Below are 57,671 nucleotides of genomic sequence, written 5' to 3' on the forward strand. Positions count from 1 at the left end.
AAGAGCTAACCAACTATTGGTCAGCTCTTTTTTCTGTCATCAAAATCCACCCGCTCCATTGGTGAAATCAGCTATCAGACCTATAATGAATTTAGGTTGTATGGTATAATATCAGTGTTGTATCTTTTAAAAATACAAACAGATCAATCAATCTTTCAGGTCAAAATGACCAACAAACGTTCAACATCGGAAGGAGTTTTCATGAAAGTATTAATTATTGGCGCAACAGGGATGGCGGGTTCCGCAACGGTTAAGGCGGCATTGGCTGCCGGCGATGAAGTCACTGCCAATGGTCGGTCAGCCGAAAAGCTCGCCGATTTAAAAAAGGAGTTTCCAGCCATTAGCACATTGCAAAAGGACGCCTTTGACTTAACAAAAGAAGATCTTGCAGCTTTTGACGTTGTTGTCGATTCTTTCTCGGCTCCAACCAAGGCTTTCTTGCAGATTGATTTGGCTGCCCACCTCGTTCACCTCGTCCGTGAACAAGAAAAGCCACGCCTGGCCTTTATTCTGGGCGCCGCTTCACTTCATACCGGAGATGACCGCCACCTCTTGCTTGACGATTTAAAGAAGATTCCAGGATCAGAGGCATGGGTGAGCGGTCCAGCCAACCAGGTTCTTGAACTCGACTTTTTGAAAAATGTTGAAAATGTTTCTTGGTTTGGTATTTCACCATCCATGGAGTTCATTGCTGGCCCTGCCGATCCAGAGCCATTAATCGGACAAGATGATCTTTTGACCAACAATGAAGGAAAATCAGTCGTGACAAGTGATACACTTGCCAACGTCTTAGTGGCCGAATACCACGAACCAAAGCACCCTAACCAACGCTTTACCGTTGCGAACCACTAATCAATAATTTACTAACAAAAAGGCCCCGAAATTTTAAAATTTCGGGGCCTTTTCAACGTACAAAACATGTTAGTGGCTATCGTATCGATTAAGTTCGATTTCTAGTGAAAAAGCCTAAAAGCTGTTTTTGGCGGTTGGCTTCAGCCTTTGCGATTCGTTGTTCTCGTGTTTCCTGTACTTTTCTCGTTACCGAATCTGTTTCATCTTCTGCTACCTGACTTGATTCAGCTGCTAATTGCTCTTCTTGCAGTATTTCCTCGGCATCTAAAGCATTCTTTTGTTCATGCCTCATCTCATCATGTTCTAACCTTAATCGTTCTTCTGCATCCGTTTCTGACTCCAAAGACTCTTCTTCATCAGCTTGATTTGACCCCAAGGACTCTCCTTCATCCGTTTGATCTGACTCCAAAGACTCCGCTTCATCAGTTTGATCTGACTTCACTGACTCCTTTACATCCTTTGGTTCTGACCCCACAGACTCTTTTGAATCATTTTGTTCTGCTTGCTCAGTTTCACCTTGATCCTCCTGGACCGTTTTTTCCTGAGTCGAATCGATTAATGGCAAACCATCTGGTGACTCTGATGGCTGGTCAACTACCTGGCTTTGATTCACCGAAATTCCTAACTGGGATAATGCAGATTCTTGACTACCTTCTGTCAATGGTGGTAAGTCTCTAGGCACCAAAACCGGGCCTAATGGTGGCAAAGGTTGGTCAGGCGCAACCCCTTGATTGGTACCAGTTGCTAACAGACTCTTTTCAGTAGCGATTCTCTCTTCGTTTTGCTGAATATCCGAATCACTATCTTGCTTTTCGTCAATCAACGAATCACTATTGACCTCACTACTCTGAATTTGACTTTTTTGATTCTGCCCGTCTTTTTTAAGCTGCTTTTCAGCCTCACGCTTTGCTCGAATCCGTTCAAGCTTTTCCTGCCGACTTTCTGGCCATTCAGGATAAGATAATTGTTGCAGCAGTTCTATCCGAGGGCGGATAACCTGAATGGGGCTAGAATTGTCCGCCAAAGAGTAATGAACCAGTAAGCTATCATCGGCACTCATTAATCCCTCAATTTTTTCTGGTAACGAAGACAAAAAAGCAGCTAAATCAGTTGAATAATGGTCGATTCCTGATGGCAAAATAAGCTGGTCGGGATTGGCAACAATTGCCTTCGCCCCCTTCACGGCCTGGCGGTATTGCAATGCCACTATGGAAGAAACCAAACCATAGCCAACAAATTCAACGTCCTTAGCACGGGCTTCTTTTTTGGCTTGGCTGATTACTTTCAAGACTGCTTCATCATAAAAATCTTGGCAATGAAGCAAATCCGTAGCAAGGTATAAGACCGCCTGGGGTGATTTTTTCACTGCTTGAATTGGATAACTTGTTTGGTGAAATTCTGGCTCTGCCAAGATTACTCGAAGGGTTTTACTAGCCAGCTGATTTGGCATAGCCAAATACGCCCCGAGGTATTCGGTTATCTGTTGGTCCTGGTCCATGAGCCAGCCATCAACTTTTTCAGCCATCGTGACCTCATAGAAAGTAAAGTCACCCGTTCCAGCTGACATCAAATCTAACCGATAATGACTATAAACTCTTGGCACCTTTAAATCCAAAGAATTACTGTTTTGATACTGACTGCTAATAATTTGATCTTTTTCATCAAAAAATGTCCAGCTCAAATATGCGTGCATTCGCTTGGAATTTTGGACTCGACGAGTTGTCCGATAAGTACGACCTGGCTTCAATCGGGGTAAATCAGAAACAGACTTATCTCGATAGTAATTCGCTGCATCCGTCCATGAAGCAATAACCTGACCAGAAGGTAAAAAATGATTCGTATAATGAACCTCATTTTCCTTAATGAAGTCAACAATTGCACCCTGTAACTCATGGAGGACTGTCTGTGGTTGCCAATAGATTTGATATTGCATTAACGCCAGCCCTCCTGTTTAATTACTTTGGCCTGTCGGCTAATTTCTTTTTTCAAAAATTCGACCATGGCATCTACCTGGTCCTCGTGATGGCCAGGCATTTGCTGACGATTAACGGTGACATTGTTATGGCGGAAGTAATCCAATAACTTTGGTAATGATTCACCATCATATTCGTCTTGAGTCATCGTAAAGAGTGAAACCTCGCCATTGCGCCAAGTCAATTGATTCAACGAATGCCACAATTTTTGATCTAAACGTTCGGTATCAGATTGATCAAGCCGGCCGGTTAACAAATAGCGAACATCTAAAATCCAATCATGGTTAACGCCACTATGCGCAAAGTCCCCCTGGGCGGTGAAGGTTCCCAAATTGATAATTGGCTTAGCCAATACTAGATGGTCAGCAGCAACCTTACCAGCATAATACATCGCAGCGTAAGAACCCATTGAATATCCGGTTAAAATCAATTCATCGGCCGTTACTCGGGCCGTTTCTTGAGCACTCCTGATTTTTTCCGTGACTAAATCCTCGTATTCTTCATTACCGACCATAAAGGCTCCGCCTTGTGTTCTGGAATCCGTAAAGAGCAAGTATGGGTAGCCTAAATCAGACAAAGGTCCCATCATCTCAAATCCCTCAACATAAAGACGAGTGCCGACAAAGAGAACAACAAGTGGACCCTTTTTAGTACCTGGGTTAAAGTAGGAAAGGACTTCCTGCCCATCCTCGGTCATATCACGCCTTCCACCTGGTAAAAAATACCCTAGCCCGTGGCGAGACCGCCGTTGGTGCACATTATGCAGGTCCAAGGACCCTTTACCCTTCACAAGTACAAGAATTTGATAGTCCTGATACGAGGCCGGCGCCTTAATCGCCGTCAACCGCTGCATTGCAGGCCCTTGAATCATCTGTAATTGCTGTAAATTACCATTGTGATAAAAAACAAAGCACAACGCTAATTCAGCATCCCCAGTTTGTTCATAATCACAGTAAACAAGATTCTCTTGCCCTGGCTGATAGTCACCTGGAAAAGTTTTAAGCGTTCCAATTTGCTGGTAATCATCGCCAAAATCGCCGCTAATTGCGGTCGAAAATCGTCCCGACCGTGTGAGCTGCCAGTGATAATTTTTGACCGGCAAAAATTGCGTTTCAGAGAAACGAGTTGGAAAACCTGCTTGTCCCAAATACAAATCACGAAAAATTCGATTAGCCACCTCTTCTGGCTTTTTTTCATGAAAGTAAAAAGCACCACGATCATCTAAAGCCTGCTTCAACTCCCAATTGAAACCAACGGCATTTCCCAAATAAATAACTCGATAAGCTGGCCACTCCCTGATTTGACGTGCCAAAACGGTCGAATCAATCACGGAATCGGTCAACAAAACATATGTATAAGCTAAAAAACTGGGATCTTGTTGCCGAGCCAACAAGAAAGGCAAGTCCAAGCTAGCAGTATAATGCCAGTCCAAATTTTCGTTTTGAACCTGTTCGGTCCAATCCATTTCTCCAATTTGTAAAATTGACATCTGGGCCATCGCGGTCCTCCTTCAAAAGTTATTCAATACTTAGTTGACCTTCATCGCTTCAACCAAGCTAGTCCCGTTCAACTCAATTACCTTCTGACAGATAACTTTTTTATTTAAAATCAGCGTAACTCAAGCCGCCACTTAGCAGCCAAAGCATCACTAGCATAATCTGATTGAACCTTTATCAAGGAATCCTGAACTTCCTGCCAATTTTGCTGATCAAAGAGCCAATTCAAACTAGTAACAATATCGCTCACACTTTGAATGTGCTTCATCTCTGGTGCCTGGTAAGCCGTTTGGGTTTTAGTCAGAGAAGGCAGGCCGTGCGCCAAAGCTTGCGCCTGAAGTGACAAATCGACCTCATCGGCCAAATCAATAACGACCGATGCGGTTTGCAGATACTCCTGCCGCTTTTTAGGCGCCTGCCAATCAAGTAGAACAAACTGGGCAGGTAAAGTCTCTAATCGTTCGAAAGGCAACGTTTGGCTCTGCGCCAATTGACCTAATTTTTCGGTTAACAATTGCTGAAAGCCAACTTGCCACATGTCATTTTCAACAATAATTACCAAATCTTCATGCTCAATTGCCAAGTCGAAAAGTGTGGTAAAGATATGGTTGGCATAATCAACTGAAAGCGAACCCAAGCGCCAGTAGCAAACAAAGTGCTTCTTCGGTACAGCATTCTTAGTCGCCAAATCAACCGCAAAGGGACCCAGTACAATTGGTTGGTGGGCTAGGTTGAAAGCTGATGAAAGTGGCACTTGCCCCGTTACAGTCTGGAAAGATAAAAGATCATTTGGGCCTAATTCCTGACTAATTTCAGCCCCATAAAAGGGATAGTCCAAGACTAGGACTCGCTTATCTCCTTGAATTTGCTGGGCAATTGCTAGGTTTTTTACCGAAGGTTCTACCAGAAGCGTTTGATCTGAAAGCGATTGAATATGTAAAACCACCAGGTGTTCAATCAGGGCGCCCATCTCAGCAAAAGTTTGCTCAGAACCATCCGGTAACAGCGCCTGAACCTGACCAGTCTGACAGTTTTCAGTTGCAACCACCGCGCCGCTTTGACTAAGATAGTCAATCGTCTTCAATGATTCCTCTTGGTAAGTCAATACTCGCGAAACAAAACCCCGATCATCAATCGTGAGTTGTTGCGCCACTTGACCGTTTTGAAGCAAATCAATTCGATCAATCAAATCTGCTTTGGGATAAGTAAAATAAATTGTCGCATAGTGGGCTAAATCGACCAAGACCACAATTCGATCGTACATACGAACAAATTCAGCATTCTTTGGCCAAGTAAAATCAGTTAAATCAAGTGGCTGACGATCCTTTTGTGTCACTTGTTGCAGCTCGTCATAGGCAGACCAATACTGAATGGCTTCAATCTGAGCCTGACCAAGCCAGGTCCTCAACCGTGGCAAGTAATTGGCAAAAATAACCGTCACCTGGTCTTCGGCACGCAAAAAGAGCTTGGTCAAAGCCAGACTACTATCAACCTCGTTTTTTGAGTTCGAATTTTCTTGCCAGGTTGGCAATAAGGATATGTTCAAGGCTTCTCTCCTTTATCAACCTTAAGCTAACAGTTCAACCTTATCTAAGGGTAGGCCTGCCTTCTTTAGTTTTTCTCGGTCAATTTCTGCCACCAATACACGGCTAACAGCATGATTTTGATTCGTTAGGACCATGACTAAATCAGGCCAGACATTCCCCTGGTCATCCAAAACACCCTCTGGGAGGGCCAAAGTGGTCCCAGTAGGTGCCAAAACCAAACAACGGTCGACTGTACTAATGTGGACATCGCAGCGTCCCTGCTTTTCCATCACATGTTTCAAGTAGTTCTCTGCAGAGTCATAATGACGCTGATTTTTATCGATGACAAAGTTACGCATCCCTTGAAAATAAAAGTCTTGGCACACCATCTGATCAAAGCCAACGTAAAAATCAGATTGGAGCAGTTGACCGTTACTGAAATATTGTTTGGCAAACAAACGACCATTGCGTTGGTAAATATCTTTGCGGTCCACTTGACCGCCTTCATTTTGCCAAGTCACTGCCTGCACGAGGCGGTTGGAATTAGCAAACCAGCGTACGTCAGCCACCAAGTGACCCGCCACGGAAATACTCTTCGTCCAGTCCTTATTGACGACCAATTGACCCTGGTTAGGAACTTTTAAATCATAAAACCAGACTCCCTCACCATCTGCTTGATCGGCCAGATAACTTTGGCTACAAAGATCAAAAACTTGGTGTAACTCCAAGCCAAGATCACGGGCGATTTGAACAGCATCTTCATGAGGGGTTGCTAGCCAAAGTTCATCCAATTCACCAGTTAGCACCTGATTAATTTGCCAAGCAACCGCCTGCTGGTTTCGTTCATCAAAACTATTAATTAATGCAACTTTCATGATAGTTCATCCTCCAGTTGTGCCCATTTTTCAGCAACATTTTCTGTCAAAAATGGCCGGCAAGAAGCGATTGCACCAGCCGAAAGCCGATCATAGTCCTGGAAACAAGACAAAATGGCATCCGCAAGCTGGGCCACATTGTTTTTCCGGTCAGCATCGGTTGTCAAAAAATCAGCCAAATAACCATTTTTCCCAGGATGAATCAATTCCTTGGCGCCAAAGTTATTCGCATAACTAGCGACTGGTAGCCCCTGGCTCAAGGCTTCCAGATAAGTCAAGCCAAATCCTTCCGAGTATGATGCGGAAACAAAAACATCATGACGTTGCAAATCCTTGGTCACATGCTGAGACAAACCAGCTAAGACAACTCGATTGGTCAAACCAAGCTCCTTAATTTGCTTGGCTAATTTTTGATCCTCTGCTCCGGCGCCATAGATGGTCAAATTAACGTCATGACCACGCTCCACCAGAACTTGAACAGCGTCAATAATTTGATCAATGTGCTTTTCTTCGTGCAAACGAGAGGCTGTTACCAAATTTAATTTTTGATTTTTTCTAGTCTTTGCTTGGCCAAGCTTTGTGACCCCACCAACAGGAATGGCATAGATCTTATTAAGGTTTTTCTCTGCCGTATAACCTTGCAAATCAGCCTTTAGACCCGCTTTTTGTGCCTTGGTTGCCACAACAACCGCATCATACTGGTCTAAATGATCCAGTGTGTACTGATAAAAATTATTAAAAAGAATGTGCCCGTTCTCTTCGCTCACCTTATGGTTCGCATGGACCATACCAACAATTTTCTGCTTAGAACCTGCTGCCTTTTGTCGAACCAAAGTTTCATCGTAGAACGTTCCCCTGTCAACAAAGTACGTATTTTGTCCAAAATGTGCTGCCAGTTGATCTAAGAAAAAGGCCACTAACTCATCAAAGGTCAAGAAATAGTAATTTTCCCCCAAGAAATTAGTCAGATGAATGTCCTGCATGATTTTTTCACCTGGACCCTGTCGATATGACCACTCAACCTGATGTGCGCCCTTCGTCAAGGAAACGTGGGCATCATCAACGATATAGATATTTTTTTCTGTATTAAAAATCTTATCGCGTAAACGGCGAATTTGGTAATTACCAGAACTCTGCGTCGTAATAATTCGCTGCGTATCGGTTTGATCAATTAAAATCTTTTCATGGCTGTTTTGCACTTCGTCTGCAGGCAAGCCATTATCCAAGTAATCCAAAGGGTCAGCGGCTAACAAAAAATCATAAAGGCCAATAACCTGATTTTCCGGCAAATGCCACTCACGCATATGAATATGCAAATCCTGGAGTAAATCAGTAAAGACAATTTTGAATGGTAATTGTCGATCTAAGAAGCATTGAGCTCGATAAAACTGAGCATGTTCGACACCCGAATTTCCGTGACCCATACCTTGGTTAAGAAAAAAATTCATAAACACTTATACCGCTTTCATTCAGATTTTTGTTGAAATAATGGCAAGAAAGGGCTAACCAAGGACTCGGTTACCCCTTTAAAACGATGATTAACGCTGTGCCAAAGCTTGAGCTGCTGTGATAATGGCTACCTTGACCACGTCATCCTTGGAAGCACCTCTGGAAAGGTCCGAAACTGGCTTGGCCAGTCCTTGCAAGATTGGGCCAATCGCCTCAAATCCGCCCAAACGTTGGGCAATCTTATAACCGATATTGCCTGCCTCCAAGCTTGGAAAGACAAAGACGTTCGCCTGACCAGCCACCGTCGAGCCGGGTGCCTTGGCATTGGCCACCTTTTCAACAACGGCTGCGTCAAATTGCAAATCGCCATCAATTTGGTCAGCTAATTCTGGTGCCAATTCCTTGGCTAATTTTGTAGCTTCCTGCACCTTTTCAACTTGGTCGCCCTTTGCTGAACCCTTTGTTGAAAACGAAAGCATGGCCACCTTTGGATCGATACCAAAAATTTTAGCAGTACGAGCTGATTGAACAGCGATTTGAGCCATCGTTTCGGCATCAATCTCGATGTTAATCGCACAGTCAGCAAAGACGAAACGCTGGTCGCCCTTCTGCATAATAAAGGCACCAGAAATTCGGCGGGAACCAGGCGCTGTCTTAATTAATTGGAGAGCCGGACGAACCGTATCACCAGTTGGATGCACTGCTCCAGAAACCATCCCCTCAGCGGCACCCATTTGGACAAGCATCGTGCCAAAGTAGTTTTCATCTTGAAGCCATTTTTCAGCTGTTTTTTCGTCTGTTTTACCCTTACGACGCTCAACTAGGGCCTGAATCATCTTGACGCGTTGATCTGTTGGAACGGTTTTGATATCAACAATTTCAAACTGATTTAAACTCAATTGAAGCTTCTTTGAAAGGGCAACAATCGTCTCTTTTTCGCCCAAAACAATTGGGCTGACCAAGTCCTCTTGGGCCAACTCAACAGCGGCTGTCAAAACCCGTTCATCCGTTCCCTCAGGAAAGACAAGGCGGATTTTTTGACCCTTAATTTCTGTTTTAAACTGATCGAAAAGTGACATATTTGCGCTCCCTTTTTACTCGTTAGTCTTTTCTAAAGTATACCAAAGTTTCTTTCTTTTATTAGCCCTTTACGGTCAAATTTCAAACTTATTTCAACCAGTTAACAGGGACTTCTTGGTGCCTTTCTAAAAAGGCATTGGCCTTCGAAAATGGTTTAGAACCAAAGAAGCCTCGATAAGCGGCCAATGGGCTTGGGTGTGGCGCCATTAAAATCAGATGCCTTTCAGTATCGATTAGCCGCGCCTTTTGCTGGGCCGGCTTCCCCCACAAAATGAAAACCTTTGGCCGTTGATCAGCGCTAGCCGCCTTAATCGCTGCATCTGAGAGTTCTTCCCAGCCTTGTTTTTGGTGGCTATTAGCTTGACCAGCAGCAACCGTAAAAACCGTATTTAACAGCAAGACACCCTGGCTTGCCCATGTCGTTAAGTCATGACTGGATCGGACGTTGCCAGTATCGCTGACTAGCTCCTTTAAAATATTGCGCAGTGATGGCGGAGCTGGTAGAAAATCAGGCACCGAAAAGGCCAGGCCTTGGGCCTGATTTTCGCCATGATAAGGATCTTGACCTAGAATAACTACTTTCGTTTGCGCTAACGGCGTTTTCTCAAAAGCCAGAAAAACGTTTTCACGCTTGGGGTAAACTGGTTTTTGGGGATCTTGATAAACTTCGTTTAAAAATGATTCGGCCTGCTGTTGATAGCCTGCGGGCAAAAGAGGTGCTAAAGCCTGATCCCAGTCAGCTTTGGTCAAAGAAAAATCAGCCATGGTGTATACTACTCCTAATAAGACATTTCACTAACACTGTACCAAAGAAAAACACAAGAGAAAACGCCGCCAGACACGTTTTTACCCAATCTTAAGGACTCTTTATGCTTAGTCGAGAAAAACTACTTAATTTAAAAGAACAATACATGACCGATCCACAGTCACTAGCCAAAATCGATATGGTGATTCAAACTCTTGCTGCCCTCGATCACCAACAGCTACCACTTCACCGTCTCCCCAACCTACTAGAAGATGTCAAATCCTTAAGTCGCCATCCAGAACGACTCCTCCTCGATGATGCATTAGCAGAGCTAAGAGAAACACTGATTGTCAACTACGGGCTCTGGTTTTTACCAAACACAGATTGGGTCAAGGATTTAGCCCGCTTCGCCGGCCCCAGACCGATTGTTGAGCTAATGGCCGGTAATGCCGCACTATCCGCTGCACTAGAAGCACAAGGACATGTTGTGAAAGCCGTCGATAACCTTGATTGGAGTGGACAAGATAATGAACGTCCTGTCCCCTGGACAACCGTTAGCAAACAAGCTGCCCTTACGGCTGTAAAAGAGAGCTTACGCAAAGCCGATGATCCAAATTCTCAACCAATTTTTGTGATGGCTTGGGCACCAGATACTAGCGACGATGACTGGCAAATTTTACAATACCTTCGGAGCCAATCCCAACCTTTTCACTTAATTGTCATTGGTGAAAAAAATGGTGCCACCAATTCAAAGCAATTCTGGCAGGAGGCTGATTTGGAATTGAATGATGTTTTAAATCAGCATTACCGAGCCTTTGACATGATTCAAGATGCCGTTTATCTGGTGCATTGATAGTCAAGCAAGATAAAGTTTGATTGATTCTAACAAAAAAAGAAGGCTCTCGCCTTCTTTTTTTATCGACCTAATTTTAGAGACGGCCAATCTGATTTTTATAAAATTGGTGCTAGTAACCTAGCGACATACTGTTTAAAGACCAGCCAACGGCCCTGTTGGGCAAAGCTAGTCACCGTCTGCTCACTGGAAACAGTTAAATCCTGCTTAAAAACATGGGCAAGATGATGAGCTAAGTCAGAATCGTATAGAAAGGCATTCACTTCAAAATTTAGCTTAAAAGAGCGAAAATCCAAATTAGCCGAACCAACAGAAGCCAAATGATCATCGACTACCATCGTCTTGGCGTGCAAGAAACCATTTTGATAATAATAAATCTTAATTCCATACTTGGCTAACTGCGCAGCGTAATACTGAGTGGCTCGATAGACAAAGGCATGGTCAGGCATGCAAGGCACCATAATCCGAACATCAACGCCCGAATTAGCGGCAATTCGCAAAGCATCAAAAGTTGAATCATCCGGAATTAAATAGGGCGTTTGAATCCAACAGCGCTTTTTGGCCAATTGAATTAAGCGGATATAGCCCATCTTAATCTGTTCGTCATCCGTTTCAGGACCAGAAGTAACAATCTGTAAATTCGATTTACCCTGCAACGCCAATTGCAATGGTGGAAAGTAACGGTCTGACGTCACCGCCATCGGTCTCTTGGGTTCAGAAGCGTTCCAATCCAACAGAAAATGAGCTTGAAGTGAGTAGACGCCAGAACCCGTCATTCGCAAGTGCGTATCGCGCCAATGACCAAATTTCTTATCCCGGCCAAGGTACTGGTCGCCAATATTAAAACCACCAACATAGCCAATTTGACCATCAATCACCACGATTTTACGGTGATCACGGAAGTTTAACTGAAAATCAACCAGCGTCAGTCGCCGCTTCAAGAATGGCGTAGCGTAACCGCCAGCATCTCGTAACGGTGCAAAGAACCGCTTGGTTGTTCCAAAGGAACCCAAGGCATCGTAAATGACGTGCACCTCAACGCCTGCTTGAGCCCGCTCGACTAAAATGTCTCTGATTTCATGTCCCAACTGATCACTATAAAAAGTATAAAACTCAAGATTAATACTTTCCTGTGCTTGCTTCAGATCCTCTTTTAAGCGGCCAAAAAAATCCACACCCGAAGTAAAGACTTTAACCTGATTTTTTGTTGCCAAGGACGTCTGGTTAATATTTTGAAACAGCGTGACCAAAGAACGAGCCTGAACTAAGGAAGCTTGCGTTTCGTTCACACGTGTCACAAGTCCTTCCCTTTTACCGCGTTCATCAGCTTCTTGAATCAAATCGGCGATTTTCTCATTCATCGCCGAAGTATCTTGCCCTTGATAGGCAAAAAGTCGGCGCTGTGACAGCTTCCGACCCGCAAAAGAGTAAATAATAAAACCAAGGACTGGAATTAAAATCAGCACTAAGATCCACGCCCAAGTAGCGGCGATATCTCGTGGCTCACGAAAAACCGTGATAACGGCCACGGTCGTGTTAATAATTAAAAGTACTACTAGTGTTGTTAGCATCTGCTTCCCTTTATTTCACCCTGTGAAAGTCCGGTTTTGTACCAGGTGCTAGTCCTTAGTATTCCATCAAAGCAACAAACGGTACTTCGCCGGCTTCCATAATCTTCTCTCGACCGTGGAGGTCCTCTAATTCAATAATAAAGGCTACTCCGGCCACCACACCACCTAATTCTTCCACAATCTTGCGGGTAGCATTGATGGTGCCACCAGTTGCCAAAAGGTCATCGACAATCAAGACCCGTTGACCAGGTTGAATGGCATCCTCATGAATTTCCAACTCATTGACACCGCCATACTCCAATGTGTAAGAAGCTGAAACAGCCTTACGGGGTAACTTACCAGACTTACGCGCTGGCACAAAACCAATGCCCATGGCATAGGCTAATGGCGAACCAACAATGAAGCCACGTGATTCTGGCCCAGCAATCAAGTCGACATCTAAGTCTTTGGCAAAGTCAACGATTTGGTCAATCGCTTGCTTATAGGCTGGCCCATCCCCCATCAATGGTGAGATATCACGGAAAAAAACACCAGGTTCTGGATAATCTTCCACTGTGGCAACATAATCATGTAAATCAATTTTACTCATTTTTATTTCCTCAAGCCGGGTTCATTAACCGGCAAAATACCGCTGGTATGTGACAGAGTTTGCCAAGGGCTTTTTACTGGTACTTGGTAAACACAAAATGGTCCCTGCATTCATTTTAACAAAACCGAGGTCCAAAAAGACCTGAATCATTAATTTAAATTGCTTTTCTTGCATTGAAAGTTCGGATAATACAGCTTCCAAATGCCCGATAATGTCCAAATTTTGGTGTCCATACAAATATTTATATAATCTGGCAAAGTCTTGGCTACTCGTTTGACCGATTGCCTGCGCCAATGTTGTGGATGAATTTTTAACCGCAGCTTGTGCAGTCTGTGCCGTTTGGACCACTTGCTTTTTAACCTGACGAACGACTGGCTCCATTGACGTAGGCTGATTTTGCTCTACTTCGACAAAGGACAAATCTTCCAGCATTAATTGCAGCCTAGTTTTGCCGGCAAAGGTGTTCACCCCAACCTTACCTGCTAGTGTCGCCTGCGTTTTTTCTTGGGCTTCTTTTACCAAATCAGGTTGGTTAAAGGCCAAGGCCTCGACAAAGCCCCGCCCGCCACGAATATTAAGCTTTAGGTGCTGATTCAGCGCCCCCATCGATTGAACCGATTCTAGTGGCACATCCTCAACAGCAATGACCGGCTGTGGGTTGCCCTGGCCAAATGGTTCCAACAAGGCTAATTGCTGGTAAAAATCAGGCGTCAAAATCCGTGGCTGCACAACCAAGTTAACGGCCAACTTTTGATCGGCAAATTGCAGGTTAGCCCCATCTTGTTGAACCAATTTTTGGACCACCACCAATTCATCCGGTGTCATACTGACCCCTAAGGCGCCGGCATGACCACCAAAGCTAGTGAAATGGTCAGCATAGGCCTGCAAGAAGGCGTGCAAATCAAAGTCCCCAAAGGACCGGCCAGATCCCTTATAGACACCATCAACAAGCGAAAGAACCACCACGGGCTTTTTCACCAATTCGGTCAAGCGGGCAGCAACAATGCCAAGAATACCTTGGTGCCAATCTTGACCCGCAATCAGTAAGATGTTAGTCTCCTGATTTTTTGAGTCTAATGCTTGCTCTTTTGCCTCGTCAAAAACGGTGTCCACTAAGGTCCGACGATCATCGTTGAGCTGTTCCACTTCCTTAGCAATCGCCTTGGCCCGGTCTAGGTCCTTCGTTAACAAGAGTTCTAAGCCTAGCTGACCATCAGCCAGCCGACCAATTGCATTTAACCGCGGCGCAATTTTAAAACCGATTGTCTCGGCCAAAACTGCTTGACCCTTGGCATGCTTGGCGCTCTTTAACAGGGCTGCCAAACCAGGTCTGGGATTTTCCTCAATCTGTTTGAGACCCCAGGTCACAAAGGCCCGGTTTTCATCGGTCAAAGAAACCACATCGGCCACTGCCCCCATGGCAACCAAGTCCAAGAATTCCACTGGTAAATCTTCCAATGATTCGGCCGGTTGTCCATCGGCTAAGATTGCCTGAGCAACCTTAAAAGCAACCCCCGCTCCTGATAAATCAGAAAAAGGATAGCTTCCCTCTGGATGGCGTGGGTGGATGATGGCATAAGCATCGGGCAGAGTCTCCGGTAAAGCATGGTGGTCAGTTACAACCACGTCAACGCCAGCACCTTGCGCCCAAGCAATCGCTTCATGGCCACTGACACCGTTATCAACGGTGATAATCAAACTGGCACCGGTTTCTTCAACTAAGCGTTGGTAAGTCGTTAAATTGGGTCCATAACCGTCTTCAAAGCGGTTTGGAATATAGGGCGTCACCTCGGCACCAAGCGAGGTCAGCGTTTCCACCATAATCGCGGTACTCGTGATACCGTCGACATCATAGTCACCGTAAACCAAAATTGGTTCGGCAGTAAACACCGCTTCTTGAATCCGATCTACTGCCTTTTCCATATCGAAAAATTCGCTTGGATCATGAATACTTTGAAAATCAGGATGCAAAAAGGCCTGCGCCTCTTTCACATCCTTGATGCCGTTTTGCACCAAAAAACCTGCTGTAACTGGATTTAAATGTAATTGTTCCTGTAACCGTTGGCTACTCATTTGATCTGGTTGATCTAACAACCGCCAATTACTTGGTACCATGCTGCTCCTTCTTGAATGGGACATCAACTACGTCGAAGTCACGGGCAACATAGGTATTTGGGAACAAATGCTTCACATCACTAATGAACTTCTTTAATAATGGGCCAATGTAGCGAGCAGAAATGTGGACCAAGACTAATTTGCCAACATGACTGTCCAGTGCTAAGTGAGCCGCATCACGGGAGGTTGAATGTCCATGTGCCCGTGCTAATTTACTTTCTTCCTTACTTTGACCGTAGGTCGATTCGTGGACCAAAACGTCTGCGCCTTGCGCCAAAATCTTTGCTTGGTCGTTTGGAAGGGTGTCCAAAATAAAGGTAACAACCCGTCCTGGCTGAGCTGGGCCAAGGTAATCTTGACCATTAACCACGCGACCGTCATCAAGGGTGACGGTTTCTCCGGCCTTCAAGCGGCCATAGACGGGACCTGCTGGAATTTGATCAGCCTTCACCTTATCAATCAGTAATTCACCTGGATGAGCCTTTTCTTCGACCCGAAAGCCCCAGGCTTCAATCCGATGCTTTAGAGGAGCCGCTACCACGCGGAAGGTCTCATCTTCAAAGATTGTCCCAACCTCAATTTCCACATAGTGGACCGGGTAAGACAAGTGCGTGTCTGAAACCCGCAAAGCCGTTTGCACAAATGACTTCAAGCCCTTAGGGCCATAAATCGTCAATGGTTCACTTTTATCAGCGCCCTGGAAAGACCGCGAGGACAATAAACCAGGCAAACCAAAAATATGGTCGCCATGCAAATGGGAAATAAAAATTTTTTCAATCTTCCGTGGGCGAATCGTGGTTTGCAAAATCTGGTGCTGGGTCGCTTCCCCAACATCAAAAAGCCAGACAGCATTGCGCTCATCAAGCAGCTTCAAAGCAATGCTGGCCACGTTGCGAAATTTAGATGGTTGGCCCGAGCCGGTTCCTAAAAATTCTAGTTCCATCGGTCTTATCCTTTATTCTCTCTTCGATCTACCGATGTTTACTAGTACAAATTAATCGTCTGCTAATTCACTCTTAATATCATCCAATAGGTCGCGTTCTTCATTTGTAAATACCCGATTTTCTAATAAATCAGGTCGACGCAAGTACGTCTTTTTTAACGCTTCTTTTAACCGCCATTCAGCGATTTTACCGTGGTTTCCAGAAGTTAAGACTTCTGGCACGGTTAGGCCACGAAAGTCTGCTGGTCGCGTGTATTGTGGGTATTCCAGCAAGCCATCAGCAAAGGAATCACCTTCTGCCGATTCAGCATTGCCCAAAACATGAGGCAAAAAGCGAACCGTTGCATCAATCATAACCATCGAGGCCAGCTCTCCACCAGTTAAAACATAATCACCCAGTGAAAGTTCTTCGTCTACTAAGGTCTTAATCCGCTCATCATAGCCCTCATAATGACCGGCAATAAAAGTCAGATGGTCATAGTTTGCCAATCGTTTTGCGTCCGTGTGGTCAAACTTCTTACCAGCCGGATCTAACAAGATGACATGCCCCGCACTTTTTTCAGGGCTATTTTCCTTGACAGCCTCTAAGGCATCAAAAATCGGTTGGGGCGTGAGCAACATGCCAGCCCCACCACCGAAGGGATAGTCATCAACATTGTTATGCTTGTTGGTTGTGTAGTCACGAAAATCAGTCACGGCAAAGTCAAGGTCACCACGATCAATCGCTTTACCGATAATTGACTGACGCATTGGTGCAAACATGTCTGGAAAAAGGCTTAAAACATCAATCTTCATCGTCAAATAGCCCTTCCAAGACATCAATGGTAATCACCTTATCAGCCACATTGACCTCTTTTACGACATCATCGATGACTGGAATTAAGCCATCTTTGCCCTTGGGACGCTTCATAATCCAAACGTCGTTGGCACCAGTTGTCATAATTTCTTTGATTTCGCCCAAAGTCTGCCCGTCTAAGTCGACAACGGTGCAGCCAATGATTTCGTTGTAGTAATATTCCCCATCATCAAGGTCATCGCGATCTTCTTCATCAACGAAGACATCCTGACCCTTAAAGATTTCAACCTGGTTAATATTATCAACACCATCAAAAGTGACCAGCCACATGCCCTTATGAACACGAGCCTTTGCAATCGTTTCCTTGACGTATTGCCCCTTGTCCAAACGGTAAATCGCTTGCCCCTTTTGAAAGCGGTCATCAGCAAAGTCCGTAATGGCTTTGATTTTCAACTCACCACGAATGCCATGTGTATTGACAATCGTTCCAATTTTAAAGTAATTTTTTGTTTCCATACTCTCTATTATAGCTTATCTTAGCTTGTTCAAAAAGAAAAAAACTACCAAATGAACTTTGGTAGTTTCCACTTTATAAACCAGTTTGTCTTAAACCAATTCCAACAAGTCAGCCTTCTTAGCTGATGCTGGGTAGTCAATACCTTGGGCGTCCAAGTATGCCTTGATTTCGGCAACCTTGTTCTTAGCCGTTGGCTTTTCAGAAGAAGCAGCTGCTTCTTCCTTAACTGCTGGCTTAGCAGCAGCTGACTTCTTTGCCTTGGCAGGCTTTTCAGAAGCTGCAGCAGCCTTTTGTTCAGCATACTTAGCCATGATGCCAGCCTTTGACAACAAGTTACGAGCTGTGTCAGATGGTTGTGCACCATTTGCCAACCAAGCCAAAATCTTAGCTTCGTCCAACTTTACTTCTGCTGGAACAGCGATTGGGTTATAAGTTCCCACTGTTTCGATAAAACGACCATCACGTGGTGAACGTGAGTCAGCGATAACAACGCGGTAGAATGGACGCTTCTTAGCACCCATCCGCTTCAAGCGAATTTTAACTGCCATAATGTAATTCCTCCGTATTTCTTTACTTGTCTATTATGCCAAATATCAAAAACGATGTCAAGTGTTTTTACTTGACATCGTTTTTTAAAACAAGATAACTGATTTTTAAGCTTCAAAGCCTTCTGCTAAAGCAGCTGGATAATACTTGCGAACCAATGCAGCTTCAGCCTTTGACAATTCTGGGAAGGCCTCATCGGCTCCCAAGTCTTCGTGATAGCGACGGTCACGCGGTGACAAACCACCGCGGGCCTTTTCAACTAAAACAGGAACGTCATCAAAGCTTGGCACAGCATCTGTTGCGTCTTCGCGATCCTTCAAGTCCAATTGTGAGACCATCAAAATCAAACGCAAGTCTAAGTTCAACTCAGACAAAACGCTCTTCTGATCAGCCGTCAAGTACAACGTCATGGCTGCTTCGGCGTTCTTACCGACCAAGCCATCCGTTCGAGCGGCTTCGATTGCCTTGTTGGCTGCTGAACGCAATGCAAAGACCGTTTCCCACTTAACCATCATGTCAGCAGTTTCTGGCAAGTCCTCTACAGTTGGCATGTCTTGCAAGTAAGCGTACTTCGTGTTGGTATGTGGAATATATGACCAGATTTCTTCAGCCGTGTGTGGCAAAACTGGCAGCATCAACTTCGTTAAGGCCGTCAAAATTTCGTAGAAGACTGATTGCATTGAACGACGCAAAGCAGAATCAGGTGCTTCGACATAAACAACGTCCTTGGCAACATCCAAATAGAAAGCAGACAAGTCCACGTTAATAAAGTTAATCAAACGTGAATAGATTTCATTGAGACGATAGTTGTCATAACTATCCTTCAAATCAGCGACCAAGTTGTTCAACAAGACCGTTGCATATTGGTCATGAGCGGCACGGTCTGCGAAGGCAACCTTATCAGTATCGTAATCAAAGTCAGATGTGTTGGCCAACAAGAAACGCATGGTATTACGGATTTTGCGGTAAGAATCAGCAACTTGCTTCAAAATTTCATCTGAAACTGGCATATCTTGGGACGTATCAACTGAGATAGTCCACAAACGCAAAATTTCAACACCAAACTTGTTACCAACATCCAATGGTGAAATCGTGTTTCCCAATGACTTGGACATCTTGTTACCCTTACCATCCAAAGTAAAGCCTTGTGATAGCAAGTTCTTGTAAGGTGCCTGGCCCGTTACTGCCACAGAAGTAATCAATGAAGAGTTAAACCAACCACGGTACTGGTCAGAACCTTCCAAATACAAATCAGCAGGGTAATCCAATTGAGGGCGTTGACGCATCACCCCATTCCAAGAAGAACCGGAATCGAACCAAACATCCATGATGTCCTCTTCCTTCTTGAATTGGCCGTTTGGTGAATGCTCGTTTGTATAACCTTCTGGCAAGAGGTCCTTGGCTTCACGTTCAAACCAAACGTTTGAACCGTGCTTTTCAACCAATTGGGCAACATGTTCAATAATGTCAGCATCCAAAATGGCTGTTCCATCTTCTGCATAGAAGATTGGCAATGGCACGCCCCAAACACGTTGACGCGAAATAACCCAATCGCCACGACCGGCAATCATGTTGTGCAAGCGCTTTTGACCCCATGCTGGAAAGAAGTTAACCCCATCAATTTGATCCAAAATGTCCTGACGGAAGTTGTCAATTGAAGCAAACCATTGTGGCACAGCTCGCCAAATAATTGGCTTCTTTGTTCGCCAGTCAAATGGGTATGAGTGGGTAATCTTTTCCTTCGCCAAGAACAACCCGGCATCCGTCAACTTCGTGATAACCGTTCCGGTAACATCATCATAGAACCGACCTTCAAAATCAGGACCCGCATTCTTGGTCATATTTCCTTTTTCATCAACGGTCACAACAACCTCTAAGCCATATTGCTTTGAAACGTTGTAATCGTCTTCACCAAAGCCAGGAGCCGTGTGGACCAAACCAGTTCCGGAATCCAAAGTAACGTGGTCCGCATTCATAACCACTTCTTCGGCATCGGCATCCCATGGATGGTAAGCCGTAATCTTATCCAAGTCTTGGCCCTTATATGAATCCAAGACTTCGTAATTTTCCCAACCAAACTTTGGCGCAACCGTTTCCAGCAATTCCTTAGCCACAACATACTTCTTATCTTGACCAGCTGGCTTCACCAAAACATAGTCAAAATCAGGACCTAAGGTAATTCCACGTGAAGCGGTAACCGTAAATGGCGTCGTGGTCCAAACGACCAAGTAAGTATCACCATCCAAAATACCCTTGCCATCCTTGACACGGTTGGCATAGAACAATGAAGTTGACTTGATGTCATGGTATTCAATTTCGGCTTCCGCCAAAGCTGATTCAGATGACCATGACCAGTAAACTGGCTTAGCACCCTGGAAGATGTAACCCTTCTTGGCCATCGTACCAAAGACACGCAATTGTGCAGCTTCGAATTCAGGTTGCAAAGTAATGTATGGGTGATCCCAATCGGCCATAATCCCCAAACGCTTAAAGTCATTGCGTTGCTTATCAACTTGTTCCAGGGCAAAATCCTTGGCCAAGTTACGCCATTCGCTCTTTGGCATTGACTTCCGGTCGTGACCAGCCTTTGTTAGCTGTTGTTCAATTGGCAAACCGTGCGTATCCCATCCAGGAACATAAGGCGCATAATAGCCATTCATGTTCTTGTAACGGACAATAATATCCTTGGTAATCTTGTTCAAAGCGTGACCCAAATGAATGTTTCCATTGGCATAGGGAGGGCCATCGTGCAAGTTAAAGTGTGGCTTTTGCTCGTTTTGCGCCAGTCGTTGTTCATAGAGGTTGTCATCGTACCAACCTTGTTGCCGTTCTGGCTCCGTTGTTGGCAAAGAGCCTCGCATCGGAAATGCTGTTTTTCCTAAATTCAATGTGTCTTTATACTTCATAAGAGACTCCTTTCAATAAACGAAAAAACGTCCTGTGCCCCAAAATTTGGGACAACAGGACGTTTTTTACGTGGTACCACCTATCTTCCGCTGACCAATGGTCAACGCTCTAACTGGCGATAACGGGCCAAGCCGTCAAACTTACTCTTAGTTCAGTTTGATGAAGGGTAAGGGATGTAAAAAAGCTGAGGGAATGACCATCTTACACCGGACATGGCTCGCTAACACTATCAACTTTTTTAAACTGGCTTACACCGTTAATCAATCATTTTTACTTTGGTTGTCCATTTTCAGGGAAAACGACCACCGTTGGATCTGCAACTTCCGCTTCAACCTCAACCGTTTCACTTTCAGCAGGCTTTTCTTCCCCTTCACTAGGTTCGATTGGGCCCTTAGCAAAACTTGGAACTTCTTTAATATCGGTTGGCAACGGCTTTTCTTCAGTACCATCTTGACTAGCAGCATCCGTTGGTGCCGGTACTGATGCTTCCGAAGCAGGCTTCAACCAATGGTTCGTTTCACCCAAAACCTTTTCCGACAATTCAGAAGCAGGCAACTTATTAACTGCCTGTGACAATTGCCCCTGCTCAAGCAAAGCCTTTTGTTGGTCAATCAATGACAAGAATGATTGGCGGAAACTATCAACTCGCTGGCGCAAGCGATTTTGCTCGTCAATCAAATCAACATTTTCTTGAGCCAAACGGGCGGATTCAGCTTCAGCTTTTTGACGGGCATCATCAACAATTTGCTTAGCTTCATCTTGGGCGTGGGTCAATTGTGACTTTACTTCAGATTCCGTCTCAGAGCGCAAACGTGAGGCAGCGCTTTGGGCAAACATGATTGATTCATTCACTTGATCACGTTCACCCTCAAGCTCATCAATACGGTTTTGTTGCTGACGGTTTTGTTGTTGTAATTTCTCAAAATCAGCCAATAAAGTACGATAATCATTATTGACTTCATCCAAGAAAGAATCAACTTCGCGCGCCACATATGCCCGTGAGCCCTTTCGGGTGAATTCATGGTTTAAAATCTCATCTGGTGTTAATGCCATCTTATCTCTCTGCCTCCCGAATTCATCTCATCGATGAATAATATTAAAAACTGCTTTGATTTTATCCTTTTTGCTCTGCCCTGACAAGCTTTCTAAGCAAATTCTTCCATATTTTCTCACTGAAATCACATCTTTTAGAGAAATTTGCCGGTCTACCTGGTCACTAACAGTCCAATTAACTTGCACAGAGCCACTGGTAACTAAATCTTGTGCCTTTGCACGCGCAAGGTTGAATGCCGCTGCTACAACCACATCAAGGCGCAATGAGTTGACCAACAAGAATTGGTCTTTTCCATCTTCTTCCTTTTGAAAAGCACGGTCGAAGCTAATTTCTTGCCAGTCAGTCCTAACCTTGCCAATGCGACCAATCTCTTGACGAATAAATTCGACTAATGGCTGATCAACCGCTAATTGAACCAGTCCCTCATCTTCCTTAACAACAATATCGCCAAAGCCTGACCGGTCAAGCCCCGTATGCACCAATGCACCTAAGATGTCCTTGTGACGCAAACTGACGAACTTGACCGGAAAGGACAATTCTAACAAGACCAGTTGAAAATCACTTTCCTTAATCTCATAAAAATCAGGTGCGATCACAACCCGTTTCGATTCAGCTTGGTCAAAAATGCCGTCTTCCACCATTTTTAGGCCTGAACGCTGGTTCACTAGCGTTTGCACAATATAGCGCTGGCGTGGGTTTAAAAACTTAGTTAAAACCAATCGATAGTCGATTTCTGCCTGATTTACCCAGTCGAGGGCTTGCTTCACAAAATCGCCCTCACTTTCGTGAAAGTGCTGGGCAATGGCCTGTTGATTACTCATTTAAAAGAACCATGCCAAGGCGTATTGCGCCAAATCCAAGACGATAAAGGCGATTAATGGTCGTAGATCTAAGATACCAATTGGCTTGATAAAAGAGAACCAGGACAAATAAGGGGTCACAATCTTGCCTAATTCACGGCCAAACCAGGTGTTATAAGCACCAGGAAACCATGACATCAAAACATAGACAATCAGTGCATAAGAATAAATCTTAAGCAGCCACGCAATAATCGTGACTAGTAGTAGTCCAAACATAAATATTAATACCGACCTTGATTATCAAGGTTTTCACTCATGGAGCCTGCTACTTCATATGTTGATGGTGTCAACAAGAAAATTTTCTCACCAACTCGTTCCATCGAACCCGAAACAGCATAGACAGCTCCGCCGATATAGTCTAAGATTCGCATCGCTTGTTCCTCTTCCAACTGGGAAAAGTTAACAATCACAGCGTCACCTTCAATCACTTGACTGGCGATTGCTCGTGAATCAGCGTAAACCTTTGGTTCAAAAAGAGCAATACGACCTTGCGCTACCCCAGCAGCTCCAGCTTGACCCTGATTTTTAAAAGCAGTCATCTGCTTGTTTGCTGCAGGCTTTTGCTTTTGAACAGGTTGTTGCTCAGGAGCCTCTTCGTAGCCCTCTTCTTCATAGTAATCATCATCGCCCGAAAAAAGACGCTTAATCCCATCAAATGCCATCGCTCAATCCTCCTTATCGTTTCTTGAAGAATGGTGGCTTATCATCATCTTCGTTTGACAAGTCTAAATCAATACTTTGGTTAACTGGCTCAACGGGATCAAAAGCTTTCTTTTGAACACCATCGAATTGACCAGTTTGGTTACTTGGCCTTTTGCTAGTCGTGATATCCCAATTCTCAAAAGGATCATCCTTACCAGGCACGTTCTGATTTAAAGACTGGTCTTGACCAGTTCGAGCAAAAAGACCATTTTGAGCTGACTCGTTTGCTGGCTTTTCTTGTTGAACGGAACGCTTTAGAGGTTGAACACCGCCAGCCTGTAAGCCGGTAGCAATCACCGTGATTCGAATTGAATCGCCCAAATCTTCGTCCACAGAGGTTCCGAAGATCACGTTCACATCGCGGCCAGCCTCTTGGTTAATCACATCAGCAGCAGTCTGCGCTTCATACAGTGACAAATCAGGACCACCAGTGATGTTCAACAAGACATCTTCAGCACCAGACATATCCACTTCAAGCAATGGTGAGGAAATGGCTGCCTTGGTTGCATCACTTGCACGTGATTCACCGTTGGCAACCCCAACACCCATCAAAGCTGGACCGGCATTTTGCATAACTGTTTTCACATCGGCAAAATCCAAGTTAATGAAACCAGGATTGGTAATCAATTCTGAAATACCACGAACGCCCTGAGCAACGACGTCATCGACAATCTTAAAGGCTTCAGACAGTGGTGTCTTCAAGTCGATACGGTCCTTCAGCTTTTCGTTCGTGATCACAATCAAAGAATCAACGGATTCGGACAAGGCTTGTAACCCTTCAACCGCATACTTTGACCGCTTTGGCCCTTCCCATGAGAAAGGACGAGTAACAACAGCGACCGTCAAGGCCCCCATTTCTTTAGCTGCCTTAGCGACGATTGGAGCAGCACCATTTCCGGTTCCACCACCCATTCCGGCTGTCACAACAACCATATCGGCGCCCTCTAAGGCTGATTTAATTTCTTCTTCAGATTCTTCAGCTGCCTTAGCACCACGCTCAGGGTTTGAGCCGGCACCAAGTCCACCTGTTAATTTAGGTCCAATTTGAACCTTTTGACGAGCCTTTGATTTATCTAAGGCCTGGACATCAGTATTGGCAACAATAAAGTCAACCCCTTGGATGCCTTCGTCAATCATATGGTTGACCGCATTAGATCCACCACCACCAACACCAATGACCTTGATGATAGCGCCGGCTTGATCCTGCGTTTCGTCGATTGTAAAATCCATGAAAGTTACTCCTTTGGGAATGTTTTATTCGTTGTCGTCTGGTTCTGCAAACAAGGAGGCGAGCGTCGACTTTACTCGTGAAAATACTCCTGGTTTCTTTTCAGCTGGATCGAGGTAAACCCCTTCCTCGCCTTGTGCTTCAATTACATCGGTCTCACCATCGTCAACCAAGTGATAATGACTAGCTTGGTCCTTTGCTGCTTCTTCAACCTGCTGTCCCATCAGCACCGCCTTGATTTCCAAGGCTAAGTTACTTTGGAAAGCCTGATGAGAGGCATAGGCAAGCGCGCGGGCAAAGCTAGGATGGCGCAAGCCAATTTGTGTTGGCTGTGCAACCTGAACATTCGAACCAAAATGTTCTTGAGCCTTAGCAAGGACCCCAGGTGTTGCTGCGTTTCCGCCAGTAATGAGAAAACCACCAGGTAGTTCTTCAGCACCAATGGCTTGTAATTGCTGGTCTAAACGATCAAAAATTTGGTCGTAGCGCGCTGCCATAATTTCAGACAAATACTGCTCGTCAACCGCCTTTTTCTCTGTTAAGCCTACGGCATTCACATAAAATTGCTGCTTAGCCGATGCCTGGTAAGGGTCGGCTGACCCGTACTTTTTCTTAACAGATTCAGCCTCATCCACACTAATACCAAGAACAGTCGAGATGTCCTTAGTCACCTGGATACCACCCTCGTAGTCCACGGTCATATACTTTACCTTGTGATCATGGACGACAGAAGCAGTTGACTGACCACCGGCTAAGTCAATTAGAATAGCACCAAAGTCCTGTTCAGCATCATTTAGAAAAGCTGGTGCCAAAGCAATTGGCGCTAACACCAGCGACTGCATTTGTAGGCCAGCCTTCTTGACAGCGGTTTTCATCGTATCAACGACTTTACTTGGTGCCAAATAAGCTAACCCTTGGACCTCTAAGCGAACACCAATCATATCGGTTGGGTCCTTAATACCATCAAAACCATCAACAATAAATTCGTTCGGTAAGAATTCAACAACCGTTTGGTCTTGAACTGAAAGCGAATCGAGGGCCTGGTGTGTCACATTGACAACATCTTGGTTTGTAATTTGTTTATTTTGATTTTCAATCGAAACAAGGCCGGTCACCGTTTGGATATCCACATGGTTAGCTGGTAAACCAACAACCACCTCGTTAATCTCAATATTTGCCTTTGCGGCAGCCTGTGAGACTGCTTGTGAAATGGCCTCAGCCGTTTGGTTGATGTCAACAATCACGCCACGGCGTAAACCAGCACCAGGGGCACTGCCCGTAGCAATGACGTTGAAGCGACCATTTTCGCTTTGGGCAACGACCACTTTGACCATGGTTGTCCCGATATCTAATCCAACTATCACGCCATCTTGGGTCATGCAAATTTCCCCTTTTTTAATAAAAATTTAGAAACTAAACCTAAAAATAATCTTATCATATTCTACCTTAGTCTGGTAGGGCTTAGAGCCAATTTATGAGCAAGTTTTTCCGTTATGAACCGTTATACGGATATGAGTATGATCCATACTGCAAATCAACAACCCCAGTCGAAGACATTTGCGCCACAATCCCAGCATAATAGCGCATTTTATCGGCCAATGTATTCTGGCTGGCATAAACTGTATTACCATCGTTCATTGACAATACTAGTTTATCGCTATTGTTCGTGTCTGGTACAAATTTAATCTCACCGATATCCTGACGTATTGGTTTGTCCAAAGAAGAAACTGCCCTAGCAACCTTTTTAATTCGTGTCACAGAGGAAAAACCAGTATAAACAGGTCCCTGGCCATCGACTTGGTTGATTTTGCTCTGATTTCCGGCCGAATCAAGTTGGTACCATTGGTCACCCTTCTTTAGAAAACCAGCATTGATTTTCTCACCTGCTTCAATTGAAACAGTACTCTTCGTTAATGAAATTTTCACCTGCGAAATTTTATCGTTACTTCTTTTTAGCTTTTGTTCTAAAAAAGTTTCTTGAAAGAAAACTTGGTAACGGTAATCGCCCGGCTTAATCCCCACTTCTTTTTCAATTGTCTCAGATGGAATATTCCCCGCACCAACATTAACAGTCGTAATTTTCACCCACGGTTGCCAAATCACTAAAATGGTTGCGATTGTTGCCAAAAAAGCCAGGGCCACGACGGCACTGGTCCATTTGGGATGCATCCGCATTGTCATTTTAATTCTTTGCAAGGCAATTACTCCTAGTCTTTGATGACTGATTTGATCAAGCGGTAGAACCGATCGCCGGCATCGGTGATTCCAACTGCTGCCGATTGAGCCTTCATGGCTTCTGCCTGTTGGTCATTTAATAGCAAAGCATCCGCGGCCTTCACCAAGGATTCGCCATTAAAATCAGGTTCCTTAATCGACAAAGCAGCACCCGCTTCCACCAAGGCACTCGCGTTTTTAGTTTGGTGGTCACCCGTCACAAATGGTGATGGCACCAAAATGGCTGGCAGACCAAGGGCCGTTAATTCAGCAATTGATGTTGCCCCTGCTCGGGATACCAAAACATCTGCCTTTTTCATCACAGCCGGCATGTTATCAATATAAGGCAAGACCTTAATATGGTCGCCAAGTGTTAGACCACGTTCTTGTAACAAGCGGTTAAAGTTATCGATTCGCTTTGGTCCTGCCACCAAAACAACCTGGTAAGGACGGTCATTGAATGTTGAAATAGCATCAAGAGTTGCCAGGTTAATGGCCGGTGCACCTTGTGACCCACCAAAAATCAACAACGTCTTTTTGTCATCTTCTAACCCATAGCTCGTCCATGAAAAATCAGACTGGAGGTTCGCTACTTCCTGGGCTCTTGGATTACCAATCACTTCCGTCTTATCGGCTGGGAACTGGTCCTTGGCTGCTTCAAAGCCCAAGCCAATTTTTGTTGCATTTTTAGCCAAAAACTTATTGGTCACACCAGCAACTGAATTTTGCTCATGAATAACCGTTGGGATGCCCATTTGTTGTGCGGCATACAAAACAGCGCCAGAAACATAACCACCAGTTCCGACAACGACGTCGGGCTGAAAATTTTTTAAAATTTTCTTGGCAGCAGCAGTTGCCTTCAAAAATAAATAAATCGTCTTAAAGTTGGTTAACGAGAGCGAACGTGAAAAACCTTGGACATCCAATTGCATAAAGGGCAAGTTCGTCTTCGGCACGATTTGCTTCTCAACTCCACGGAAAGAACCAATATACAAAAATTCTGCTTCCGGTTCCTTTTCCTCTATGATTTTGGCCAAAGCTAAGGCCGGATAAATATGGCCACCCGTTCCACCACCTGATAACACTACTTTCATTTTTGCTCTCCTTACCCAATCTGCAAACTATTTTTTAAGGCTTGTTCGTAGGCATCCCCACGAATCTCAAAATTAGGATATTGATCCCAAGAAGCGGCTGCTGGTGAAAAAAGAACGATCTCTCCAGGTTTTGCCATTTGGACAGCCAATGGTGCCGCTTCTTCAACTGATTTCACAACCGTAACCGGTAAATTCAAGGATTCAGCCAAAGCCTTGACCTTATCGTGCGTTTCACCAAAGGCAATCACCTGACGAACATGCTTTAAATCTGGGGCCAAGCGAGATAAGTCATCTCCACGGTCTAAGCCACCAGCCAACCAAACAACTGGTTGGTTAAAGGCCGACAAGGCCGCTTGCGTTGCTTCAATATCAGTTGCCTTTGAATCGTTATAATATAGGACTTCCTGGTTTTTAAACAAAAATTCCAACCGGTGCTTCACACCCGAAAAGGTTTTCAAGACATCAATGATGCCTGCTGGGTCGGCACCTGCAACCGTTGCCGCCGCCGTTGCCGCCAAAACATTTTCCAAGTTAGGTTGACCAACAAGCTTAACGTCTTTGAAAGGCATTAGTGTTTGTCCTGCAAAAACCAAGTCATCGCCACTTTGGTGGGCATAGGCTGCTTGGTCTTGATCATCAAAGAGCAATACCTGGGCAGCAGTCTTACTTTCAATTAATGGTGTATCTAGTCCCTGGCCATTTAAAATCAGCACTTGATCAGGGCGTTGGTCTTCTGTGACATGAATCTTAGCCGCTAAGTAGGCCGTTCGCGTGTGATGAAAGTCCATATGATTGGCAAAGACATTGGTAATCACGGCAATATCAGGCTGAATCATTGGAATCCCAACTAGTTGGAAAGAAGACAATTCTAAGACCAGCGTATCATCCTTCGTCATCGCACCCACAACTTGACAAACCGGCGTTCCAATATTACCAGCGACAACGACCTTCCCCTGCTTTGGATCCGCTTGCAACATCTTCCCCAAAAGTGTTGTCGTTGTCGTCTTCCCATTTGAACCAGTAACAACAATCAAACGGCCAGTGAAAGTCGACAAGGCAACGGCTACTTCCGTCAGAATTGGAATCTTCAACCGCTCCGCCTTTTCCAACAATGGTTGTTCGTAATGAATACCCGGATTTTTAACGACAAAATCAGTATCCTCTGCCAAAGATTCTGCTTGGTCGTTTTCAGCAAAAGAAACGCCAGCAGCCTTCAAGGCTTTGACATCAGCATCTTCCTCAATTTGGTCGCGATTAGCAACCGTGACCTGTGCGCCAAGTTCAACCAGTCGTTTGGCAGCAGCCTTCCCTGATTTAGCCCAACCTAACACTAATACCTTTTTATTTTTAAAATCTAACTCTGCCATACCCTACTCCTTTTTCTGACACACACAGTGCTGATTTTTTATGTACAGTGGTTGACATAGCCAACCACTTTTAAGTTTCTAATAAAAGATGAAAACGGCCAAAATGGCTAGGACCAACCCAACTGACCAAAAGGCGATGTCAATCTGCCACTCTGACCAACCAAACTTTTCAAAAGAATGGTGAATCGGTGCCATTGGGAAAACTCGTTTATGGAAGAAGTGATAAGAAAATGTCTGAATAATGACGGACAAAGTTTCAATCACAAAGACTAGTCCAATAATTAACAGTGAAATGACGGCGTGCAACAAAATGGATTCAACTGCCAGACCAGCTCCCAAAGCAAGAGAACCCGTATCGCCCATAAAAATCTTGGCCTTTGGTAAATTGAAAATCAAGAAGCCGGCTAAGGCACCAATCAACACCAGGTTAAAGGAAACCATCGCCCAGTTGGCGGCCCAATAGGCCATGACGGCGTAGGCACCATAGGCAATCACGGCTAACCCACCCAGAAGACCGTCGAGGCCATCAGTCAGGTTAGTAGCGTTTGACCAACCAACTAACCAGAACCAGATAAAGATGACATAGAAATAGCCCAGATAAACGACACCAACAACCGGCAAATTAATGATGGCTGGCACCTTTAAGGCCCAAAGCAAAAACATTACGACAACGGCCGATAGCGTTTGTGCTGCTAATTTTGGCTTAAAAGCAAAGCCATCATCGGCATGTTTCAGTAGCTTCAAAACATCATCGACTGCACCAATCAAGGCAAATGAACCAATCGCTACTGAAAGGGTCAAAACCGTTGTGAAGGCGGTTGAATTTTCATAAGTTCTTGGCAAACAAAAAGCAACGACGATTGCCACCAAGACGAAAACGGCCCCTCCCAATGAGGGCGTACCGGCTTTTTGCTGGTGATCTGGACCCAAGACCCGAATCACGGCCTGTTCCTTACTTTGCTTCAATTTTTTGATCACCATCGGCATCAAAAGTGCTGTGATAGCCATTCCTAAGAGGAATTCTAGTACAACTGACATTACGTTCTCTCCTTAAAGTTGACGCTAATTTTACTTTGACCGGTTACCGCTGTGCCGGCCGTCACGCTTTGCTTTTCGCCATAACCAGACCCAGTTAAGGACATCTTGACCTTTGCTAAGTAGCCCCAAGTCAAAACATCGTTTTTGGTCCAAGAACTAAAATCAGGAACAGTGACTGAACCACTTGCTGTCAAGAAGACGCGTTGCCCCTTAATAGCATCCTGATTGCCCTTGATTGATTGCGCCGAAATGGTGCCACTTGAGCCCAAAGTTGTTACAGACAGCCCTGCATTTTGCAGTGTCTGCTCCGCTTGACTAATCGATAAGCCCTTCACGTCTGGCACTGTCACCTGATTGGTCTTCGACTTAACACTATCATCCCCATCGTTTAGGGCCTGAAGTATCACTGGTCGAAAGACATTATTCAATGTAATTTGAATATTGGCGTCTGGGAAAACCTGCGGCTGGCGAACTGCTATATACATAATATACTTTGGATTTTGCTCCGGCACAATTGCCATCACCGAATGAATATCATTTGTTAACCCATCCAGGTACTTTCCATTCTCGGAAATCTGCGCAGTTCCAGTCTTAGCAGCGACCTGGTAGCCAACATCAGCTAAACTATATTGTTTAGCCGTTCCATCATCGGCGTTCACAACTCCAGCCATCAAAGACAAAACTTGCTTAGCTGTACTGGCCGAAATTGGATTGGCGACCTGAGTGGTCTTGCCCTGGTAAACAACTTTCCCCGTCTCCGGATTTGTCACTCGGTCAACCAGGTAAGGTTTGATTTCCTTACCCCCGTTGGCAATGGCCGTATATGCTTGAAGTAGCTGAGCAGGGGTTACCCGAATAGCCTGGCCATATGCAGTGTTGGCCTGATCAATTGGCTGTTCAAAGGACATCGATCCGGATTCTTCGTTGGGTAAATCCATTCCGGTCTTCTTTAGGAAACGGAACTTGTTGATATAAGATTCCCAGGTACTTGCACCAAGAGCTTGTTCAAGGTGAGCAAAACCAACGTTTGATGATCGCTCATAGGCCTGGCGATAAGTTAGAATACCCTCACCGTTACCAAAAGCATCGACAACCTTCTGGCCGTTAATATCGTAAGTTCCAGATTGGTAAGTAGCATTTGGATGCCACTTGCCTTCTTGAATAGCGGCTGCCAATGTAATGGTCTTCATGGTTGAACCTGGCTCAAAGGAACCTTGATTAATCAGGTTTTCCCAAGCGGATGAAAGTCCGTCTTGTGTATTTGGATCAAAATTTGGCCGTTGCGTAGCAGCCACAATCTTACCTGTTTTCGCTTCCATCAAAACGGCGACTGCTGATTTTGCTTTTGTACCAGCGAAAAGGACATCCATCCGGTTTTCAAGCGTTGCTTGCAACTTTTCATTCAACGTTAAGGTCACGTTATTGCCATTTTCAACCTGATTCTTTTTAGAAGTCTCATTCTGATTTCCAAGAGAAGTCTGAATACCATCCTTACCACGTAAGGTACTGTTTTTAAAGGCTTCAATGCCTAAAATACCGCCAAGTGTTCGCTGACCGGCAGAGTTCTGCGTTGAATTTGTTAGACCAATAATATGTGAGGCCATCCGGTTATTCGGATAATAACGGGATGGCTGGGAATTAAACTTAATGCCCGTCAAATTTAAGGCCTTAATCTTATTGTAAGTATCGACACTTAAGTTTTTTGCCTTCGGACCAAATTCGACCTGAAGCTTGTTAGAGGTCAACTGAGCATATAAGTCATCATAGCTGATACCAAGAATGCCACTCAGTTTCTGCGCGGCATCCTTCTTATCAACCACGTAGTCAGGCTTGCCTGTCTTCGTTACTTGCTTTTTATCCAAAACGGCATACATATCATAAACCGTTGAGTTGTCCGCAAGAACTTGACCATCCGAATCCAAAATTTGCCCACGAGTAGCCGGCACTGTTTCCTTTTGCATAAAGGTTAGTCGAGTGGCAGCGGTTAAGTTATGGTTGTTGACTACCTTAAAACCAGCAATCTGAAAAAGACGACCACCCATGATTAAAATAACAAAGAAAGCCCCCACAAAGAGGAGGGCACCGAAACGCTTACCGTTCCGTGTTATTTTTTTCCCGAGTTGTCGTCTTTTCTTCTGCTTCATCTGCTTACTGGTTTACATTCCGAACGTTGTTAGTACTCTGTTCCATATTAGCTGATTGGGCAACCTTTTCCAAGTTGTCACGATTCGTTTTTGATTGAATGTCACCACGATAAGAGTCATTTTCCTCTTTCACATTGGTCACCTTCTGGGAGATCTGTTCATTTTGAGCATCAACTCGTTGCATGGTCACAGTTGTTGCCACTGTTCCCATCATCAACAGTAATACAATAGCGGCCATAAAAATAACCAAGCCACGCTCGCGTTTCGTCCAGACAGCTGCCTGGTAGCGCTTTTTGGTCCGAACTTTCTTGGCAGACGGTGTGGTAGGCTGCTCAGGTAAAGCAGTCGCCAAATCTTGGTAACGATAAGCGTTTTGTGCCATTTTTGAACTCCTTTACTAGTATCTTTTTCAAACAAAAATCATCACATTACCTGCTGAAAGCGTTAAGAATCTTCCCGCTTCAACCGGACAATGCCTCTTAATTGTGCCGAAGCAGACCGATGATTTTCTGCTTGCTCTTCTTCACTTGGCTTAATCGCCTTACGTGTTAATAATTCATAATCTGCTTGCATTTGTTCAGGCAAGAGTGGCAAGCCACGTGGTAAATCAGGTGTGGCTGCCTTTTCACGAAACATCTGCTTAATCAAGCGATCTTCTTGGGACTGGAATGAAATTGCTGAAATCCGTCCTTGAACAGCCAAAAGGTCTAAAGCTTGCGTTAGTGAATCCTCTAAAGCTCCTAATTCGTCGTTAACGGCCACTCTCAGAGCCTGGAAGGTCCGCTTTGCCGGATGACCCCCATGGCGCCTAGCTGGTGCTGGAATTGCTTCTTTAATGATTTCAACCAGGTCAAAGGTGGTTTCAATTGGCTTGACTGCCCGCGCCTGTTCAATCTTACGAGCGATAGCCTTACCAAAGCGGTCTTCTCCATAACGAGTCAACACTCGGACCAAATCAGAAAATGGCCAGTCATTGACAATGACCTTTGCCGTTAAGTCCTGGCGACGATCCATGCGCATATCCAATGGCGCATCGTGGTTATAAGAAAATCCTCGATCGCCTTGATCAAACTGAACGGATGACACGCCCAAATCATACAAAACACCATCAACTTGGTAAACACCAAGGTCATTTAGGCTTTGCTTCAATGTGCGGAAGTTCTGGAAGACCAAAACTAATTTACCAGCAGCAATTTCTTGCTCGTACTGCTTTTGATTATGTAAGATAGCGGTCTGATCTTGGTCAAAGGAATAAAGGGTCCCAGTGGTCAATTCCTTAAGAATTTCGCCAGTGTGGCCCCCGCCCCCCAAAGTCGCATCGACGTAAATGCCGTCTGGCTTGACCGCCAGCAATGCAACCGCCTCTTTTTGGAGGACCGTTACGTGTTCAAATGCCATTTTATTGTCCTCCTGTTTAACACTTTTCTCATCCATCAGTCTATTCGCGTTGAATAGACGACTTTAAAAATCAAAGTCGACTAATCCCTCAGCAATTTCATCAAAGTTTTCAGCAGTATCCTCTGTATAGGCCTGCCAATTTTCCTTAGACCAAATTTCAAAGGAATCGCCGGCACCCGTCACGACCACTTCTTTGTCAATCTGGGCATAGTCCTTCAGGTTGCCATCAACAATGATGCGCCCCTGCTTATCAAACTCTGCTTCTTTAGCACCGGCTAAAACAAAACGCTTAAAGGCCCGGGCTTCTTTTTTCCCGAGCGGCAAAGTATTTAACTGTTCCTCTAAGTTTTGCCAAACCGACATCGGCATGGCCCGTAAAGCATGTTCCATCCATCGGACAACCACAAAGGATTCACCCAATTGATTTCTAAACTTAACCGGAATGGTGAGCCGGCCCTTGGGATCTAAATTATGTGAAGATTCCCCCATGAACATCGGCACACCCTCCTTTCTTAAAGATAACTTAACAATAATTTACCACATTCCCCCACATTCCTCCACTCTTCTTGTAATTTTTTTAAACCGCTAGTAATAAAAAAAGCTTAAACCCTAAAAAATCAGGATTTAAGCTAAGTGGGGAATTTCCCCTATCTTTTCAAAATCACAGCCAGAACACACAAGACAAGTAGCAAAATAATGCCAATAATGCCAGTCGCCTGCCAATAACGATGGCAGAAGAAAGCAAGTCGTTGGCGATGCCACAAAGCTATCGAACTCCAAATTGCCCCAATCAATAGCCAAACAACTAAAACAGCTAACAAATCAGACCGATAAAAGGCTGCACCCCAGGTTAAATGTGCGAAAACAAATGTCGGAATAACAGCAAGGTCCAGGACCCCAATTTTTGGAAAAGAGCGATAAAAAAGTCGCCACAAAATAATTAAAAAGAAAATGGCTAACCAAATGGCAGGCCAATAAAACCACGTCATAAGCATTCACCTCTTCGTCAACTTTACCAAGGTCAGTTGAGAATTTCAATTTCACCCCTGCATATGTTATGATAAATTTAAATTACTCAGGAGAATGTTGCTACCAATCATGGCCAGAAAAAAAGCTAAGAAAAAAGTAAGTCAAACACCCGTTCAAAAAAATACAAACGTTGATACCGAGCTTCAAGAAGAAGTCATCCGTCAATTAGATAAACGACCAATCCCAAAGGTTGAAAAGAAAAAGAAGAGTAAATTCCAGGTTTGGACTTGGATTATGTCAATCTTCATGGTTGTTGTCATGGCCGGTTCCGTCATCTACGCCGCCATCGCCGCCATTGGCCACTAAAAATTAATCAAAAAATGCCGACCAATTTCTGTGGTCGGCGTTTTTATTATGTTGATTAATTTTATTCAACAGACAACAAGAATGGGTAAAGGTCCTGACCACCGTCATGAACTTCACATTCTAAGTCCTCATCAAGCTCAGCAACCGCTTCCGTCAAAGCTTTGATATCTTTCTTCTTAGCATCCTTACCAGTAATGATCGTGACAATTTCACTATCATCATCTAACATCTTTGCTAAAGTATCCTTGGCTGTTTCCAATAACTTTTGGCCAACCACAACGATTTCGCCATCAACCATTCCAAGCCAATCACCCTTTTTAATGGTTTGGCCATTCAGAGTTGTATCACGAACCGAATGAGTAATCTGACCAGAAACAACTGTTGCCAACTGTTCAGTCATGGCTTCTTGGTTATCCGTTACCGAAGCAGCCGGATTGTAACCCAGCATTGCCGTTAGACCTTGTTGAATCGTTCGCGACTTCACCACTTCAACTGGGACATCAACCAAGTCTTTTGCCTGGTCAGCAGCCAAGAAGATATTTGAGTTGTTTGGCAAAATAATTGCCGCTTTTGCTTGTGACTTCTCAATGGCTTCGACAAAATCAGCCGTTGAGGGGTTCATCGTTTGGCCACCAGTAATCACCTGGTAAACACCCAAAGAATCGAATAGTTGTGCAACACCATCACCAGCTGCTACTGCAAAGACCGCTACATCAGGTGCCGGCTTTTGTTCTTGTGCCGTTTGCTGGTTCTTTTGATCTTCTTTTTCTTGTTCGTCAATGACGGCCTGCTGTTGGTCACGCATGTTGTCAACCTTGACCTTAACCAATGAACCAAATTCACCACCCCAATGAATGATTGCCCCGGGATCTTCCGTGTGAACGTGAACCTTGACAACATCTTCGTCATTGATAACCAAGAGCGAATCACCCTTGTCGGCAATGTAATCGTAAAAGGTTTGGTAGTCAAATGGCTTTTCAACAGTTGTCCCCTTACCAATTTCGACCATGACTTCTGTACAGTAACCGTACTTAATGTCTTCCGGCCGTAATGATTCATTTGCTTGGGCACCCGCATGCAACTTTGAAACCATCTGGTCAAGTTCCGCGTTATCAGGCGTTTGCAGGCTTTCTTCTGAAACCGTACCCGAAATCACTTCGGCAAAGGCTGACAAAACCAAAACAAGACCCTGGCCACCAGAATCGACCACACCAACTTCTTTCAAAACAGGCAAAAGGTCTGGTGTCTTATCCAATGCCACCTGAGCAGCATGAGCTACTTGATCCATCATCGTTAGCAAATCAGCACCAGCGTTAGCCGCTTCATCAGCAGCCGCAGCGGATTCGCGAATCACCGTTAAGATAGTTCCTTCTGTTGGCTTCATTACTGATTTATAAGCAACTTGAGCTGCCATCATCAAGGCATCGGCCAAATCTCGAGCTGAAAGGTTATCCTTGTCGGCCAAAGAATCAGCCATGCCACGGAAGATTTGCGACAAAATCACACCAGAGTTCCCACGAGCTCCCATCAAAAGGCCCTTTGCCGTCGCCTTCGCTAAGGCCCCAACCGTTTCTTCCTGGGCATCACGCTCATATTGCGCACCTGAAGCCATTGACATGGCCATATTGGTCCCCGTATCCCCATCAGGAACAGGGAAAACGTTTAACTTGTTAATGTTCTCCGCATTCGCAGTCAACTTGGCCGCGGCGGCATTGACCATCTTGCCATAATCGGCAGCAGTGATAGTCATTATTTTTTCTGCAGTCATCTTCTTTTTAATCCTTGGTTTCAATTCCTTGGACAATCACGTTAACTTCGGGTACATGAATTCCCAAATAACTATCCAAATAATACTTGACCTTGCGTTGAACCGATGTGGAAATCTCTGCTAACTTCATGCCGTAACGCACAACGATATAAACATCCACAATAACACCAGCGTCCGTTTGTGAAACAACAACGCCTCGGCCATAATTTTCCCGATTCAAAATTTGGTTAACACCATCACGCAAAGCAGCCCGTGAAGCCATCCCAACCACACCAGGGTTGGCAATTGTGGCCCCACCAACAACCGACGCGATTACGTCGTTTTCAATTTTGATCTCGCCATTTTGAGTTTGAATCTTAATTGCCATCACGTTGTTGTGGGACAAAAGCCCCACATTCCTTTCTGTTTACGATAATCCTATTTTACCATGTTCTAAGAAAAGGTTCTAATTTGCCAACTAGCGGCTTTCATGTCTTTTGCCATGACATCGATTGATGGTCAAAATCAGCTCCTTGATGACCACAAGCCATCATCACCAACTGATAATAAAAAAACCACCGTCAAGTGGTGGTTTTTAAACACGTTCGATTGAGCCGTTCTTCAATCCGGCCTTCAAAGTACGTGCCGTTAAGTAAACTTTCTTAGGTGCGGAACCGTTAATCTTAACAGTAACCTTTTGCAAGTTTGGCTTCCAGCTACGACGACTTGAATTCAAGGCGTGTGAACGTTGATTACCAAAACGGGTGCGTGCACCAGTAATTGCATCTTTTGCCATGTCTGACCCTCCTATCCGAGCCGAGGTATTGTTCATGCTCTTCTTATCAACAATACAATATTTTACCAGAATAAAAGACCTTTAGCAAGAGCAGAAATCGATTTAACCATCGGTTCCACCTCAAATTCAAAGGCAATTCGCTCTATACGAGTCTTTTACCACTGTTTATCCAGAAAATTACTTATACTAAAGTTTTTCCTAATCCAGTATAACCAATTCCAGCACTAAAGGCAAAGCAAATCGTCAGCTTTGCCTTTTTACCTGATTTACGCTGGCAATCAACAAGACTAATTTTCAATCATCTTATTCATTAGTAGCGCAAGCACTAAAAAAGGGGTGTCAGCACAATCACTGCCGACACCCCAATTAAATTTGAAATTATGCGTACTTTTGCAAAATTTGAGCTAATTGCTCTTTGTTATGGAAACCAGTAATTCGTTCTACAGCCTGACCATCCTTTGTCACGACCAAAGTTGGAATTGCACGGATGCCAAAGTTGGCAGCCGTTTCCTTGTTTTCATCAACATCAACCTTATAAAAGTTGATATTCTTAGTAGCATCTTCATCAGACAAAGCATCTAAAACAGGTGATTGCATCTTGCAAGGTCCACACCAAGTTGCCCAAAAGTCCGTAATGGCAACGCCAGTAGCGGTTTCTTTTTCGAAATTTGCGTCAGTAATTGCTGTTACAGCCATTTACTTACCTCCATCTTTACTCTGAGTAACAATCATGATTCCACTGTCAAAAGACAAGTGGACCAATTCATTAATAAATTCATTTGATGACCACATTATAGCCTTACTTTCTGGCTGTGTCAAGGTATACTTCGCATCGATAATTTTCAAATTATCAACTAGACCCAATGGCATAAAACCGAGATATTTCATGCCATCAATGTGCTTCACCACCTTTTGCCCGGGCAACAAATAGGAAACAACATTCTGCTTATCGACCAGTGCCACTCGTTCTACTAAATCTGGCAAATCGATTTCTTGTGCCAATTCGGTAAAACCCTCCATTGCTGGAAAAGTTAAATTAGCCAAAAGATGATCCAGACGGCCACCGGTGGCCCCATAAACCCTGATTTCATCGGCTCCAAGACTAGCAGCGGCCTTAATGGCTAGTTGCGTATCAGTAAAGTCTTTTTCGGGTGGAAAACGATAGACATGGTTGGCTTCCAAATGGCTGATAACTTTCTCAAACTCCTCTTTTGTCAAAGAGTCAAAATCACCCACCACCGTTTGAAAGTCCATCCCGGCCTGCATCAGGTACCAGGCACCGCGGTCAGCACCCAACCACTGTCCTTCTTGCTCAAAAATATCGTCAGGCCAAAATTCAGTCGGACCCCCAGCTAAGATATTAATTCGCATCCATTCATCCTTTCTTTTCGAAAAAAGCCAAGCAAAAAATTTGCTTAGCCCATTCTGGATTATTATTTAATAGCGAGATTGTTTTACTTAGTTAAATCCAACAACTTGGCAACCTTAGCAGCTGGATCTTTCTTATCGTAAACATATGAACCAGCAACGAAGACGTTGGCACCGGCCGCAGCCGTCAACGCAATGGTCTTGTCATTGATACCACCGTCAACTTCGATATCGTAGTCCAAGCCATTGTCTTGCTTATAGGTAGACAATTCCTTAATCTTTTCAACCATTTCTGGCAAGAAGGCTTGACCACCAAAACCAGGGTTAACCGTCATGACCAAGACCTGGTCCACCATGCCTAACACAGGAATAATTGCTGATACCGGTGTTCCAGGATTAATAACCACTTCAGCCTTCACACCAGCAGCCTTAATCATTTGCAAAACACGGTGAATATGTGGCGTTGCTTCCACGTGGACACCAATCAAATCAGCACCAGCTTCAGCCAATGCTTCAACATGGTTTTCTGGGTGGACAGCCATCAAATGAACATCCAAGAACAAATCAGTTTGTGGCCGTAATTGCTTTACCCAAGCTGGACCATAAGCCATCGATGGGACAAATGACCCGTCCATCAAATCGACGTGCAAATACTTAGCACCAGCCTTTTCCACCAAGGCGACATCTTCGCCTAACTTTGTGACATCTGCACTCAAAATTGATGGAGCAATAATTCCTGCCATGTTTTCCTCTTTTCCTCAGCGCTCAGCATTGAACGAATTCATTGTCGAACAGACAAGTGACCTTCTTACTGACGCCATTTTTGGCTCGTCTTTTGGTAGACTGGCCGTTTCCCTTTAATAATTTGATAAAACAGTTCGTAACTATTATACCGTGCCTGTGAAATACTGCCAAGGGCAACCCCTTCTTTCACCGCACAGCCAGGTTCATTGATATGCGAACAAGTCCGAAAACGGCACTGACCGCTGACTGCTTTGATTTCAGGAAAGTAATTTCCTAATTCTTCAACCGGAAAATCAAAGACTTCATAGGATGAAAAGCCCGGTGTATCAGCAATCAAAGCCTCAAAGGCTGGTACTAAGATTAACGATACTTGTCGGGTCGTATGCTTCCCACGCGAAAGCGCCTTTGAAACGACACCCGTCTCCAACTGCAATTCTGGTGCCAAAGTATTCAGCAACGTTGACTTGCCGGCTCCTGTTTGACCCATTGCGACCACAACCTGATTTTTCAAAATTGGCTGAAAGGCGGTGGCGACATCTTCGTCCGAAACGATGACATCGTAGCCAATCGCACGATATTCGGCTAAGGTTGCGTCAAAATTCTGTCGATCAGTCGAATCAAGCAAGTCCATTTTTGAAAAATAGAGAACAGGTTTCACACCCGCGGCCTCAAGTGCCACCAACTGCCGGTCCAACAAATTTTGAGAAAAAGCTGGTTCGACTACCGATGTCACCACAATTGCTAAATCAACATTGGCAATGGGCGGGCGCACCAAATCATTTTTCCGATCATGCAACGCCCAAATAAAACCCTCGCCATTTTCTGATTCAAAATCAGCAAAATCGCCGACTAAGGGGCGGTGGTTTTTTTGCCGAAATTGCCCTCGCGCTCGCGTGCGCTCGACAACTCCGTCATCCATCATAATGTCATAGTAACCGGCCAATGACCGAATAATCCGTCCTGTTTTCATACGCTTAGTATAGCATATTTTTAAAAATTCCAGTGCACACCGTAAGCCGAATCTTAACAAAAAAGAAAAAAATCTAATCCTTGATGAGTCTGATTTTTAAACAAAAAAAGCCACTAAAAAGTAGCTTTTTTGTCATCACTATCAATCAAAAATCCAAATTAATGGTTATTCGACGAGGATGAGGCGGAACTCGAAGATGAAGATGAAGACGAGCTCGATGCATTATTATTTGAATTATTACTATTGTTGTTACTATTCGAACTGCTCTCCTGGCCAGAAGAAATCGTCAAGGTCACCGTCTTATCTGAAGTAATTTGCGACCCAGATGGTGTATCTTGAGCAATCACTTGACCACTTGGTTGGTTAGAATTCGTAAAGTTAAAACTGAGTTGAATTCGATTGGCGTTTGCCCAACTAATCGCATCACTTTGGTTCTTACCAACCAAGTTTGGCACTTGTACCTTACTTGGACCAGTTGAAACCGTTAAGGTAATTGTCGTTGAACTAGGATCAACAGAGGTAAAGGCCGCAACCGATTGCGAGATGACTTCCCCACTAGGAACATCAGAACTAGCTTGGCTTTTTCGCTTAACGGTGAAGCCCTGACCACTTAACTGTGCAGCTGCCTCGCCATAGCTCCAACCACTATAATCCGCTAAGCTGACCTTATTCCCACCAGAGGAAACCACCAAAGAAACGGAAGTTCCCTTCTTTAGGTAGGCACCCGACCCAGGTTTCGTCTTAATCACTTGACCATTAGCCACCGTCTTAGACGACGCATAAGTTGGACTGGAAACCGTCAATCCAGCATTAGAAAGCTTACTTTCAGCTTGGTTTAAGGACATATTAGTAACATCTGGCATGGTAACGTAGTTACTTTCAAAATAGCTCGCACCGCCAATCCCAGCCAATAACAAGAGTAACATTACTAAGGAAACGACCCACTTTTTGGCCGACTTGTACTTAACGCCATTTTTTGACAAAACCTGACGAACAAACTTCGGCGTCCGATCAACTTTCGTGGCAATTTCTTTAACTGACATCCCCTGCTTAGCGTAATCAATAATTTGCTCAGTAACTGATTTTCCTTCTTCAGGATCCTTTAAAGTATCGGGGTCAGCTACGTAAGGTCGGTCGGATAAATCTGTATCGACTAAACGTGTCTCATCAGAGGTCTCCGGTACATAACGTTTTTCTTGAGATCGTCTTTTGGACAACGAGGTCTTGAGATCATCGGCCATATCTTCAGCTGAAAAATAACGATCTGCTGGATTTTTAGCCGTTGCCCGCAAAATAACATTTTCTAATGGCTGGGGAACCTGACTGTCAAAATCGCGCACAAAAGGCATTGGCATGTTTCCATGCTTATAAGCCACTTGTTCGGGCGTATCACCTTGATAAGGCACTCGGTTCGTCAAAAGTTCGTACAAAATAACACCCAGTGCATAAATATCGGACTGGGCAGAGGCATGCTGACCGATTGGTAGCTCCGGTGCCAGGTAGTGAATAGAGCCAATCACCGTGTGTACCTGAGTCAACGACTGCGATTTTTTGGCCGTCGCAATCCCAAAATCGGTAATCTTCACTTGCCCTTGTTTATCAATCAAGATATTTTGTGGTTTCAAATCACGATGAATAATACCGGCACGATGGGCAGCAGCCACCGCATCCAGGATCTGTTCCATGATATCAACTACTTCGTGATAAGGGATTGGAAAATGCGCCTGGGTATAATCCTTCAAATCCATCCCATCGACATATTCCATCACTAAATATGAGGAGCCATCAAATTCACCGGCATCATAAACCTGCACAATATGGTCATTGATTAAAGCAGTTGCTGATTTTGCCTCACGTTGAAAGCGTTCAACGGCATCCGGTTGGTCCTTGATATCCAATCGAATCATCTTCAACGTGACATCACGGTTCAAATAAGTATCAAAAGCTTGGTAGACATTGGCCATGCCGCCACCACCCAGAGGGCGCACTACTCGGTAGCGGTGATCAATCATCGTTCCTTGTTCCATTAATTTTGCCTCCCTGTTCGTTGCGGCATTTCTTGGTTATTATCTGGTATCTGACGAACGTCGGCAAAGGCCTTAGCCGCCATTTGCTGGTTTGGATTCATTAAATCAGTCACCAGCAATGCTGTAATATTGTCCGGTGCCTGGCGCGCATTGGCTGCCTTCATCAGGGCCCGGATTCGTTCGGTCAAATCTAAGACAGAACCCAATGGTGGCTCATTTCCCGGACGGTGGCGTCCTGGTTGGAGCAGCTTGACCTGGTCCTCAATTGAAAGAACCTTGGCCAACCCATCGGAGGTCAAATAGAGCCAATCGTCTTTTTTAGGGACAAAAGTCGTCCACTCAAGGTCAACTTTTTGATTAACCCCCAAATAGCGGGTCAAAGAATTGGCCTCAGGTAGGTTTTCATCATAAATTTGACCACTATCACGCTTGATTTCATTACGCAGGGTATGGTCAAAGGTCAACAATTCAGCACTTTTTCCCCGCAACAAATAGGCTCTGGAATCACCAGCGTTTGCGACTAAGATTTTCCCTGGCAAGCAAGCAGCCAAAACCACTGTTGTCGCCATATTGTTAACCCGCGGATTTTTTTGTCCAGCTAACAAAATCGCGCGGTTGGCCAAAGCAGCCTGATGCACTAGCCAGTCCTTCACGCTTTCTGGATCGGTCATATTCTTTTTTTGCCAAGCAGAACCAAGTGTTTCCACCACAATTTGACTGGCCTGCTTAGAGCCTGGATTAGAGGCAACGCCATCAGCGACAATCACTAAAGCTTCGCCCGATTGATTATAAAAGGCGCCCACTGCGTCTTGATTATCGACCCGTGTAGGGCCTTTTTCGCTGATATAAGCAATTGCCATCGTATCTAATCCTTCCTTTGAAGGGTGGCTACGAAAAAGCCGTCCGTCTCGTAGTCATCCGGGTAGATTTTCAACACATCCTCTACTCGGTCATCCTTCAACTTCTTATCGGTTGGTGTCTTCAACAAGGTAAAATCAGGATTTTCAGCTAAAAAGCGTTCAATCACGCCATCGTTTTCCTGATTTAAAATCGTACAAGTACTATAAACCAAACGGCCACCAGGTGCTAAGCGCTTCGCGGTCGCATTTAAAATCGAAAGCTGTAAGTCAGCGAGGTGCAAAACATCCTCAAGCGACTTTTCATAGCGAATTTCTGGTTTACGACGCAAAAGCCCTAAGCCAGAACAAGGCGCATCGACCAAAATTCGGTCAAAGTCTTGGTCAAGCTTTTCCGGTACCTGCCGAGCATCCAGAGCTTTTGCTTCAACTCGGTCAGCTAAGCCAAGACGCTTGGCATTGGCCTTAATCAACTTAACCTTATGCTCGTGGATGTCTAAAGCCAGAACCGTGGCATCCCCCGATAAATACTGGGCAATCTGAGTTGTCTTGCCACCGGGAGCGGCTGCGGCATCCAAAACAGAGTGAACGGACTCATCAATGTCTAACGCCTCAACCGGCAACATGGCGGATTCATCTTGAATCGTAATCAAGCCATCAACAAAGGCCTTGGAAGAAGCCACGTGACCACCGGTAACCACCAAGGCATCGGCAGCCACGGCGGAGTCGCGAACGGACAGTCCTTCGGCTATCAAACTCGCCTTCGCATCAGCAACCGTTGTCTTAGCCGTATTAACTCGAACAGCCTGGGCCGGTGCTTCATTCAAAGAGGCTAAAATCCTCTTGGTCTTATCTTCGCCAACTTGGTCCAATAAGGCCTTTACCAGCCAAACGGGTAACGAATACGAAATCGATAAACGTTCGATTGGGTCTGCAATTTTACTCTCATCACGAAGACCTGTGCGGTCCATATTATGAAGAATTGCCGTCACAAATTTAGCTGTCCCCGCGTTTCCGAGGGTTTTAGCCACTTCAATCGTTTCGTTAAAAATCGCATGCTTGGGAATTTTGTCTAGTTTATGCCACTGGAACAATGCCGTCAAGAGCAATTCCTTAACCCAGGGTTCTAATTTTTTCCCTTTTACAAAGGGGGCCAACCAGTATTCCAGCAATAGACGATACTGAATCGTCCCATACACGAGGGTTGTTAGGAGCCCCTTATCAACTGCTTTCAGTTGGTGGCTCTTAATCACCTGGTTCAATTGCAGGTTAGAGTATGCACCGTTTTTAATTTTAGCTAACGTAGTAACTGCTAGCAAACGCGGATTTTGACTGTTTTTTACTTGATTAGGCATTAACTTCCTCGATGGTGACCCACTGGTCGCCCACTGTATACTTTTGACCGGCGCCATTCAAATAGGCGGCAACGGCCATGACGCTTTTGCCGGCCGGCTGCAAACTTTGAATTGCTAACTGCGTCCCATCAGCGGCCGCAATCACCAGGTGCTTCTTATCCTTTTTTGTAATCACGCCCGGCTTTGCTTCTGTTTTTTCAGCCAACGGTGTCGTTTCCACGAGCTTGAAGCGTTCGCCACCAACCACGGCATGGGCCGGATGGGTTGGGTACAAGCCACGAATATGCCAATTTAACTGTTCAGCAGTCTCTTTGGCAAAGTCTAAGTTCTGCTGGTCCCGGCTGATATTTGGTGAAAAGCTGACTAGGTCGGGGTCTTGGGGCTCTACTTGTGCTATTCCGGCTGCTAATTTTGGCAAATTAGCAAGAACCAATGGTGCTGCGACAGCGCTCAACTTATCAAACATGGTCCCAACGTTGTCAGTTGCCTCAATCGGCACCTTAACCACATCGATCACATCACCGGCGTCCATCTTCTTGACCATGTACATCAATGACACGCCCGTTTCTTGGTCACCGTTCATAATCGCGTAATGAACTGGCGCACCACCTCGATACTTTGGTAGCAAAGAAGCATGGGCATTCACCGCCGCTACCTTGGCTGACTGTAACAACTTTTCCGGCAAGAATTGCCCAAAAGCAGCCGTCACTATAAAATCAGGGGCCAGGTCAATTAATTCAGCCATTTCGGCTGAGCCACTGATTTTTTCCGGCTGTAAGACCGGTAAATCATGGGCTAAGGCGGCCTCTTTTACCGGACTTGGTGTCAACTTTTGCTTGCGACCCTGTGGTCGGTCCGGCTGTGTTACCACAGCCAAAACATCATATTGGGGATCGGCCACTAAGGCCTCTAAAATTGGAACAGCAAATTGGGGTGTTCCCATAAAGACAACGCGATTGGTCATTAACTTCCTCACTAGTTCTGCCGATTAGAAAGTCGGCGCTTTCATTCATTATAACAAATTCAATCAAAAGACTCATTGACGCCAAGATAGCACCAATTAATCACCATCCAAGTGACACCAAAACGCTTCTGCCAAGGCCGTATGCATCCTTACATAAAGGTAACTGGGTCACGTTTCACCGAAAGTTGGAAACCAGCCTCAGCCTTTTGTGACCGGTCAACCAAGTCACGCAGTAATGCATCGGCCTCATGGGGTTTCTTTAGTTTGAGCAAAATCTGGAAATAATACCGACCCTTTAGCTTAGCGATAGCTTGAGGCGATGGTCCAAGCATCAAAACATCCTTTGGCAATTTTTTTCGCAGCCAAAGGCCAATTTTGGCACTCTGGACGGCCACCAGATTCTCATCAGGATGCGAACTCTGAATCTGGATCGTGTAGTAGTAAGGCGGAAATTCACCAGCATGGCGGATGGCCATTTCTTGCCGGTAAAAACCCTCGTAATCATGGTGCTGGGCAAATGTCAGGGCGTAGTGCTTCGGATTAAAGGTTTGAATCACTACTTCCCCCGCACGGTCACCTCGGCCAGCACGCCCGGCAACCTGAGTAAGCAGTTCAAAGGTTTTTTCACTGGCACGAAAATCAGGCAAGCCCAGGCCCGTATCAGCATTTAGAACGCCAACTAGGGTAACATCCTCAAAGTCCAAACCCTTGGCAACCATTTGCGTTCCCAACAAGATTTGTGCTTTTTTAGCTCCAAAATCAGCCAGGGCTTGCGCCATGGCGCCCTTCTTCTTAGTCGTATCCTGGTCCAAGCGGATCACCGGATATTCTGGTAGAACACGGCTCAATTCTTCTTGGACCTTTTCAGTCCCAGTCCCGTAGTAGCGAATCCGCTTTGATCCACAGCTTGGACAAACACGTGGGATTGGTGCCTGAAAATCGCAGTAATGGCACTTCAGGGTTTTCGTATCCATGTGCAGGGTCATGGCCAAGTTACAATTGGGATCTTTTGGTACATAGCCACAGTCCCGACACATCACAAAGGAAGAAAATCCACGGCGGTTCAGTAGCAAAACGGCTTGTTCCCCACGGGCCAAATGATCTTTCAACTTTTCCAAGAGCTCGGTTGAAAAATTAGTGTCCCCCTTTAAGACGACCGTCTGTCGCATATCAACAATCTCCACCGGTGGCAACGTGGCCGCTGCCGCTGCCCGTTTCGTTAGCGTCAGCAATTGATAAACGCCCTTTTGTGCCCGGGCCCGACTTTCCAGTGAAGGAGTTGCCGAGCCCAAAACAACGGGTGCCTGATGATAGGCGCCCCGCCATAACGCCACGTCGCGGGCAGAATAATGTGGATTTTCACTTTGGCTATAGGAAGTTTCGTGTTCCTCATCAACGATAATCAAGCCCAGCTTAGCTAGCGGGGCAAAGACCGCTGACCGGGCACCAACCACCACCTTAACCTGACCGGATTGAATTCGACGCCATTCATCATAGCGCTCTCCGGCTGATAAACCAGAATGCAGGACTGCAGTTGCATCCCCAAAACGGTCTGCCACCCGCTTTTGCATCTGTGGTGTCAGCGCAATTTCAGGAACTAAAAAGAGGACTTGCTCTCCCTGGTCAATCGCTTTTTGCGCTGCCTGGAGGTAAACCTCGGTCTTCCCAGATCCAGTAATCCCTTCAAGCAAAAAGGTCGTCTTTTCGTTGGCCGTTATGGCTGCAGTCACGGCATCATAAGCCTTCTGCTGGTCTTCGTTTAGAACCTTAACTGCTTCAACTTTGCCAGAAGCCATTGCTCCGGGACGCCGCTTTTGCTCAACCTGGCGCTTAACTAGCCAACCGTTTTTAACACCAGTCGTTAACGTTGCCGCGGCAACATCAAGTTGGGCCAACCAATCGCGCTTCGTAAAGGTTTCACCAGGGTGTTCCTGGCAAAAGGCCAACAAAGCTGCCTGGCTTTTCGCTGATTTGCGCAAGGTTTCTTCCGCTTGGCCCAATAGGTCCTGGTCACTAGTGACCTGATAGGCCAGTTCCGTTTTAATTCGACCCTTATTTTCAATCACCGTTTCAATCGACAATTGTCCTGCCGCAGCTAACTGGCGGACATGCCGCCACTCCTTCGCCGAAAAGTCCTTGGTTTTAACTAAGCGCTCCTCCTGACCGTCTAAGTAGGCCACGCGGTCAGCGGGCAACAAGTCAGCTTGTGCTCGCAAACGCTTCTTGTAGGATGCCTTTAAAGCGGTTGGCAGCATCAAAGCCAAAAAAGAGACCTGAAATGAAAAATTAGTCTGCGCCAATTCCTCGGACAAGTCCAACATTTCCTGGCTGAGAACCGGATGGTCATCTAAGACCGTCAAAATATCCTTGACCTGGTCAACGGCTAAATCAGCTGGCAATTCGACACCGATTTTTAACACATAACCCAAAACCGAGCGGTGACCAAAGGCGACCAAAACGCGGACACCGGGTTGCACTTCATCTTGAATTTCATCTGGAATCAAATAAGTATACGGCCGATTCGTTTGTTGGGTGGGAACATCCACCACCACCTGTGCGTACGTAAGTGTCACCGCAGGTCACCTCCTTCTTTGTTATGTTTTCAATAGCTTACTTGCAATAGATAAAGCTGGAATAAAAAAGACCCGAAACGTTCAGGGTCCTTATCTTAAACCTTGGTTAAATTAATGCCAACTTTATCTTCAATAATTTCCAAAGCCTGCATATACCGGGCATAGTAACCCGCTGGGTCATCGGGTCCACCCGGCCGATCCAAAGCCACTGCCAAATCATCATAGCCATAGTCAGCAATTACCTGCCAAAGGTGGCGATCAAATTCGGCACTTTCAATTGGATCTGCGCCGTTTAAAACAGCTACTGCTGGTGGAATGACCAAAATTAGGTCTAATTCTTCTTCTTGAATTGTATTATCAAATAGTGGTAACAATTGAGCCAAGTCATCTTTTGGTAACCACTCCCTCGCTTCCGCCATGGTCACCATCGCATCCGTATCAAAGAAGGTCAGGCCGTTATTGGCCGGTGAATTAATTTCGGCCGAATTGGCATCATACTGGCCCTGAATAATCCGCGAATAGTCCTTTAAGAGCAGTTCACTATCAAAGACATTTGACTTCTCCTGGTAAGTTCGTGAAAACTCTACCGAAAAAGGCGAATTTGATGTTCGCGCTAAACGCCTGGTTAAAGTTGATTTACCTGTTTGCGGTGCCCCAACGACCAAAATCTTTTTAGCAAAATGGCGGCGGAAAACGCGGTTAATAAAGTCCCAGTTTCCCAAAGGATCATTACGAACAGCCGTTGCCGATACCTTTAAAATGGTACGATCCATTAATGAAACACGGAAATGGCCATCTTTTGGCAACATCTTTTCCAGCATTTCCTTATAGTCCGCTTCACCAGTATAAAGCGTAATCTGTGCCTCAGGGTTGACAATATTCCGTCGAATCGTCGCCGTCAACCGGTCTGTCCATTCCTGCCAACCGTTCGGCATCTGAGGAATATCATCTTCATTGATGTAATCAACCTTGATGTTGTCTTCATCATTGAAGGCCTCCCGTAAGTAACGGAACCGTTTTTCAACCGGCAAGCCAATTTGATCTCCACGGTCGCCTGTGTACCCGGAAGTAATCACAACGACCCCATCATTCAGGGCTGCGGCCTTATAAATTTCGGCCTGGTGCCCAATGTGCATCGGTGCCAAGGTTCCGAAAAAGACCCCAATTCGGTCACCTGTTAAGTTTGCTTTGACTAAGTTTTTCTTGACCATCAGTCTTCCTAACATCTATCTTATCAAACACTTCACTGGAAAAATCAGCCAGTGCATATTACTTCTATTATACCAAAGATAGTCAAGGGGGTTGTTGAATGGCAATTTACGTTTAGTCGCTATAAACACATCATGAACATTATCTTAATCGTAAACTATAGCCATAAAACCAAGACTCTTCAGAAATTTTGATAGAAAAGAACCACCACTTTTTAATAAAGAAAAGAATCAAGCAACTTGATATGCCTGATTCTTAGTATAAATGCCTACTGCTAGCTAAAAACATTACAGTTGATTATTAATCGATTGAACTAGCTGTTCAGGATTTTTTACGCCTAAAACTAAACGATCATATTTTTCATTCTGCAATTGAATAACTACGGGTATCTCGTTAGCCTTAACATTATAAAAAGTAGTTTCGTTATTTTGATGAAAACTTCCACCCCAATAATTGGCAGTGTGCGTTCCGCCCGCACGTAATCCCTTAGGATCAGCTAAAATACCACTGTCTAATGACGCACCGGCGACATGGGTAATGGGAAAAATTAGATGTGTTTTAAGGGTTGTCAACTTATTCAATCCCACTGGCTCTACCACGAGCTGATTCTGTTGAATATAAACGCGATTTTCCATCATTTCACCTCCGTTATTCCACTCTCTCTTAATACAATTTGACCTAGTTTTTCCGTGACCGCTTGATAAGACTGATGATGATACCACTGATTTATGATTTCAAAAACTCGCTTACTTTGATTAGTAAGTTCGATCATTGCAATCAAAATTAAGTGCCAGCTTTCCTCACTTTCCTTTTCAAGACTATCTGATAGGGCCGCAATGAACATCCCCTCCTTACTGCCAAAGGTACTGTATAAACTACCACGCAGTAACCCCGTCGCTTGCACTAAGTCATCCAGAGAAGTCGCATTATAACCTTTTTGAATAAATACTCGCTGTATTTGTCCTATTGTTTCAACCGTATCAAATTTTTTATTTCGTCCCATGGCTGTATTATAACTCTTTTTTGACTAATTGGTCAAAAATATTCACTGATTTTAAAGTGTAATTTCCACACTAAAAAAGACAGCAATGGCATGCGCACCCTTGCTGTCTTTTAAATTGATTGTATCGTTCCTTGATTCCAATCAGGTTTATGCGCTGACCATCTCCAAGAAAAGTTGGTGCATCCGAGTATCATCAGACAATTCTGGATGGAATGACGTTGCCAAAATCTTACCATGTTTAACGGCAATAATCCGGTCATCGTCAATCTTTGCCAATACTTCGACGTCATCTGCTACCTGCTTTAAATAAGGAGCACGGATGAAGATGCCGGGAAATGGTTGATCAAAACCGGCCACATCGATATCAGCTTGGAAGCTATCCTTTTGTTGGCCAAAACCGTTCCGTTCCACTTCGCCTTCAATACCAGCCAAAGCATCCGAACGAGATAAGAGTACCAAACCAGCACAAGTTCCAAAGATTGGCAATCCTGCTGCCACCTTCTCCTGAAGGGGCTTTAACAAATCAAACTTGAGCAACAGGTTCATAATTGCCGTACTCTCGCCACCAGGAATAATCAAGCCATCGACCTGATTTAAGTCTTCCTCTGAGAGCACCTTTTTCCCTGTTACACCACACTGAGCAAGCATTTGGATATGCTCGTCAACAGCGCCTTGTAAATCTAAAACACCAATTACCATTTGCTTGCTCCTTTTTTCAATCGATTAGATTCCGCGAGGAGCCATCTTGTCTTCGTCGTGCAAAGTTGCCGTATCGATTCCCTTCATTGGGGCACCCAAGTTCTTGGAAACTTCAGCAATCAAGTGGTAGTCAGTTGGGTTCGCAGTTGCAGTCACAATTGCCTTGGCAAACTTAGCTGGGTTTTCTGATTTGAAAATACCAGAACCTACAAAGACCCCATCGGCACCAAGGTTCATCATCAAAGCAGCGTCGGCTGGTGTTGAAATCCCACCGGCAGCAAAGTTAACCACTGGCAGCTTGCCAGTTTCATGGATTTCTTGAACCAAGTCCAATGGTGCCCGCAAGTCACGCGCAATGGCCATCAAATGTTCGGGCTTTTCGTTTTGAATGTGGCGAATTTGTTCGTTCACCTTTTGCATGTGACGAACAGCTTCGACAACATCCCCCGTACCGGGTTCACCCTTCGTCCGTAACATTGAAGCACCTTCACCGATTCGACGCAATGCTTCTCCAAGGTCACGGCAACCACAAACAAATGGCACTGTAAATTCATTCTTAGCAATGTGGAAGTTGTCATCGGCTGGCGTCAACACTTCACTTTCATCGATGTAGTCCACACCGATACTTTCCAAAACGTGGGCTTCAGCAATATGACCGATACGAGCCTTGGCCATTACAGGGATTGAAACAGCAGCCATGATTTCTTCAATCATCGCTGGATCTGACATCCGCGCAACTCCCCCAGCAGCACGAATATCCGATGGTACTCGTTCCAAGGCCATCACAGCAACAGCGCCGGCTTCTTCAGCAATCTTTGCCTGTTCAACGTTGGCGACATCCATGATGACCCCACCCTTTTGCATCTGCGCCATACCACGCTTGACCGTTGTTGATCCAGTTTCCTTCATGACAATACATCCTCCACAATCTATTCTAATAAAATGATTAAAAAATAAATTTCCAAAATCAGTAAAACCGAACTATTGGATAGAACGATTATACCATAACGGAAATTAATCTTAATGTTATTCTCATTACACTTTCATTTAAGCAATATGGAAACATTCAGAACTTTAAAAATGATAAAAAGATTAAAAAAATAACCAAGAGTAGCCGAAATCCGATTAAAACCTCTGATTTAAATTGGAATAGTTCTTTTTATGCAAGAAATTTATTGGTTATCTTTCTATTTTTAACCACTTTTTCAACAATAAAGACCAAATAGTAAAATCCATCCCCTTTTTTCCTTGATTTGTTTTACAGTGAATTTAACAAAACCGTGTCAAAAGGAAAAACCAATGAAAGTATCCACTAAAATTGATCAAAATGCTCAGACACCCAATATCGTTATTTTCGCTAAACAGAAAACGGCCAAAATTGTCTACCTAGAGCACGAAATTCAAAGCGTTATCAATCACAGTAGCCTCTTTGTCAAAAATCAAGAGGATTACCAACAAATTGAACTGCCCAACATCGACCGTTTTTACACGGAAGAGCATGCGATTTATTGCCAAGTCAACGGTCAGCACTATAAAACGCAAAAACGAATTTATGAGCTAGCCGACTTTTTACCAGAGAGCTTATTTATTCAAATTTCTCAGTCCGAAATCATTAATCGTCACTTCATTCAATGCTTTCGACTTAGTAAAACGGGCGCCTATGAAGTTATCTTACGAGATGGTCAAACTACTTTTGCTTCAAGGCGGTACATGCGACGCATCAAAAAGGAGAAGCTATTATGAAAATTTTAAAAAAAATTGTATTGGGCGCTAGTGTAGGAATTAATATTGGTCTTTTGTTTGCTGTTTCTTTCTCATATGCCTACCAATTACCCAACTTAGTCGCCTCCGGTCCAACCTTTACAAATCACTTTCACCGACCACTCACTGCTTTAGTATGTTCCATCGTTCTTTGGGCACTCATGGGCATCCTCTTTTCTCTTTCCGATACAATTTTTCAAAATGATCACCTGAGCATTACCCGTCGAACAGTCGAACACTTTTCAGTGACTTACGTTGGATTCACGATTTTGGCTATTTTGGCGGGTTGGTTTCCCCTTTCCCTTCCGTGGTTGGCATTTTACACACTGATTTATCTACTGATTTATCTGATTATCTGGCTAATTTCCATGGCTCAAGCGAAAAAATTAGTTCGTGAGCTGAACGAAAACTTCAAATCAACCCGTTAACCAAAAAGGAGTTGCCCATTAGAGCAACTCCTTTATTTTTTTCGGTTAACAAACTTCGTCCATAACCAGCTGAGGACCATTAGCACTGCAAAGCCAGCCACATTAACCACCAAACTATTCAGCCAGCCAAGAAAAGATTGACCAGACGAAAATAAGTTCACTAATAAAATGTAAATAATATTGAGAACAGTCACCAAAACGATTGCGGCTGTTCGTGGATAGAGAATGGTCAGTTCGGTTATCTTATTTTTCATGTCGAATTATTCCTTTTCTTTCCCATTCATTGTAGCCAATCTCCTATATTTTTACAAAAAGGCAATAAAAAAACGCCCCGAACGGGCGTTTTAGCTTACTTTTCGTCAGCCTTCTCACGACTCTCGTGCGATGACTTAACGAACTCTGATTGCTTTTCTAGGCGTTCATCTTGGCGCTTAGCATCTTCAACTTCGCGGGCATCAGCCGCTTCAAATTCATGCTTTTTTTCCATAATGATTTCCCCCGATTATGCTTATTGACCTTCGAATTCTTTCTTTTCGTTCTCGAATTCCTCGTTGTCGTAGCGAGCATCCTTATGCTTAGCATCCTCAACACGGGTATTTGCCTTCTCTTCATGGGCTTCAGCGGCGTGTTCTTGAGCTTGCTTATTCTTTGCCTCTTCAAAAGATTCGCGGTTCTCTTTTGAACCATCACGTAATGTTGCCATCCTTAATTCCCCCTTTTCAATATATTACGATTATAATACTATCATGACAAATTTTAAAGACAAATGTTAAAAAATTCTAGTATTGGTTTTTTCCTGCTAAGTTCATGAAAAATCAGTCCCGCTCGACCCACCAGCTTTAGCAACCCCAAATAAAAAATCAGCCACTAGATCACGGCTGATTTTTCATTATTTAAGAAGCATGCGCACTTCGTTGCGGCTTCTGTAGCAAAACCACGCTCACGATTAACAAGATTCCCAGTACTTCAACCAGGCCTAGGTTCTGCCCAAGGAAAAGAACTGAGAACAGCGCCGCCGTCAGCGGTTCAAACGATCCTAAAATCTGTGCAATCGTGGCTGATAGGAACTTCAGGCTATTGATATAGCACAGGCAGGCCACAAATGTACCAACAATAACGATAAAGAGTACGTTTGCCCACTGCCAATTCGTTAATTGATAAAACGAATGATCACGGAAGCTAGCCGGTAGCAATGGCAAACTACCCAGAAGCATTCCCCAACCAACAACCACGCTCGTTGGGTATTCCTTTAACAAAGGCTTTGGCAGTAAGCTATAGGCTACCTGACCAACGCCGGACATCAGCCCCCAAAAGATGGCCCAGATTGAGACAACGAACATCGATAAGTTGCCGTTCGTAATTAATAGGATTGTGCCAGAAAAGCTAATCACAATCGCTAGTGTCTCCAAACGATTTGGCCGATGATGCCAGGCAATCATCATAAAAATCAGCGTAAGCGTTGGGCTCAAGAACTGCAGTGCCGCGGCCGTCGCGACGTTGCCATAGCTAATCGACAAAAAATAGGACAATTGTGATGGCAAAAAGCCAAAGAGACTAAATAATAAAAGCCGGTTTCGGGTCCGCTTCTGCTGCCAAATACCCAAAACGAGCTGACGACTACTCGACTGAGTCAGAGCGGTCAATAGGCACAGGACGCCACCAACAAAGAGTCGTAAGCCAACCAGGCTCACAGGGTGAACTGCGGTATGATGAAATAAATATTGACTCGCGACCCCACTGATTCCCCAGCACGATGCCCCCAATATCGCAAAAAGAATGCCAACTTGTTTTTTCGTATTATTCATGTGTTCTTCCTCTTTAACTAATATAAAATAGAATCGGTTATAATTGAAATTGATAATTTTTATTTCAATATAAGGAGAACTTATGAATAATTTTTTGGCATTAAAAATCATTTTAGAACAGCAAAATATCACCAAGGCGGCCAAAATTTTAGGCTATACCCAACCTGCCGTCACCCAAATGATTGCTAGCCTTGAAAACGACCTAGGCTTTCCCTTATTGATCAAAAAGCATCGGCAAATCAGCTTAACGCCCGAGGGCGAACGCATCTTTCCGTTTATCAACCAGCTGCTCAATGACTACCAGGCACTCGAGGAACAAAAGCAAGAGATTCAGGGCGAAAGTACCGTCATCAAAATTGCCACGATTCCCAGTATTTCCCAACAGTGGTTGCCAAAGCTAATCGCGAACTTCCAAAAACAGTTTGAGAACATTGAATTTGCCATTATCCAGGGTGACGGGACCAGTATTCCCAACTGGATTGAAAATGGGGAGGCCGATATTGGCTTCGTTAACGGCGATGTCACCGAGAACGGGTTAGTTATCCAACACCAGGTTCTCAAGGCGATTTTACCGTTACCACTTGCTGAAAATTTTCCAGACAATCAGCCCATTCCCCTCGCTGATTTGACCAACTACGACTATATCCTCCTCGAAGAAGGTCTCTTTAGTGAATCGGTCTCGGAGTTCCAAAAGATTGGGATTGAACCCAAGATGAAGCTGCGGCTACACGATAGCTTTTCAACCATCCTAATGGTCGAACAAGGCCTAGGCTACAGCATCATGCCCATGGATGAAGAAACCGAGTCGCTCTATCAAATCAAATCATTCGATACGGTACCGACCATCAGTCGGTCGATCAGCCTGTTACAAAAAAATGATGGGCTGCTCACCAACGGCGCGAAAAACTTCGTTAAGTTCGTTCAAACACACCGAAATGCCCTGTAATCGAGCGGACTCCCCCCTATTGTCCAGGAGTAAAAAAGTCTATACTGTCACTATAATAAATCAGTTTTTGAGAGGTTATGTTTATGATGACAAAATCACGATTAGAAGGATTTACTGATGGAATTTTGGTCATTATTTTTACCATCATGATTTTGGAATTTAAGGTACCAAATTCCAGCAATATCACAGCCATTTTAAAACAGTTTCCCTACTTTATTTCTTATAGCATTGGCTGGCTTTTTCTAGGGGAAGCCTGGTACAACCATCTCTATATCGCCAGCAAAATTCATCGGGTGACTCACAAGCTCTTCGTTATCAATGCCCTCTGGCTCTTCACCACCTCCTTTTTACCGCTAGCAACGGCTTGGATTGGTCAAGACCTCTCGGCTCGTGGGCCTGAAATCTTTTACGGCCTCGTCTTCTTGGTGTGGACTGCAGCCTTTTTGCTACTGGTTTTCACAGCTATCCTAGATAATCAAAAATTAGGAAGGCTGCAAGAGGCAGAGGATCTTCGCCAAATGCGGATTGTCCGTTACTTAACCAACCCGTTTGCCATTGTTTCTCAAGGTCTGGCCTGGCTGCTGATTCTTATTTTTGCCCCACAGTTTCAGCTGGTCATCATGGTTTGGCAAATTCTCTTTATTGCTGGTCGAACCAATGTTGATATTGACCGACAACATTCTCTTAATCGATAAAATACCATTAAAAAATCAGCCTCGCATAACTGGATATGACCTCCAATTTCAGAGTTCATATCACTACGAGACTGATTTTTATTTAGAATAATCTAAAATTTTATTTTTTCCGATACTTTTTGACAACCCAGTCAACTAGCATCGACAGGACGGTAATAACAGCTAATCCCAAGTAGAGCGATACCCAATAAGATATCGGCTCTCCAGGCGAAATCAAAGACCCAATAAACACGAAAAAAAATTCCAAAACTGCGACAAAGAAGGTCGCAAAAGTTCGACGATAGTGCATGACGAGTGTTTGCATCTGCTTTCTCCCCGGGGGCCTGCCCACCTGCTCAAAGTCTCGGGTGAAACTTTTTCTAAGGACAGCATACCAGAAAAAATTAGAAATGAAATGATAAATTCAAAAATTTTCTCGCTTAATAGCAAGTTTCCCCCAATAAATATTAAAAAATAA

Annotated in this window: 59 protein-coding genes; 8 read left to right on the forward strand and 51 right to left on the reverse strand. The window is 44.6% G+C overall.

Features of this window, described 5'->3' with window-relative positions:
• Positions 1-201 precede the first annotated feature (201 nt).
• Positions 202-852: an NAD(P)-dependent oxidoreductase gene (locus FT12353_RS03375; protein WP_059393206.1), complete on the forward strand. Its 651-nt coding sequence runs from the start codon at positions 202-204 to the stop codon at positions 850-852.
• Between the two features lie 88 nt (positions 853-940).
• Here the strand turns inward: FT12353_RS03375 and asp3 are convergent, their stop codons facing one another.
• The 7 genes from asp3 to FT12353_RS03410 all read right to left on the reverse strand — a co-directional run bounded on the left by asp3 (position 941) and on the right by FT12353_RS03410 (position 10,016).
• A complete protein-coding gene (asp3, locus tag FT12353_RS03380) occupies positions 941-2,785 on the reverse strand; it encodes an accessory Sec system protein Asp3 (RefSeq protein ID WP_203618445.1) in 1,845 nt (614 codons plus the stop codon).
• Positions 2,785-4,323, reverse strand: a complete 1,539-nt coding sequence (gene asp2, locus FT12353_RS03385) for an accessory Sec system protein Asp2 (protein WP_239061168.1) — start codon at positions 4,321-4,323, stop codon at positions 2,785-2,787. The genes asp3 and asp2 overlap by 1 nt, the downstream gene beginning before the upstream one ends.
• A gap of 110 nt (positions 4,324-4,433) precedes the next feature.
• Complete coding sequence (gene asp1, locus FT12353_RS03390; protein ID WP_059393210.1) at positions 4,434-5,867, reverse strand: accessory Sec system glycosyltransferase Asp1; 1,434 nt, start codon at positions 5,865-5,867, stop codon at positions 4,434-4,436.
• A gap of 21 nt (positions 5,868-5,888) precedes the next feature.
• On the reverse strand, positions 5,889-6,722 hold the full coding sequence (locus FT12353_RS03395) for a glycosyltransferase (RefSeq protein ID WP_203618447.1): 834 nt from the start codon (positions 6,720-6,722) through the stop codon (positions 5,889-5,891).
• Positions 6,719-8,170: a glycosyltransferase gene (locus FT12353_RS03400; RefSeq protein WP_059393212.1), complete on the reverse strand. Its 1,452-nt coding sequence runs from the start codon at positions 8,168-8,170 to the stop codon at positions 6,719-6,721. Before FT12353_RS03400 ends, FT12353_RS03395 begins: the two co-directional genes overlap by 4 nt.
• A 90-nt stretch (positions 8,171-8,260) precedes the next feature.
• Positions 8,261-9,250 (reverse strand): phosphate acetyltransferase, encoded by a 990-nt coding sequence (gene pta, locus FT12353_RS03405; RefSeq protein ID WP_203618449.1) that lies wholly within the window; start codon positions 9,248-9,250, stop codon positions 8,261-8,263.
• An 88-nt stretch (positions 9,251-9,338) separates the two neighbouring features.
• Positions 9,339-10,016: a uracil-DNA glycosylase gene (locus FT12353_RS03410; protein ID WP_059393214.1), complete on the reverse strand. Its 678-nt coding sequence runs from the start codon at positions 10,014-10,016 to the stop codon at positions 9,339-9,341.
• Between the two features lie 146 nt (positions 10,017-10,162).
• Here FT12353_RS03410 and FT12353_RS03415 point away from each other — a divergent pair, with 146 nt between their 5' ends.
• On the forward strand, positions 10,163-10,849 hold the full coding sequence (locus tag FT12353_RS03415; protein WP_203618451.1) for an SAM-dependent methyltransferase: 687 nt from the start codon (positions 10,163-10,165) through the stop codon (positions 10,847-10,849).
• 98 nt (positions 10,850-10,947) lie between these two features.
• Here FT12353_RS03415 and cls read toward each other — a convergent pair whose 3' ends face one another.
• The 22 genes from cls to mraZ all read right to left on the reverse strand — a co-directional run bounded on the left by cls (position 10,948) and on the right by mraZ (position 34,427).
• Entirely contained in the window at positions 10,948-12,420 is a 1,473-nt protein-coding gene (gene cls / locus FT12353_RS03420) for a cardiolipin synthase (protein WP_059393216.1), read from the reverse strand.
• Positions 12,421-12,475: 55 nt separating this feature from the next.
• On the reverse strand, positions 12,476-13,009 hold the full coding sequence (locus tag FT12353_RS03425) for an adenine phosphoribosyltransferase (protein WP_203618460.1): 534 nt from the start codon (positions 13,007-13,009) through the stop codon (positions 12,476-12,478).
• A 24-nt stretch (positions 13,010-13,033) separates the two neighbouring features.
• Positions 13,034-15,124, reverse strand: a complete 2,091-nt coding sequence (gene recJ / locus FT12353_RS03430; protein ID WP_203618468.1) for a single-stranded-DNA-specific exonuclease RecJ — start codon at positions 15,122-15,124, stop codon at positions 13,034-13,036.
• On the reverse strand, positions 15,111-16,067 hold the full coding sequence (gene rnz, locus FT12353_RS03435; protein WP_059393218.1) for a ribonuclease Z: 957 nt from the start codon (positions 16,065-16,067) through the stop codon (positions 15,111-15,113). The genes recJ and rnz overlap by 14 nt, the downstream gene beginning before the upstream one ends.
• A 51-nt stretch (positions 16,068-16,118) precedes the next feature.
• Complete coding sequence (trmD, locus tag FT12353_RS03440) at positions 16,119-16,862, reverse strand: tRNA (guanosine(37)-N1)-methyltransferase TrmD (RefSeq protein WP_059393323.1); 744 nt, start codon at positions 16,860-16,862, stop codon at positions 16,119-16,121.
• Positions 16,852-17,379, reverse strand: coding sequence for a ribosome maturation factor RimM (gene rimM, locus FT12353_RS03445; protein WP_059393219.1), 528 nt, complete (start codon positions 17,377-17,379; stop codon positions 16,852-16,854). The genes trmD and rimM overlap by 11 nt, the downstream gene beginning before the upstream one ends.
• 90 nt (positions 17,380-17,469) lie before the next feature.
• Positions 17,470-17,928 carry a 30S ribosomal protein S16 gene (gene rpsP / locus FT12353_RS03450; RefSeq protein ID WP_059393220.1) on the reverse strand — a complete coding sequence of 153 codons (459 nt, stop codon included), beginning with the start codon at positions 17,926-17,928 and terminating at the stop codon, positions 17,470-17,472.
• Between the two features lie 105 nt (positions 17,929-18,033).
• Positions 18,034-20,832, reverse strand: a complete 2,799-nt coding sequence (gene ileS, locus FT12353_RS03455) for an isoleucine--tRNA ligase (RefSeq protein WP_059393221.1) — start codon at positions 20,830-20,832, stop codon at positions 18,034-18,036.
• 271 nt (positions 20,833-21,103) lie between these two features.
• Entirely contained in the window at positions 21,104-21,886 is a 783-nt protein-coding gene (locus FT12353_RS03460) for a DivIVA domain-containing protein (protein ID WP_059393222.1), read from the reverse strand.
• A gap of 27 nt (positions 21,887-21,913) precedes the next feature.
• Entirely contained in the window at positions 21,914-22,708 is a 795-nt protein-coding gene (locus FT12353_RS03465) for a YlmH family RNA-binding protein (protein WP_059393223.1), read from the reverse strand.
• The gene (locus FT12353_RS03470) at positions 22,709-22,963 is read right to left on the reverse strand and encodes a YggT family protein (protein WP_047974355.1); all 255 of its coding nucleotides are present in this window, start codon (positions 22,961-22,963) and stop codon (positions 22,709-22,711) included. It lies immediately after the preceding gene.
• 5 nt (positions 22,964-22,968) lie between these two features.
• Positions 22,969-23,409: a cell division protein SepF gene (locus FT12353_RS03475; RefSeq protein WP_047974354.1), complete on the reverse strand. Its 441-nt coding sequence runs from the start codon at positions 23,407-23,409 to the stop codon at positions 22,969-22,971.
• A 13-nt stretch (positions 23,410-23,422) separates the two neighbouring features.
• The gene (ftsZ, locus tag FT12353_RS03480; RefSeq protein WP_047974353.1) at positions 23,423-24,679 is read right to left on the reverse strand and encodes a cell division protein FtsZ; all 1,257 of its coding nucleotides are present in this window, start codon (positions 24,677-24,679) and stop codon (positions 23,423-23,425) included.
• A 24-nt stretch (positions 24,680-24,703) separates the two neighbouring features.
• Entirely contained in the window at positions 24,704-26,056 is a 1,353-nt protein-coding gene (gene ftsA, locus FT12353_RS03485; RefSeq protein ID WP_059393225.1) for a cell division protein FtsA, read from the reverse strand.
• Between the two features lie 112 nt (positions 26,057-26,168).
• The gene (locus FT12353_RS03490) at positions 26,169-26,873 is read right to left on the reverse strand and encodes a cell division protein FtsQ (protein WP_203618470.1); all 705 of its coding nucleotides are present in this window, start codon (positions 26,871-26,873) and stop codon (positions 26,169-26,171) included.
• An 11-nt stretch (positions 26,874-26,884) separates the two neighbouring features.
• Complete coding sequence (gene murG / locus FT12353_RS03495; protein ID WP_059393226.1) at positions 26,885-27,985, reverse strand: undecaprenyldiphospho-muramoylpentapeptide beta-N-acetylglucosaminyltransferase; 1,101 nt, start codon at positions 27,983-27,985, stop codon at positions 26,885-26,887.
• Positions 27,986-27,996: 11 nt separating this feature from the next.
• Complete coding sequence (gene murD, locus FT12353_RS03500) at positions 27,997-29,352, reverse strand: UDP-N-acetylmuramoyl-L-alanine--D-glutamate ligase (protein WP_203618472.1); 1,356 nt, start codon at positions 29,350-29,352, stop codon at positions 27,997-27,999.
• Between the two features lie 78 nt (positions 29,353-29,430).
• Positions 29,431-30,390: a phospho-N-acetylmuramoyl-pentapeptide-transferase gene (gene mraY / locus FT12353_RS03505; protein WP_168778516.1), complete on the reverse strand. Its 960-nt coding sequence runs from the start codon at positions 30,388-30,390 to the stop codon at positions 29,431-29,433.
• Positions 30,390-32,534 (reverse strand): peptidoglycan D,D-transpeptidase FtsI family protein, encoded by a 2,145-nt coding sequence (locus tag FT12353_RS03510; protein WP_059393229.1) that lies wholly within the window; start codon positions 32,532-32,534, stop codon positions 30,390-30,392. The genes mraY and FT12353_RS03510 overlap by 1 nt, the downstream gene beginning before the upstream one ends.
• Before the next feature lie 4 nt (positions 32,535-32,538).
• Positions 32,539-32,916, reverse strand: coding sequence for a hypothetical protein (locus FT12353_RS03515; protein WP_059393230.1), 378 nt, complete (start codon positions 32,914-32,916; stop codon positions 32,539-32,541).
• A gap of 62 nt (positions 32,917-32,978) precedes the next feature.
• Positions 32,979-33,932 (reverse strand): 16S rRNA (cytosine(1402)-N(4))-methyltransferase RsmH, encoded by a 954-nt coding sequence (gene rsmH / locus FT12353_RS03520; protein ID WP_059393231.1) that lies wholly within the window; start codon positions 33,930-33,932, stop codon positions 32,979-32,981.
• A gap of 63 nt (positions 33,933-33,995) precedes the next feature.
• A complete protein-coding gene (gene mraZ, locus FT12353_RS03525) occupies positions 33,996-34,427 on the reverse strand; it encodes a division/cell wall cluster transcriptional repressor MraZ (protein ID WP_059393232.1) in 432 nt (143 codons plus the stop codon).
• A gap of 588 nt (positions 34,428-35,015) precedes the next feature.
• On the opposite strand from mraZ, the gene FT12353_RS03530 reads away from it, so the two are divergent.
• Positions 35,016-35,267, forward strand: coding sequence for a DUF4044 domain-containing protein (locus tag FT12353_RS03530; RefSeq protein WP_059393234.1), 252 nt, complete (start codon positions 35,016-35,018; stop codon positions 35,265-35,267).
• Between the two features lie 61 nt (positions 35,268-35,328).
• Here FT12353_RS03530 and fakA read toward each other — a convergent pair whose 3' ends face one another.
• The gene (gene fakA / locus FT12353_RS03535; protein ID WP_203618474.1) at positions 35,329-37,035 is read right to left on the reverse strand and encodes a DAK2 domain-containing protein; all 1,707 of its coding nucleotides are present in this window, start codon (positions 37,033-37,035) and stop codon (positions 35,329-35,331) included.
• A gap of 7 nt (positions 37,036-37,042) precedes the next feature.
• Positions 37,043-37,402, reverse strand: coding sequence for an Asp23/Gls24 family envelope stress response protein (locus FT12353_RS03540; RefSeq protein WP_047974342.1), 360 nt, complete (start codon positions 37,400-37,402; stop codon positions 37,043-37,045).
• Between the two features lie 102 nt (positions 37,403-37,504).
• Here FT12353_RS03540 and FT12353_RS08580 point away from each other — a divergent pair, with 102 nt between their 5' ends.
• Positions 37,505-37,627 (forward strand): hypothetical protein, encoded by a 123-nt coding sequence (locus FT12353_RS08580; RefSeq protein WP_275403534.1) that lies wholly within the window; start codon positions 37,505-37,507, stop codon positions 37,625-37,627.
• Here the strand turns inward: FT12353_RS08580 and rpmB are convergent.
• The 15 genes from rpmB to pdxS form a co-directional block, all read right to left on the reverse strand.
• Positions 37,610-37,810, reverse strand: a complete 201-nt coding sequence (gene rpmB / locus FT12353_RS03545; RefSeq protein WP_047974341.1) for a 50S ribosomal protein L28 — start codon at positions 37,808-37,810, stop codon at positions 37,610-37,612. The genes FT12353_RS08580 and rpmB overlap by 18 nt on opposite strands.
• Positions 37,811-38,188: 378 nt before the next feature.
• Complete coding sequence (gene trxA / locus FT12353_RS03550; protein ID WP_047974340.1) at positions 38,189-38,506, reverse strand: thioredoxin; 318 nt, start codon at positions 38,504-38,506, stop codon at positions 38,189-38,191.
• Positions 38,507-39,181 (reverse strand): thiamine diphosphokinase, encoded by a 675-nt coding sequence (locus tag FT12353_RS03555; protein WP_059393236.1) that lies wholly within the window; start codon positions 39,179-39,181, stop codon positions 38,507-38,509.
• Between the two features lie 83 nt (positions 39,182-39,264).
• Positions 39,265-39,921, reverse strand: coding sequence for a ribulose-phosphate 3-epimerase (gene rpe / locus FT12353_RS03560; protein ID WP_168778522.1), 657 nt, complete (start codon positions 39,919-39,921; stop codon positions 39,265-39,267).
• Positions 39,922-39,986: 65 nt separating this feature from the next.
• Entirely contained in the window at positions 39,987-40,892 is a 906-nt protein-coding gene (gene rsgA / locus FT12353_RS03565; RefSeq protein ID WP_059393238.1) for a ribosome small subunit-dependent GTPase A, read from the reverse strand.
• 158 nt (positions 40,893-41,050) lie between these two features.
• Positions 41,051-42,919 (reverse strand): Stk1 family PASTA domain-containing Ser/Thr kinase, encoded by a 1,869-nt coding sequence (pknB, locus tag FT12353_RS03570; protein ID WP_203618476.1) that lies wholly within the window; start codon positions 42,917-42,919, stop codon positions 41,051-41,053.
• Positions 42,919-43,779: a PP2C family protein-serine/threonine phosphatase gene (locus tag FT12353_RS03575; RefSeq protein ID WP_059393240.1), complete on the reverse strand. Its 861-nt coding sequence runs from the start codon at positions 43,777-43,779 to the stop codon at positions 42,919-42,921. The genes pknB and FT12353_RS03575 overlap by 1 nt, the downstream gene beginning before the upstream one ends.
• A gap of 5 nt (positions 43,780-43,784) precedes the next feature.
• Positions 43,785-45,131 carry a 16S rRNA (cytosine(967)-C(5))-methyltransferase RsmB gene (gene rsmB, locus FT12353_RS03580; protein ID WP_059393241.1) on the reverse strand — a complete coding sequence of 449 codons (1,347 nt, stop codon included), beginning with the start codon at positions 45,129-45,131 and terminating at the stop codon, positions 43,785-43,787.
• Positions 45,124-46,095 (reverse strand): methionyl-tRNA formyltransferase, encoded by a 972-nt coding sequence (gene fmt, locus FT12353_RS03585; protein WP_059393242.1) that lies wholly within the window; start codon positions 46,093-46,095, stop codon positions 45,124-45,126. The genes rsmB and fmt overlap by 8 nt, the downstream gene beginning before the upstream one ends.
• A 149-nt stretch (positions 46,096-46,244) precedes the next feature.
• Positions 46,245-48,668, reverse strand: a complete 2,424-nt coding sequence (gene priA / locus FT12353_RS03590; protein WP_059393243.1) for a primosomal protein N' — start codon at positions 48,666-48,668, stop codon at positions 46,245-46,247.
• A 95-nt stretch (positions 48,669-48,763) separates the two neighbouring features.
• Complete coding sequence (locus FT12353_RS03595) at positions 48,764-49,879, reverse strand: AAA family ATPase (RefSeq protein WP_083994327.1); 1,116 nt, start codon at positions 49,877-49,879, stop codon at positions 48,764-48,766.
• Between the two features lie 285 nt (positions 49,880-50,164).
• On the reverse strand, positions 50,165-50,515 hold the full coding sequence (locus tag FT12353_RS03600; RefSeq protein ID WP_239061169.1) for a hypothetical protein: 351 nt from the start codon (positions 50,513-50,515) through the stop codon (positions 50,165-50,167).
• The gene (locus FT12353_RS03605; RefSeq protein ID WP_059393245.1) at positions 50,512-50,880 is read right to left on the reverse strand and encodes a TetR/AcrR family transcriptional regulator; all 369 of its coding nucleotides are present in this window, start codon (positions 50,878-50,880) and stop codon (positions 50,512-50,514) included. The genes FT12353_RS03600 and FT12353_RS03605 overlap by 4 nt, the downstream gene beginning before the upstream one ends.
• A 147-nt stretch (positions 50,881-51,027) precedes the next feature.
• Positions 51,028-51,579, reverse strand: coding sequence for a pyridoxal 5'-phosphate synthase glutaminase subunit PdxT (gene pdxT / locus FT12353_RS03610; protein WP_203618478.1), 552 nt, complete (start codon positions 51,577-51,579; stop codon positions 51,028-51,030).
• A 24-nt stretch (positions 51,580-51,603) separates the two neighbouring features.
• Positions 51,604-52,488: a pyridoxal 5'-phosphate synthase lyase subunit PdxS gene (gene pdxS, locus FT12353_RS03615; protein WP_059393247.1), complete on the reverse strand. Its 885-nt coding sequence runs from the start codon at positions 52,486-52,488 to the stop codon at positions 51,604-51,606.
• Between the two features lie 390 nt (positions 52,489-52,878).
• On the opposite strand from pdxS, the gene FT12353_RS03620 reads away from it, so the two are divergent.
• Together FT12353_RS03620 and FT12353_RS03625 are read left to right on the forward strand one after the other, a co-directional pair.
• Positions 52,879-53,322 carry a LytTR family DNA-binding domain-containing protein gene (locus FT12353_RS03620; RefSeq protein WP_203618480.1) on the forward strand — a complete coding sequence of 148 codons (444 nt, stop codon included), beginning with the start codon at positions 52,879-52,881 and terminating at the stop codon, positions 53,320-53,322.
• Positions 53,319-53,768, forward strand: a complete 450-nt coding sequence (locus tag FT12353_RS03625) for a DUF3021 domain-containing protein (protein WP_239061170.1) — start codon at positions 53,319-53,321, stop codon at positions 53,766-53,768. The genes FT12353_RS03620 and FT12353_RS03625 overlap by 4 nt, the downstream gene beginning before the upstream one ends.
• A gap of 32 nt (positions 53,769-53,800) precedes the next feature.
• On the opposite strand, the gene FT12353_RS03630 is transcribed toward FT12353_RS03625, so the two are convergent.
• The 4 genes from FT12353_RS03630 to FT12353_RS03645 all read right to left on the reverse strand — a co-directional run bounded on the left by FT12353_RS03630 (position 53,801) and on the right by FT12353_RS03645 (position 55,573).
• A complete protein-coding gene (locus FT12353_RS03630; RefSeq protein WP_059393250.1) occupies positions 53,801-54,022 on the reverse strand; it encodes a hypothetical protein in 222 nt (73 codons plus the stop codon).
• 95 nt (positions 54,023-54,117) lie between these two features.
• A complete protein-coding gene (locus FT12353_RS03635; RefSeq protein WP_158531852.1) occupies positions 54,118-54,255 on the reverse strand; it encodes a hypothetical protein in 138 nt (45 codons plus the stop codon).
• 21 nt (positions 54,256-54,276) lie between these two features.
• On the reverse strand, positions 54,277-54,471 hold the full coding sequence (locus tag FT12353_RS03640) for a hypothetical protein (RefSeq protein ID WP_059393251.1): 195 nt from the start codon (positions 54,469-54,471) through the stop codon (positions 54,277-54,279).
• A gap of 190 nt (positions 54,472-54,661) precedes the next feature.
• Entirely contained in the window at positions 54,662-55,573 is a 912-nt protein-coding gene (locus FT12353_RS03645) for a DMT family transporter (RefSeq protein ID WP_059393252.1), read from the reverse strand.
• An 82-nt stretch (positions 55,574-55,655) separates the two neighbouring features.
• Here FT12353_RS03645 and FT12353_RS03650 point away from each other — a divergent pair, with 82 nt between their 5' ends.
• A complete protein-coding gene (locus FT12353_RS03650; RefSeq protein WP_059393253.1) occupies positions 55,656-56,519 on the forward strand; it encodes a LysR family transcriptional regulator in 864 nt (287 codons plus the stop codon).
• Positions 56,520-56,602: 83 nt separating this feature from the next.
• Positions 56,603-57,214, forward strand: coding sequence for a TMEM175 family protein (locus tag FT12353_RS03655; protein ID WP_239061171.1), 612 nt, complete (start codon positions 56,603-56,605; stop codon positions 57,212-57,214).
• A gap of 100 nt (positions 57,215-57,314) precedes the next feature.
• On the opposite strand, the gene FT12353_RS03660 is transcribed toward FT12353_RS03655, so the two are convergent.
• Positions 57,315-57,518 carry a hypothetical protein gene (locus tag FT12353_RS03660; RefSeq protein ID WP_059393255.1) on the reverse strand — a complete coding sequence of 68 codons (204 nt, stop codon included), beginning with the start codon at positions 57,516-57,518 and terminating at the stop codon, positions 57,315-57,317.
• Positions 57,519-57,671 lie beyond the last annotated feature (153 nt).

It is taken from the genome of Fructobacillus tropaeoli, from assembly GCF_016860625.1.
Lineage (GTDB): Bacteria > Bacillota > Bacilli > Lactobacillales > Lactobacillaceae > Fructobacillus > Fructobacillus tropaeoli.

Excerpts from the sequence above, each read along its gene's own strand:
- trmD (WP_059393323.1), bottom strand. The coding sequence starts at position 16,862 with ATGAAGATTGATGTTTTAAGCCTTTTTCCAGACATGTTTGCACCAATG.
- pdxT (WP_203618478.1), bottom strand. The coding sequence starts at position 51,579 with ATGGTAATTGGTGTTTTAGATTTACAAGGCGCTGTTGACGAGCATATC.
- ileS (WP_059393221.1), bottom strand. The coding sequence starts at position 20,832 with ATGAAGTATAAAGACACATTGAATTTAGGAAAAACAGCATTTCCGATG.
- asp3 (WP_203618445.1), bottom strand. The coding sequence starts at position 2,785 with ATGCAATATCAAATCTATTGGCAACCACAGACAGTCCTCCATGAGTTA.
- murD (WP_203618472.1), bottom strand. The coding sequence starts at position 29,352 with ATGGCAGAGTTAGATTTTAAAAATAAAAAGGTATTAGTGTTAGGTTGG.
- FT12353_RS03625 (WP_239061170.1), top strand. The coding sequence starts at position 53,319 with ATGAAAATTTTAAAAAAAATTGTATTGGGCGCTAGTGTAGGAATTAAT.
- FT12353_RS03415 (WP_203618451.1), top strand. The coding sequence starts at position 10,163 with ATGACCGATCCACAGTCACTAGCCAAAATCGATATGGTGATTCAAACT.
- rpe (WP_168778522.1), bottom strand. The coding sequence starts at position 39,921 with ATGGCAGGAATTATTGCTCCATCAATTTTGAGTGCAGATGTCACAAAG.
- fmt (WP_059393242.1), bottom strand. The coding sequence starts at position 46,095 with ATGACCAATCGCGTTGTCTTTATGGGAACACCCCAATTTGCTGTTCCA.
- FT12353_RS03575 (WP_059393240.1), bottom strand. The coding sequence starts at position 43,779 with ATGGCAATTGCTTATATCAGCGAAAAAGGCCCTACACGGGTCGATAAT.
- FT12353_RS03605 (WP_059393245.1), bottom strand. The coding sequence starts at position 50,880 with ATGGGACGAAATAAAAAATTTGATACGGTTGAAACAATAGGACAAATA.
- FT12353_RS08580 (WP_275403534.1), top strand. The coding sequence starts at position 37,505 with ATGTCTTTTGCCATGACATCGATTGATGGTCAAAATCAGCTCCTTGAT.
- pta (WP_203618449.1), bottom strand. The coding sequence starts at position 9,250 with ATGTCACTTTTCGATCAGTTTAAAACAGAAATTAAGGGTCAAAAAATC.
- rsgA (WP_059393238.1), bottom strand. The coding sequence starts at position 40,892 with ATGAAAACAGGACGGATTATTCGGTCATTGGCCGGTTACTATGACATT.
- FT12353_RS03400 (WP_059393212.1), bottom strand. The coding sequence starts at position 8,170 with ATGAATTTTTTTCTTAACCAAGGTATGGGTCACGGAAATTCGGGTGTC.
- FT12353_RS03375 (WP_059393206.1), top strand. The coding sequence starts at position 202 with ATGAAAGTATTAATTATTGGCGCAACAGGGATGGCGGGTTCCGCAACG.
- fakA (WP_203618474.1), bottom strand. The coding sequence starts at position 37,035 with ATGACTGCAGAAAAAATAATGACTATCACTGCTGCCGATTATGGCAAG.
- FT12353_RS03555 (WP_059393236.1), bottom strand. The coding sequence starts at position 39,181 with ATGCGAATTAATATCTTAGCTGGGGGTCCGACTGAATTTTGGCCTGAC.
- rpsP (WP_059393220.1), bottom strand. The coding sequence starts at position 17,928 with ATGGCAGTTAAAATTCGCTTGAAGCGGATGGGTGCTAAGAAGCGTCCA.
- FT12353_RS03635 (WP_158531852.1), bottom strand. The coding sequence starts at position 54,255 with ATGGAAAAAAAGCATGAATTTGAAGCGGCTGATGCCCGCGAAGTTGAA.
- asp2 (WP_239061168.1), bottom strand. The coding sequence starts at position 4,323 with ATGGCCCAGATGTCAATTTTACAAATTGGAGAAATGGATTGGACCGAA.
- FT12353_RS03530 (WP_059393234.1), top strand. The coding sequence starts at position 35,016 with ATGTTGCTACCAATCATGGCCAGAAAAAAAGCTAAGAAAAAAGTAAGT.
- mraZ (WP_059393232.1), bottom strand. The coding sequence starts at position 34,427 with ATGTTCATGGGGGAATCTTCACATAATTTAGATCCCAAGGGCCGGCTC.
- FT12353_RS03395 (WP_203618447.1), bottom strand. The coding sequence starts at position 6,722 with ATGAAAGTTGCATTAATTAATAGTTTTGATGAACGAAACCAGCAGGCG.
- FT12353_RS03515 (WP_059393230.1), bottom strand. The coding sequence starts at position 32,916 with ATGGCACAAAACGCTTATCGTTACCAAGATTTGGCGACTGCTTTACCT.
- trxA (WP_047974340.1), bottom strand. The coding sequence starts at position 38,506 with ATGGCTGTAACAGCAATTACTGACGCAAATTTCGAAAAAGAAACCGCT.
- rimM (WP_059393219.1), bottom strand. The coding sequence starts at position 17,379 with ATGGAAACAAAAAATTACTTTAAAATTGGAACGATTGTCAATACACAT.
- FT12353_RS03650 (WP_059393253.1), top strand. The coding sequence starts at position 55,656 with ATGAATAATTTTTTGGCATTAAAAATCATTTTAGAACAGCAAAATATC.
- FT12353_RS03470 (WP_047974355.1), bottom strand. The coding sequence starts at position 22,963 with ATGTTTGGACTACTACTAGTCACGATTATTGCGTGGCTGCTTAAGATT.
- FT12353_RS03645 (WP_059393252.1), bottom strand. The coding sequence starts at position 55,573 with ATGAATAATACGAAAAAACAAGTTGGCATTCTTTTTGCGATATTGGGG.
- rnz (WP_059393218.1), bottom strand. The coding sequence starts at position 16,067 with ATGGAACTAGAATTTTTAGGAACCGGCTCGGGCCAACCATCTAAATTT.
- FT12353_RS03460 (WP_059393222.1), bottom strand. The coding sequence starts at position 21,886 with ATGGCATTAACACCAGATGAGATTTTAAACCATGAATTCACCCGAAAG.
- cls (WP_059393216.1), bottom strand. The coding sequence starts at position 12,420 with ATGCTAACAACACTAGTAGTACTTTTAATTATTAACACGACCGTGGCC.
- rsmH (WP_059393231.1), bottom strand. The coding sequence starts at position 33,932 with ATGGCATTTGAACACGTAACGGTCCTCCAAAAAGAGGCGGTTGCATTG.
- pdxS (WP_059393247.1), bottom strand. The coding sequence starts at position 52,488 with ATGAAGGAAACTGGATCAACAACGGTCAAGCGTGGTATGGCGCAGATG.
- FT12353_RS03620 (WP_203618480.1), top strand. The coding sequence starts at position 52,879 with ATGAAAGTATCCACTAAAATTGATCAAAATGCTCAGACACCCAATATC.
- FT12353_RS03630 (WP_059393250.1), bottom strand. The coding sequence starts at position 54,022 with ATGAAAAATAAGATAACCGAACTGACCATTCTCTATCCACGAACAGCC.
- rpmB (WP_047974341.1), bottom strand. The coding sequence starts at position 37,810 with ATGGCAAAAGATGCAATTACTGGTGCACGCACCCGTTTTGGTAATCAA.
- mraY (WP_168778516.1), bottom strand. The coding sequence starts at position 30,390 with ATGTCAGTTGTACTAGAATTCCTCTTAGGAATGGCTATCACAGCACTT.
- FT12353_RS03660 (WP_059393255.1), bottom strand. The coding sequence starts at position 57,518 with ATGCAAACACTCGTCATGCACTATCGTCGAACTTTTGCGACCTTCTTT.
- FT12353_RS03510 (WP_059393229.1), bottom strand. The coding sequence starts at position 32,534 with ATGAAGCAGAAGAAAAGACGACAACTCGGGAAAAAAATAACACGGAAC.
- FT12353_RS03410 (WP_059393214.1), bottom strand. The coding sequence starts at position 10,016 with ATGGCTGATTTTTCTTTGACCAAAGCTGACTGGGATCAGGCTTTAGCA.
- FT12353_RS03595 (WP_083994327.1), bottom strand. The coding sequence starts at position 49,879 with ATGGTCAAGAAAAACTTAGTCAAAGCAAACTTAACAGGTGACCGAATT.
- FT12353_RS03465 (WP_059393223.1), bottom strand. The coding sequence starts at position 22,708 with ATGAGTAATCAACAGGCCATTGCCCAGCACTTTCACGAAAGTGAGGGC.
- pknB (WP_203618476.1), bottom strand. The coding sequence starts at position 42,919 with ATGGAACAAGGAACGATGATTGATCACCGCTACCGAGTAGTGCGCCCT.
- rsmB (WP_059393241.1), bottom strand. The coding sequence starts at position 45,131 with ATGCCTAATCAAGTAAAAAACAGTCAAAATCCGCGTTTGCTAGCAGTT.
- FT12353_RS03475 (WP_047974354.1), bottom strand. The coding sequence starts at position 23,409 with ATGGCATTTGATGGGATTAAGCGTCTTTTTTCGGGCGATGATGATTAC.
- FT12353_RS03640 (WP_059393251.1), bottom strand. The coding sequence starts at position 54,471 with ATGGCAACATTACGTGATGGTTCAAAAGAGAACCGCGAATCTTTTGAA.
- FT12353_RS03540 (WP_047974342.1), bottom strand. The coding sequence starts at position 37,402 with ATGGCAATTAAGATTCAAACTCAAAATGGCGAGATCAAAATTGAAAAC.
- murG (WP_059393226.1), bottom strand. The coding sequence starts at position 27,985 with ATGAAAGTAGTGTTATCAGGTGGTGGAACGGGTGGCCATATTTATCCG.
- ftsA (WP_059393225.1), bottom strand. The coding sequence starts at position 26,056 with ATGACCCAAGATGGCGTGATAGTTGGATTAGATATCGGGACAACCATG.
- ftsZ (WP_047974353.1), bottom strand. The coding sequence starts at position 24,679 with ATGGATTTTACAATCGACGAAACGCAGGATCAAGCCGGCGCTATCATC.
- FT12353_RS03655 (WP_239061171.1), top strand. The coding sequence starts at position 56,603 with ATGATGACAAAATCACGATTAGAAGGATTTACTGATGGAATTTTGGTC.
- FT12353_RS03600 (WP_239061169.1), bottom strand. The coding sequence starts at position 50,515 with ATGATGGAAAATCGCGTTTATATTCAACAGAATCAGCTCGTGGTAGAG.
- FT12353_RS03425 (WP_203618460.1), bottom strand. The coding sequence starts at position 13,009 with ATGAGTAAAATTGATTTACATGATTATGTTGCCACAGTGGAAGATTAT.
- recJ (WP_203618468.1), bottom strand. The coding sequence starts at position 15,124 with ATGGTACCAAGTAATTGGCGGTTGTTAGATCAACCAGATCAAATGAGT.